General features: G+C 49.2%; 57 protein-coding genes (2 of these 57 only partly in view). 32 read left to right on the forward strand and 25 right to left on the reverse strand.

Annotated features, from left to right (window positions below; translation table 11 throughout):
- From J2X05_RS01030 to pelA, 7 genes are all read left to right on the forward strand, one after another.
- A protein-coding gene (locus J2X05_RS01030; RefSeq protein ID WP_310067530.1) for an ATP-binding protein crosses the window boundary here: on the forward strand, window positions 1–773 show its 3' end. 2,197 nt of this gene lie to the left of the window's left edge; only the last 773 of its 2,970 coding nucleotides appear in the window; its start codon lies beyond the left edge, outside the window; its stop codon occupies window positions 771–773.
- Between the two features lie 85 nt (window positions 774–858).
- Window positions 859–2,274, forward strand: a complete 1,416-nt coding sequence (locus J2X05_RS01035) for a sigma-54-dependent transcriptional regulator (protein WP_310067532.1) — start codon at window positions 859–861, stop codon at window positions 2,272–2,274.
- Between the two features lie 809 nt (window positions 2,275–3,083).
- The gene (gene pcnB, locus J2X05_RS01040) at window positions 3,084–4,469 is read left to right on the forward strand and encodes a polynucleotide adenylyltransferase PcnB (RefSeq protein WP_310067534.1); all 1,386 of its coding nucleotides are present in this window, start codon (window positions 3,084–3,086) and stop codon (window positions 4,467–4,469) included.
- A gap of 3 nt (window positions 4,470–4,472) precedes the next feature.
- Window positions 4,473–4,958 (forward strand): 2-amino-4-hydroxy-6-hydroxymethyldihydropteridine diphosphokinase, encoded by a 486-nt coding sequence (gene folK, locus J2X05_RS01045; protein ID WP_310067536.1) that lies wholly within the window; start codon window positions 4,473–4,475, stop codon window positions 4,956–4,958.
- Between the two features lie 23 nt (window positions 4,959–4,981).
- Window positions 4,982–5,665 carry a deoxynucleoside kinase gene (locus J2X05_RS01050; protein ID WP_310067538.1) on the forward strand — a complete coding sequence of 228 codons (684 nt, stop codon included), beginning with the start codon at window positions 4,982–4,984 and terminating at the stop codon, window positions 5,663–5,665.
- 43 nt (window positions 5,666–5,708) lie between these two features.
- The gene (gene panB, locus J2X05_RS01055; RefSeq protein WP_310067539.1) at window positions 5,709–6,548 is read left to right on the forward strand and encodes a 3-methyl-2-oxobutanoate hydroxymethyltransferase; all 840 of its coding nucleotides are present in this window, start codon (window positions 5,709–5,711) and stop codon (window positions 6,546–6,548) included.
- Between the two features lie 202 nt (window positions 6,549–6,750).
- Entirely contained in the window at window positions 6,751–7,956 is a 1,206-nt protein-coding gene (gene pelA, locus J2X05_RS01060; protein ID WP_310067541.1) for a pectate lyase, read from the forward strand.
- 62 nt (window positions 7,957–8,018) lie between these two features.
- On the opposite strand, the gene J2X05_RS01065 is transcribed toward pelA, so the two are convergent.
- Both J2X05_RS01065 and J2X05_RS01070 read right to left on the reverse strand, forming a co-directional pair.
- A complete protein-coding gene (locus tag J2X05_RS01065) occupies window positions 8,019–8,480 on the reverse strand; it encodes a nuclear transport factor 2 family protein (protein ID WP_310067543.1) in 462 nt (153 codons plus the stop codon).
- Window positions 8,481–8,806: 326 nt separating this feature from the next.
- Window positions 8,807–9,148, reverse strand: a complete 342-nt coding sequence (locus J2X05_RS01070; RefSeq protein WP_310067545.1) for a hypothetical protein — start codon at window positions 9,146–9,148, stop codon at window positions 8,807–8,809.
- Window positions 9,149–9,255: 107 nt separating this feature from the next.
- Here J2X05_RS01070 and J2X05_RS01075 point away from each other — a divergent pair, with 107 nt between their 5' ends.
- From J2X05_RS01075 to J2X05_RS01110, 8 genes are all read left to right on the forward strand, one after another.
- Window positions 9,256–9,870 carry a LysE family translocator gene (locus J2X05_RS01075; protein ID WP_310067548.1) on the forward strand — a complete coding sequence of 205 codons (615 nt, stop codon included), beginning with the start codon at window positions 9,256–9,258 and terminating at the stop codon, window positions 9,868–9,870.
- Between the two features lie 104 nt (window positions 9,871–9,974).
- Window positions 9,975–10,574 (forward strand): RBBP9/YdeN family alpha/beta hydrolase, encoded by a 600-nt coding sequence (locus J2X05_RS01080; protein WP_310067551.1) that lies wholly within the window; start codon window positions 9,975–9,977, stop codon window positions 10,572–10,574.
- Window positions 10,575–10,635: 61 nt separating this feature from the next.
- Entirely contained in the window at window positions 10,636–11,535 is a 900-nt protein-coding gene (locus tag J2X05_RS01085) for a substrate-binding periplasmic protein (RefSeq protein WP_310067555.1), read from the forward strand.
- Complete coding sequence (locus tag J2X05_RS01090) at window positions 11,536–12,093, forward strand: hypothetical protein (RefSeq protein WP_310067558.1); 558 nt, start codon at window positions 11,536–11,538, stop codon at window positions 12,091–12,093.
- A gap of 5 nt (window positions 12,094–12,098) precedes the next feature.
- A complete protein-coding gene (locus J2X05_RS01095; protein WP_310067561.1) occupies window positions 12,099–13,046 on the forward strand; it encodes a sensor histidine kinase in 948 nt (315 codons plus the stop codon).
- A 163-nt stretch (window positions 13,047–13,209) separates the two neighbouring features.
- On the forward strand, window positions 13,210–13,467 hold the full coding sequence (locus J2X05_RS01100) for a type II toxin-antitoxin system Phd/YefM family antitoxin (RefSeq protein ID WP_310067562.1): 258 nt from the start codon (window positions 13,210–13,212) through the stop codon (window positions 13,465–13,467).
- The gene (locus tag J2X05_RS01105) at window positions 13,455–13,772 is read left to right on the forward strand and encodes a type II toxin-antitoxin system RelE/ParE family toxin (protein WP_310067564.1); all 318 of its coding nucleotides are present in this window, start codon (window positions 13,455–13,457) and stop codon (window positions 13,770–13,772) included. Before J2X05_RS01100 ends, J2X05_RS01105 begins: the two co-directional genes overlap by 13 nt.
- Window positions 13,773–14,099 (forward strand): hypothetical protein, encoded by a 327-nt coding sequence (locus tag J2X05_RS01110; protein WP_310067565.1) that lies wholly within the window; start codon window positions 13,773–13,775, stop codon window positions 14,097–14,099.
- Between the two features lie 71 nt (window positions 14,100–14,170).
- On the opposite strand, the gene ahpF is transcribed toward J2X05_RS01110, so the two are convergent.
- The 3 genes from ahpF to J2X05_RS01125 form a co-directional block, all read right to left on the reverse strand.
- The gene (gene ahpF, locus J2X05_RS01115) at window positions 14,171–15,736 is read right to left on the reverse strand and encodes an alkyl hydroperoxide reductase subunit F (RefSeq protein WP_310067568.1); all 1,566 of its coding nucleotides are present in this window, start codon (window positions 15,734–15,736) and stop codon (window positions 14,171–14,173) included.
- 199 nt (window positions 15,737–15,935) lie between these two features.
- Entirely contained in the window at window positions 15,936–16,499 is a 564-nt protein-coding gene (ahpC, locus tag J2X05_RS01120) for an alkyl hydroperoxide reductase subunit C (RefSeq protein WP_310067570.1), read from the reverse strand.
- Window positions 16,500–16,729: 230 nt separating this feature from the next.
- Window positions 16,730–17,242, reverse strand: a complete 513-nt coding sequence (locus tag J2X05_RS01125) for a hypothetical protein (protein ID WP_310067571.1) — start codon at window positions 17,240–17,242, stop codon at window positions 16,730–16,732.
- Window positions 17,243–17,905: 663 nt separating this feature from the next.
- On the opposite strand from J2X05_RS01125, the gene J2X05_RS01130 reads away from it, so the two are divergent.
- From J2X05_RS01130 to J2X05_RS01165, 8 genes are all read left to right on the forward strand, one after another.
- Window positions 17,906–18,508, forward strand: coding sequence for a hypothetical protein (locus tag J2X05_RS01130; RefSeq protein WP_310067573.1), 603 nt, complete (start codon window positions 17,906–17,908; stop codon window positions 18,506–18,508).
- 80 nt (window positions 18,509–18,588) lie between these two features.
- A complete protein-coding gene (locus J2X05_RS01135) occupies window positions 18,589–19,518 on the forward strand; it encodes a DUF2971 domain-containing protein (protein WP_310067575.1) in 930 nt (309 codons plus the stop codon).
- 609 nt (window positions 19,519–20,127) lie between these two features.
- Window positions 20,128–21,063 carry an FRG domain-containing protein gene (locus J2X05_RS01140; RefSeq protein WP_310067579.1) on the forward strand — a complete coding sequence of 312 codons (936 nt, stop codon included), beginning with the start codon at window positions 20,128–20,130 and terminating at the stop codon, window positions 21,061–21,063.
- 51 nt (window positions 21,064–21,114) lie between these two features.
- Window positions 21,115–21,699: a hypothetical protein gene (locus J2X05_RS01145; protein WP_310067580.1), complete on the forward strand. Its 585-nt coding sequence runs from the start codon at window positions 21,115–21,117 to the stop codon at window positions 21,697–21,699.
- A gap of 140 nt (window positions 21,700–21,839) precedes the next feature.
- Window positions 21,840–22,409 carry a hypothetical protein gene (locus J2X05_RS01150; protein ID WP_310067581.1) on the forward strand — a complete coding sequence of 190 codons (570 nt, stop codon included), beginning with the start codon at window positions 21,840–21,842 and terminating at the stop codon, window positions 22,407–22,409.
- The gene (locus tag J2X05_RS01155) at window positions 22,406–23,920 is read left to right on the forward strand and encodes a retron St85 family RNA-directed DNA polymerase (protein WP_310067582.1); all 1,515 of its coding nucleotides are present in this window, start codon (window positions 22,406–22,408) and stop codon (window positions 23,918–23,920) included. The genes J2X05_RS01150 and J2X05_RS01155 overlap by 4 nt, the downstream gene beginning before the upstream one ends.
- A gap of 236 nt (window positions 23,921–24,156) precedes the next feature.
- Entirely contained in the window at window positions 24,157–24,615 is a 459-nt protein-coding gene (locus tag J2X05_RS01160) for a hypothetical protein (protein WP_310067583.1), read from the forward strand.
- 253 nt (window positions 24,616–24,868) lie between these two features.
- Window positions 24,869–25,357 (forward strand): ribonuclease HI, encoded by a 489-nt coding sequence (locus J2X05_RS01165; RefSeq protein ID WP_310067585.1) that lies wholly within the window; start codon window positions 24,869–24,871, stop codon window positions 25,355–25,357.
- A gap of 29 nt (window positions 25,358–25,386) precedes the next feature.
- On the opposite strand, the gene J2X05_RS01170 is transcribed toward J2X05_RS01165, so the two are convergent.
- The 7 genes from J2X05_RS01170 to J2X05_RS01200 all read right to left on the reverse strand — a co-directional run bounded on the left by J2X05_RS01170 (window position 25,387) and on the right by J2X05_RS01200 (window position 31,243).
- On the reverse strand, window positions 25,387–25,791 hold the full coding sequence (locus J2X05_RS01170) for a globin family protein (RefSeq protein WP_310067591.1): 405 nt from the start codon (window positions 25,789–25,791) through the stop codon (window positions 25,387–25,389).
- 83 nt (window positions 25,792–25,874) lie between these two features.
- Window positions 25,875–26,084 (reverse strand): hypothetical protein, encoded by a 210-nt coding sequence (locus J2X05_RS01175; protein ID WP_310067594.1) that lies wholly within the window; start codon window positions 26,082–26,084, stop codon window positions 25,875–25,877.
- Between the two features lie 55 nt (window positions 26,085–26,139).
- On the reverse strand, window positions 26,140–27,213 hold the full coding sequence (locus J2X05_RS01180) for a hypothetical protein (protein ID WP_310067598.1): 1,074 nt from the start codon (window positions 27,211–27,213) through the stop codon (window positions 26,140–26,142).
- Between the two features lie 249 nt (window positions 27,214–27,462).
- Window positions 27,463–28,176, reverse strand: coding sequence for a response regulator (locus tag J2X05_RS01185; protein ID WP_310067602.1), 714 nt, complete (start codon window positions 28,174–28,176; stop codon window positions 27,463–27,465).
- Entirely contained in the window at window positions 28,173–29,978 is a 1,806-nt protein-coding gene (locus J2X05_RS01190; protein WP_310067604.1) for a two-component system sensor histidine kinase NtrB, read from the reverse strand. The genes J2X05_RS01185 and J2X05_RS01190 overlap by 4 nt, the downstream gene beginning before the upstream one ends.
- Window positions 29,979–30,443: a tetratricopeptide repeat protein gene (locus J2X05_RS01195; protein ID WP_310067607.1), complete on the reverse strand. Its 465-nt coding sequence runs from the start codon at window positions 30,441–30,443 to the stop codon at window positions 29,979–29,981.
- A 38-nt stretch (window positions 30,444–30,481) separates the two neighbouring features.
- On the reverse strand, window positions 30,482–31,243 hold the full coding sequence (locus J2X05_RS01200) for a ParA family protein (RefSeq protein ID WP_310067608.1): 762 nt from the start codon (window positions 31,241–31,243) through the stop codon (window positions 30,482–30,484).
- A 222-nt stretch (window positions 31,244–31,465) separates the two neighbouring features.
- Here J2X05_RS01200 and J2X05_RS01205 point away from each other — a divergent pair, with 222 nt between their 5' ends.
- The 4 genes from J2X05_RS01205 (at window position 31,466) to J2X05_RS01220 (ending at window position 34,956) form a co-directional block, all read left to right on the forward strand.
- Window positions 31,466–32,449: an SrkA family protein kinase gene (locus J2X05_RS01205; RefSeq protein ID WP_310067610.1), complete on the forward strand. Its 984-nt coding sequence runs from the start codon at window positions 31,466–31,468 to the stop codon at window positions 32,447–32,449.
- Between the two features lie 93 nt (window positions 32,450–32,542).
- On the forward strand, window positions 32,543–33,352 hold the full coding sequence (cysE, locus tag J2X05_RS01210; RefSeq protein WP_310067611.1) for a serine O-acetyltransferase: 810 nt from the start codon (window positions 32,543–32,545) through the stop codon (window positions 33,350–33,352).
- 178 nt (window positions 33,353–33,530) lie between these two features.
- Entirely contained in the window at window positions 33,531–33,932 is a 402-nt protein-coding gene (locus tag J2X05_RS01215; RefSeq protein ID WP_310067613.1) for a hypothetical protein, read from the forward strand.
- A 133-nt stretch (window positions 33,933–34,065) separates the two neighbouring features.
- A complete protein-coding gene (locus tag J2X05_RS01220) occupies window positions 34,066–34,956 on the forward strand; it encodes a type 2 periplasmic-binding domain-containing protein (protein WP_310067615.1) in 891 nt (296 codons plus the stop codon).
- Window positions 34,957–34,972: 16 nt separating this feature from the next.
- On the opposite strand, the gene mscL is transcribed toward J2X05_RS01220, so the two are convergent.
- The 7 genes from mscL to J2X05_RS01255 form a co-directional block, all read right to left on the reverse strand.
- On the reverse strand, window positions 34,973–35,380 hold the full coding sequence (gene mscL, locus J2X05_RS01225; RefSeq protein WP_310067617.1) for a large-conductance mechanosensitive channel protein MscL: 408 nt from the start codon (window positions 35,378–35,380) through the stop codon (window positions 34,973–34,975).
- A 109-nt stretch (window positions 35,381–35,489) separates the two neighbouring features.
- Entirely contained in the window at window positions 35,490–35,681 is a 192-nt protein-coding gene (locus tag J2X05_RS01230; protein WP_310067619.1) for a CPXCG motif-containing cysteine-rich protein, read from the reverse strand.
- A gap of 15 nt (window positions 35,682–35,696) precedes the next feature.
- On the reverse strand, window positions 35,697–37,178 hold the full coding sequence (ubiD, locus tag J2X05_RS01235) for a 4-hydroxy-3-polyprenylbenzoate decarboxylase (protein WP_310067621.1): 1,482 nt from the start codon (window positions 37,176–37,178) through the stop codon (window positions 35,697–35,699).
- Window positions 37,179–37,332: 154 nt separating this feature from the next.
- Window positions 37,333–38,592: a transcription termination factor Rho gene (rho, locus tag J2X05_RS01240; RefSeq protein ID WP_062064458.1), complete on the reverse strand. Its 1,260-nt coding sequence runs from the start codon at window positions 38,590–38,592 to the stop codon at window positions 37,333–37,335.
- A gap of 433 nt (window positions 38,593–39,025) precedes the next feature.
- Window positions 39,026–39,355, reverse strand: coding sequence for a thioredoxin TrxA (gene trxA / locus J2X05_RS01245; RefSeq protein ID WP_133679746.1), 330 nt, complete (start codon window positions 39,353–39,355; stop codon window positions 39,026–39,028).
- A gap of 145 nt (window positions 39,356–39,500) precedes the next feature.
- Window positions 39,501–41,912, reverse strand: coding sequence for a response regulator (locus tag J2X05_RS01250; RefSeq protein WP_310067630.1), 2,412 nt, complete (start codon window positions 41,910–41,912; stop codon window positions 39,501–39,503).
- A gap of 109 nt (window positions 41,913–42,021) precedes the next feature.
- Window positions 42,022–42,339: a hypothetical protein gene (locus J2X05_RS01255; protein ID WP_310067634.1), complete on the reverse strand. Its 318-nt coding sequence runs from the start codon at window positions 42,337–42,339 to the stop codon at window positions 42,022–42,024.
- Window positions 42,340–42,624: 285 nt separating this feature from the next.
- Between J2X05_RS01255 and J2X05_RS01260 the strand changes: the two genes are divergently transcribed.
- Together J2X05_RS01260 and mdoH are read left to right on the forward strand one after the other, a co-directional pair.
- Window positions 42,625–44,247: an OpgD/OpgG family glucan biosynthesis protein gene (locus J2X05_RS01260; protein WP_310067636.1), complete on the forward strand. Its 1,623-nt coding sequence runs from the start codon at window positions 42,625–42,627 to the stop codon at window positions 44,245–44,247.
- A 1-nt stretch (window position 44,248) separates the two neighbouring features.
- The gene (gene mdoH, locus J2X05_RS01265; protein ID WP_310067638.1) at window positions 44,249–46,177 is read left to right on the forward strand and encodes a glucans biosynthesis glucosyltransferase MdoH; all 1,929 of its coding nucleotides are present in this window, start codon (window positions 44,249–44,251) and stop codon (window positions 46,175–46,177) included.
- Window positions 46,178–46,213: 36 nt separating this feature from the next.
- On the opposite strand, the gene J2X05_RS01270 is transcribed toward mdoH, so the two are convergent.
- The 6 genes from J2X05_RS01270 to J2X05_RS01295 are packed head-to-tail and all read right to left on the reverse strand — an operon-like array spanning window position 46,214 to window position 52,466.
- A complete protein-coding gene (locus J2X05_RS01270; protein ID WP_310067640.1) occupies window positions 46,214–47,374 on the reverse strand; it encodes a DUF3570 domain-containing protein in 1,161 nt (386 codons plus the stop codon).
- Entirely contained in the window at window positions 47,361–47,585 is a 225-nt protein-coding gene (locus tag J2X05_RS01275; protein ID WP_310067642.1) for a DUF4266 domain-containing protein, read from the reverse strand. Before J2X05_RS01275 ends, J2X05_RS01270 begins: the two co-directional genes overlap by 14 nt.
- Entirely contained in the window at window positions 47,582–48,085 is a 504-nt protein-coding gene (locus J2X05_RS01280) for a TlpA family protein disulfide reductase (RefSeq protein WP_374725241.1), read from the reverse strand. The genes J2X05_RS01275 and J2X05_RS01280 overlap by 4 nt, the downstream gene beginning before the upstream one ends.
- Window positions 48,086–48,108: 23 nt before the next feature.
- The gene (locus J2X05_RS01285) at window positions 48,109–48,774 is read right to left on the reverse strand and encodes an outer membrane beta-barrel domain-containing protein (RefSeq protein ID WP_310067644.1); all 666 of its coding nucleotides are present in this window, start codon (window positions 48,772–48,774) and stop codon (window positions 48,109–48,111) included.
- The gene (locus J2X05_RS01290; RefSeq protein WP_310067647.1) at window positions 48,744–49,556 is read right to left on the reverse strand and encodes an SH3 domain-containing protein; all 813 of its coding nucleotides are present in this window, start codon (window positions 49,554–49,556) and stop codon (window positions 48,744–48,746) included. Before J2X05_RS01290 ends, J2X05_RS01285 begins: the two co-directional genes overlap by 31 nt.
- A 6-nt stretch (window positions 49,557–49,562) precedes the next feature.
- Window positions 49,563–52,466: an HzsA-related protein gene (locus tag J2X05_RS01295; RefSeq protein WP_310067651.1), complete on the reverse strand. Its 2,904-nt coding sequence runs from the start codon at window positions 52,464–52,466 to the stop codon at window positions 49,563–49,565.
- Window positions 52,467–52,949: 483 nt separating this feature from the next.
- Between J2X05_RS01295 and J2X05_RS01300 the strand changes: the two genes are divergently transcribed.
- The 3 genes in view from J2X05_RS01300 to J2X05_RS01310 are tightly spaced (at most 17 nt apart) and all read left to right on the forward strand, a layout consistent with a single transcriptional unit that may run on beyond the window.
- Window positions 52,950–54,152, forward strand: a complete 1,203-nt coding sequence (locus J2X05_RS01300; protein ID WP_374725248.1) for a hypothetical protein — start codon at window positions 52,950–52,952, stop codon at window positions 54,150–54,152.
- A gap of 5 nt (window positions 54,153–54,157) precedes the next feature.
- The gene (locus tag J2X05_RS01305; protein WP_374725242.1) at window positions 54,158–56,692 is read left to right on the forward strand and encodes a LamG domain-containing protein; all 2,535 of its coding nucleotides are present in this window, start codon (window positions 54,158–54,160) and stop codon (window positions 56,690–56,692) included.
- Between the two features lie 17 nt (window positions 56,693–56,709).
- Window positions 56,710–57,671, forward strand: partial view of a hypothetical protein gene (locus tag J2X05_RS01310; RefSeq protein WP_310067656.1) — the 5' portion only. It continues 658 nt past the right edge of the window; 962 of the gene's 1,620 nt are visible here — the first part of the coding sequence; its start codon is at window positions 56,710–56,712; its stop codon lies off the right edge, out of view.

The following is a 57,671-nucleotide window of genomic DNA, read 5'->3' on the forward strand; positions in this document are numbered from 1 at the left end:
TCTATGATCAAGTCATGCTGCTGGAAGATGTGACCGAAACCCAATTGCTCGAACAGGAGCTGGTGCATTCCGAGCGCTTGGCATCGGTTGGCCGCTTGGCGGCGGGTGTCGCCCACGAGATAGGTAACCCGATTACCGGCATCGCCTGTTTGGCGCAAAACCTGAAATACGACTCCACCGACCCCGCTGAAGTATTGGAAACCGCAGAACAGATCCTCAGCCAGACCGACCGCGTCGGCCGTATCGTGCAATCGCTGGTGAGCTTCTCCCACGCCGGCCACGCCAGTAAAACCGAGTTTGAGGCAGTGTCGATTCGTGACTGCGCGAACGAAGCCATCCATCTTTTGTCATTGCAGAAAGAGAAAACCCAAGTGCTCTTCTGCAACGACATCCCCAAAACGGCGATTGTCGCTGGCGATGCGCAACGCATAATTCAGGTTTTTATAAATCTTTTATCTAACGCGCGGGATGCCAGCCCAGAGCAAGGGCGTGTTATGCTTGAAAGTAACGAAGATGAGGATTCGGTAACAGTTTCTGTTACCGATGAGGGGCATGGTATCCCTCCCGAACTGATTGAACGGATTCTCGAACCTTTCTTTACCACAAAAGAACCCGGTGAAGGCACAGGTTTGGGCTTGGCCATGGTGTACAGCATTATCGAAGACCATAGCGGCCATATGGATATCATTAGCCCTGCCGATACAGTTCACAATCGCGGCGCACGATTTGTCATCACCCTACCGCGCCACCTCGATTCATTCATGGATGCCTGAGCAACAAAGTGAATAAAACCAGCGACTTGCAGGTGCGACCCGCAAGTTATTGACCAGTAACACTTAACGCAAGACCCGGATAGCTATGAGTAAGATTCTGATTGTTGAAGACGAAACCATCATCCGTAACGCCCTGCGCAAGCTGCTTGAGCGCAACCAGTACGAGGTCAGTGAGGCCCCGTCGGTAAAAGAGGCGACGTCCAAATTCCAACTAAAAGAGTTTGACTTGATCGTCAGCGACCTGCGCCTGCCCGGTGCTCCCGGTACTGACTTGATCAAACTGGCGGGTGATACGCCAGTACTCATCATGACTAGCTACGCCAGCTTGCGCTCGGCAGTAGACTCCATGCGCATGGGCGCGGTGGACTATATCGCCAAACCCTTCGACCACGATGAAATGGTCAATGCGGTCAAGCGGGTGATCGGCAAAGCCAAGGCCGCTAATAAAGCTGCTGTCGGCACCATTGCCGCCAGCACCGCCATCGCCGGCATGATTGGCGCCAGCGATGTCATGCAAGATCTCTATAACCGCATCCACAAAGTTGCCCCCACTAACGCAACCGTTTTGATCCACGGCGAAACCGGCACAGGCAAAGAACTGGTTGCCCGCGCATTGCACGAAGAGAGCAACCGCAACAATCACCTGATGATCTCGGTCAACTGCGCCGCAATTCCCGACACCTTAATTGAATCCGAACTCTTCGGTTACGAAAAAGGCGCCTTTACCGGCGCCGCAACCAATCGTGAAGGATTGGTAGCCGCAGCCGATGGCGGCACATTATTCCTCGATGAAATCGGCGAGTTGCCACTGGAAGCCCAGGCGCGCCTGCTGCGCGTACTGCAAGAGGGCGAAGTGCGCCCGCTCGGCTCAGTTGAATCGCGCAAAGTGGATGTACGCCTGGTCGCCGCAACCCACCGCGACCTGCGCAAGCTCTCCAAAGAGGGCAAATTCCGCGAAGACTTGTATTTCCGCATCAACGTAGTCCAACTGGAACTACCGCCGCTGCGCGAGCGCGGGCGCGATATCATCAATATCGCCGAATCCTTGCTGCAACGCTACTGCGCCCAATTTGGCAAAGCCCAACTGAAACTCTCGTCCGGCGCCATGGATGCCATCATGAGCTACAACTGGCCAGGCAATGTGCGCGAACTGGAAAACGCCATGCAGCGCGCCGTGATTTTGTGTGAAGACAGTAACGAAATTGGCGAGCACCTTCTGTCTATCGATACGGACTACCAGGATCTGGACGACAATACCGGCAGTTCCGTCTTTGAACCTGCCCGCCTCGCCAACCGCAGCCCCGGCGGCGCACCGGCGGCATCGGAAGACCTGTCACTGGAAGACTACTTCCAGCGTTTTGTGCTGGAACACCAGGACAGCATGAGTGAGACAGAGTTGGCGCGTAAGCTGGGTGTAAGCCGCAAGTGCCTCTGGGAGCGACGCCAGCGCCTCGGCATCCCTCGCACCAAATCTACTGCAGCACTTAGCAGCGTCAAATAGCTATCTCAAACCAAAAGACCTCTAAAAAATCCCCAGCCGCCTCATCGCACTGGGGATTTTTGTTTTTAGTGACAGTTTTATTGATTAACGCGCCACACTTGTTGCTATTGATGCCAAATCGTTACCCCTAAACACGGGAGTGTTACCGCGCAAATACTGTTACCGCACTGGGTAGACGTAACAAACTTGTGACAAATATGTAACCTATCGAAATAACAAAAAGAAATAAGGCGCCACCAAAAAAACCTAACTCATTGTTTTAATTAGCCATTATAAAACTGGCACAAGTACTGCTTTTAGAGCGCCATAACAAAAACAAATAATAAGAATTAAATGTAAAAATCTAATAACAACAATAAATAATAAAAAGCGTAATGAACTTAAAAATAACAACAATAGATAATAAGAAACTGAAACAAACGAATAACAACAAGAAATAATAAGAAACTGAAAATAAAAGAGCATAACAACAAGAAATAATAACAATAGAAATTGAATAATAATAACTAAAACAATAACTTAGATAGACAACGCTAGAAGACAAGAGCAATAAGACAGTAAAATAAAGCGGACTACTGACTAGGCACGGGATGGGATAGCACGCGAGATTGGATATGGGCACGGAAGCACCCCATTGAATGCCGATTAAAGCACTCCGGTGCTCCCTCCTGCGGGAAAGCGAAAGCTTTCCCGTTTTGCTTTCTGGAATCCAAACCAACCCAAGTGGCGTGATTGTCGTAAAAAACACCGTGCTTCTGCTAAACTCGCCGCTCTTGTGCAACTGACTGCCTAAACACCAGCGAGAAAACATGCTCAAACGCTTGCTAAACCTGTTCACCTCCGGCGCCAAGGATTCCAGCAAGGAATCCAGTATTCGCAATAGCGACGGTGCCACCCTGATTCCACGCGACCAGCACAGCATCTCCCGCAAGAACATCAGCCCTGCGGCGATCAAGATTATCAAACAATTGGAAGAGGCCGGATTTGCCGCCTATTTGGTCGGTGGCGGTGTACGCGACCTGCTGCTCGGCAATCACCCAAAGGATTTTGATGTCGCCACCAACGCCAAACCGGAAGAGGTCAAACGCATATTCCGCAGCGCGCGTATCGTCGGTCGCCGCTTCCAGATAGTCCATGTACGCATGGGGCGCGAGGTTATCGAGGTCACCACCTTCCGCGGTCACCATGAAGAATCATCCAGCGTACGCAGTGAAGATGGCATGCTGCTGCGCGACAACGTCTACGGCACCCTCGAAACTGATGCCATGCGCCGCGACTTTACCGTCAACGCCCTCTATTACACGCTCAAGGACTTTTCCGTCATCGACTACTGCAATGGTATGGAAGACCTCAAGCAGCGCACCCTGCGCATTATTGGCGACCCGGCAACGCGCTACAAAGAAGATCCAGTACGTATCCTCCGCGCACTGCGCTTTGCCGCCAAACTCGGCTTTAACCTGGAGCCCAAAACCGCCAAGCCGATCCGCGAACTGAGCGGTTTACTGCTCAATGTTTCCGACGCGCGCCTGTTTGAAGAAGTCCTGAAACTGTTTCTGGGCGGCTCAGCCACTGCAACATTTAACTTGATGCGTGAATACGATTTGCTGGCGCACCTTTTCCCCGGCACCGACATAGCACTCAAAGCGGGCGATGAGATTGGTGCCAACCTGATCGAACAATGCATGATCAATACTGATAAACGCATCCGCAGTGACAAAACCGTCACCCCTGCGTTTATCTATGCTGCCCTGCTCTGGCCTGCACTACAGCAGCAATTCACGTTGCTTAGCAGCCAGATGACGCCAACCCAAGCCTGGGCACAGGCAGCACAGAATGTGATAAATCAACAGCTGACCCGCACGGCGGTGCCCAAGCGCTTCCTGATCCCGATGCGGGAGATCTGGGACCTGCAGCAGCGCCTGCCCAGCCGTTTGGGCATGCGCGCCCTGCGTACGCTTGATCACCCCCGCTTCCGCGCCGCCTACGACTTTTTGTTGATGCGAGAAGCGGCAGGCGAAGCGCTCGATGGTTTAGGCGTTTGGTGGACCAATTACCAAACTGCGAACGATGAAGAGCGCGAGCAGATGGTAAAAGATATCGGTAAACACGGTGGCACCAAGGCAGCGGGCAAACCGCGCCGTCGCCGCGGCCCGCGCAAACCTAAAACCGATGCCGCACCCGGCGGGAATGAATAATCCATGGCGCTGGCCTATGTAGGTCTGGGCAGTAATCTGGAAGATCCGCTCGCGCAGGTAACAGACGCCTTTGTTGAACTGGCGGAGCTGCCGCTGACGTCGCTGCTGGCGCGCTCGTCGCTCTACTCCAGCCGTGCCGTTGGACCCGAGCAGCCGGATTACATCAACGCCGTTGCCCTGCTCGATACCCAACTCGCTCCGCTCGCGCTGCTGGATGCGCTACAAGCCATCGAACAAGCCCACCAACGGGTGCGCATCCAACATTGGGGGCCACGCACCCTGGATCTGGATCTGCTGCTCTACAGCGACCAGATCATTGAGGAGGAGCGCCTTACCGTGCCTCACCCCTATCTCACCCAGCGCAGTTTTGTGCTTTATCCGCTTGCGGATATCACCCCTAATTTGCAGTTGCCTGATGGCACCCCGCTCACGGACTTGCTCAGCCGCTGTCCGGCAGACGGACTGCTGCGCCTGCCATCGCCCGCTTAACGAATCTGTTTCAAGGAGTTGCCGTGAACCCTGTGTTTGAAGAGCTCGGACTGGATTTAACTAACGTCAAATTGCCGCGCTATATCACCGTGGAAGGCTGTATCGGCGTTGGCAAAACTACCCTCGCACGCAATATCGCGCAATTGTTTAATTACGATATGTTGCTGGAGCAGCCGGAAGAGAATCCTTTTTTAGAGCGTTTTTATCGTGATCCAAAATCCACTGCACTGCCCACCCAATTATTCTTTTTATTCCAGCGCGCCAACCAATTACAAAGTTTGCGGCAAGACGATATTTTTGAGCCGGTGCGGGTGGCAGATTTTTTAATCGAAAAGGATCAGCTCTTTGCGCGCACCACACTTGATGACGATGAACTTAACATCTATCGCCAGGTGTACGACAAGTTGGTTATCAATGCGCCGCGCCCGGATTTAGTGATTTATTTGCAAGCGCCACTCGATGTGTTGCTCGACCGCATCCGCCAACGCGGCATCAGTGCCGAGCAACATATCACTGTCGATTATTTAAAAGCGCTCAACGATGCCTATACTGAATTTTTCCACTTTTATGACGGCGCACCACTGCTGATTGTGAATGCCAAAGATTTAAATCTGGCCAAAAACCGCGAGCACTTTAAACAGCTGGTGGAATATATCCTCACCATCAAAAGTGGCCGCCACTATTACAACCCTGTGCCTGCGCTTTAATGCAACATCACCACTGATTTTTATTTTTGTAGCGAGAATTGCCATGCCCTATTCAACAATCAATAGCACCTCTACGGCGAATACCGCGCTCACTAAAAATGTCACTATCAACACGCTTCACAAATTAAAAACCACAGGCGAAAAATTTGTGGTGATCTCCCTCTATGATGCGCATATGGCCGCCATGGCACAGCGCTGCGGCGTAGAAGTCGTATTGGTTGGCGATTCGCTCGGTATGACGGTACTGGGTTACGACAGTACCATCCCCGTCACCATGGAACAGATGATTTATCACGTCGAAGCCGTGGCGCGCGGCAATAAAAAATCGCTGATTATCGGCGACCTACCCTTTATGACTTACGCCACGCCCGACGAAGCCATGCGCAATTGCACGCGCATCATGCAAGCCGGTGCACAGATGGTAAAACTCGAAGGCGGCGCTTGGTTGGCAGAGACAGTGCGCATGCTCGCCGAACGCGGCGTACCTGTGTGCGCTCATTTGGGTTTGACGCCGCAATCGGTGAATAAATTCGGCGGCTTCCGGGTGCAGGGGCGCGATGATGCCAGCGCAGAAAAAATTCTCGCCGATGCCAAATTACTCGCTGAAGCTGGTGCCGATTTATTGGTGCTTGAATGTGTTCCCGCTGCATTGGGCGCGCGCATTACGCGTGAAATTGCGATCCCGACTATCGGCATAGGCGCAGGCCGCGACACCGATGCGCAAGTATTGGTGATCAACGATATTCTCGGCCTCACCGAACAGCCGCCGAAATTTTCCAAAAACTTTTTATTGGAAGCTAACGACATTCCCGGTGCCATGCAAAAATATGTTGCCGATGTGAAAGCCGGAACCTTCCCCAGCGATGACAACATTTTTATCTAAAGATTAATTAACCTCTATTAAACTTGTTCCATCCTAAAAAATAGAAACGCAGGGCAATTATTTGCCCTGTTGCTAGACTCTTATCTAATCGGCAAAAAAAATCGGATATTCGTCGCACAACAATGACACGGCGACTCAATCATCAACCGATAACCCTCATGAACCGACAATTTTTATGAACCGATATAAACAGGTACGAGTTATGCTCACCAAACCATCACTATTTATTGTATTACTGGGCAGTTTTTTTGCTGGCCCACTGCATGCAGACACGCCAGTCACTAATGCAGCTGCGCAAACACAGCAAACCGCTGGCGACGAAGCCGCTTGGCAAACGTATCTCGCCACTTCCGAAAAATTGCGTCAAATCGATCAGGATTTTCTCAAAGCCGAATTAAAAAAACTCGGCCAAAAAAAGCCAAGCCTGCCGGAGTACACCAAAGAATTCGGGTTTGATGTAAAACAGGCGCCCGACTGGTTTAAGAGCAATGAAGGCAAGCGCGTAATGGACGTAATTCTCTCCTTCCAAACCCCTTCAGGTGGGTGGTCGAAACGCACCGATATGAGCAAGGCGCCGCGCCAACCAGGTCAGGCATTTGGTGTTGAGAAAGGTTACATCCCCACATTCGATAACGGTGCCACCAGCACCCAAATCCGGTTACTGGCGCAAGCATACCAAGCAACCGGTGATGCGCGTTATGTAAATACATTCAACAAAGGCCTGGATTTTATTCTCACTGCGCAGTATCCCAATGGCGGCTGGCCGCAAAATTATCCACTGGTGGGTGAGTATCACGATCACATCACTTACAACGATGCGTTGATGCGCGATTTAATGGCGCTGTTGCATGACGTCGCCCAGGCCAAAAACGCTTTTGCGTTTGTCAGCCAGGAACAACAGCAGGCAGCGCAAGCGAGCCTCAAGCGTGCGCTCGATTGCGTATTAAAAACCCAAGTGATTGCCAATGGCACACTGACCATCTGGGGCGCGCAGCATGATGCCAAAACCCTAAAACCTGCAAAAGCACGCGCCTATGAAATGATTTCACTCACCAGTTCGGAAAGTGTGTGGATGCTCGATTTTTTGATGGAGCTGAAAAACCCCAGCGCCGAGATAATTAAATCCGTACACGCAGCGGCGGCTTGGTATGAGCAGAATAAAATCCTTGGTAAAACCTGGACACGCGGTGATGCGCAATTAAAGGATGATAAAAATGCACTGCCACTCTGGGCGCGTTTTTATGAAATAGGAACCAACAAACCGCTCTTTGGCGATCGCGATGATTCCGTGCATTACACCTTGGAAAAGGTGTCGGAAGAGCGCCGCCTCGGCTATGCCTGGTACACAACTTCACCCAATCAGATATTAAAAAAATATACGGACTGGGCCAAAAAACATCCGCAATAAATTTTATTTTCATGTTTGCCCTCCCTGCTGCATTGCGCAGCAGGGAGTAGTACCCACAATCATTAATCCGCTTCACTCGACCAGACTTTCATGGTCTGCACCGCCAGCAATTTGCACTCACCTTTATGCTCCACATAAGTACGCATAAACTGGTAGCGCGATGTACGGAAAGTTTTACCATCTGGATTCCATTTCTCCACGCTGCTCAACCCCTGCAAAACGCCCGTTTTATCCAATCGCTGCAAGCTAAGATCATGCGCGCGGCGCGCTTTGGGTTGCTCTTCCGGTTGTTGCACCCTTAGCAACAATTGCGCTTTGGTCTCTTTTAAGCTGGCGAGGTTGTGCACCCATTGAAACTCCGGCGCGAGCAATTTATCCAAAAATTGCACATCACCTTTGCGCAGTGCATTTTCATATTCTGCATCCAGTTTCACCAACTTTTCAGTATCCAAACAAGATTGCGCCTGTACCACAGCCCCCATCAAACTCATCACACAGGCCGTCATAAGCAAATGTTTTTTCATCGCCAATATTCACCACAAAAAATTAAAACATAAACAATAAACAATAAAAAAAGCCGACACCAAAACGATGCCGGCCAAGACCATACTAGATTACAAATAAAGGGGAGTTCCAAACTGGGCTAAGAGAAAACCCATCGGTAACCGCACAACCTTCCTAAATCAATGAGCCAACCAAAACACAAATGCCGTCGTACCCACAGGAAGAAACCGTTACCGGTAGTTTCAGTATTGTTCAGTTTTCAGCCATTGCCAGTTTTTTTATGCTCACGTTTAAATTATTTGGTGATAAACCCGCAGAACTGATTAGGAAAGGCTATAAACAATCGCTAGCTCACCCCATTACGCCCCATCAGCACCATAGCTTCGTTAATAAGGTGCTCAAGCCGCACTGCCGTAGTCGAGCGCAAGGCAAAATCATCGACCAATTTGCGCAAGCGGCTCAGCTTGGGTCGCACAGCGCGAAACTCTTCAGTCACCGGCTCATAATCCAGATCGTGATCTTGCACACTCAATTTACCCAGCTCGGATAATTCCGCATGCAGCGCGCTGATCAAGTCATAAAAGAAATCTTTCCGATCAAGGCTATTAGCCTCCCAATAGGCCTGATTCAATCCACCCAATAAGTCTTCAAGCACCTTGATTGCATTGGAAATACTGCTGCTAGACATAACACACCTTTTGCTCAACGTATGATGAATGGCTTGAGTATAGAAGAGTTTAACGACGCTGCCGGAGGCTCTGCTAAACTCCAACATCCTCGCCTCTGGACGCTGTTATGCCGCTCGAACAACTCTGGCTGTTTACCACCATTACCCTTGTGCTCTCTGCCAGCCCTGGCCCGGTGATGCTCGCCTGCATGATCGATGCAGGGCGCTACGGTTTTACCAAATCGCTCTACACCATGCTCGGCGCCAGCGCAGGCAATTTGGTGCTGATGTTGTTATCGGCACTGGGATTGGGATTATTAGTCGAACAAGCGGAATGGATATTTCACACCATCAAATGGATAGGCGCTGCGTATTTGGTTTACCTGGGCATTCAACTTGCGCTTGCACCACCGCTCAATGTGGATGTGGAGGCGCGTCAGATCCGCAGCAGCCATCTATTTGGCAAAGCCTTTATCGTCGCTGTCACCAACCCTAAAGGGCTAATTTATTTCGGCGCATTGTTTCCACAATTTATCGACATCCACCGCAGCATGCCGCCGCAATTTGCACTGCTCACGGTGATTTTTTTAGCGATGGATTTTGTCTGGATGAGCATTTACGCGCTGGGTGGGCGCGGCATTATGCGCTGGCTAAAATCACCGGAACATCAACGCTGGTTTAACTGGATTTCTGGAGGCGCACTCATTCTCGCAGGCGCTGCCTTGGCGTTTACCAAGCTCTAAACTGGCGAGCTGTGTGATTTGGATATAAGCAAAGAAATAACGATTCTTTTTCAACCGCGATAAAAATCCCTAAGCTGCACTCCATCAGTATTTAGGAGGCAGCCATGTCATTTACCCAGAACCAACATTTTCCTGCATCACTCAAGGATCAGCCGATCCTGATCGTACCTGGCCTGCGCAATAGTGATGAACAACATTGGCAAAGTCTGTGGGAAGCGCAACTGCCCAATAGCAAACGCATCCAGGTCGATGATTGGAGCACAGCGGATCTGGATAAATGGAAAGCAGGTATTCGCGCAGAATTGGAGAAGTTGGATAAACCCGCCGTGATTATCGCCCACAGCTTTGGCACGCTCGCGAGTGCAAGTATTGCCGCAGAATTTCCCAATAAAATCGCCGCCTTGTTTTTAGTCGCCCCCGCCGATCCGGATAAATTCCGCATCGCCCAGCGCTTGCCACAAATACCTTTACAGGTACCGGCAACTATTATCGCCAGCAGCAATGACCCTTGGTTGACCGAGGGCAAAGCGGCTTACTGGGCGCTGCAGTGGGGCACAGATTTTTTGCGTTTAAACAATGTTGGCCACATCAACAGCGAATCCAATTTGGGATTTTGGCCCGAAGGTATTCAGCTATTACAGAAGCTGTTGCGCAGCGCAAAAAAAACAATTACCACAACCAACCGGCTCCCGCGCGCTGCATAAATCCGCACACTAACACTCCAAACGGTATAATCTGGACAGATTCTTTTTATGGCCCAGTGTAATGCCGTTGATGACTATAAAATCCTCTGGTGCAGGAAGGCTACCACTGACACGATTATGGATATTGCTAGCCTATTTACTGGCTGCCCCGGCACTGGGCACTGAACCGGTAATTTATGCATGGGCCGAACAGATGGCCGATGACAAGCGCGGCCACTACCCTATCGAACTACTCAAACTCGCGCTCGCCAAATCCGGACAGGATTACCGCGCCACGCCCAGCAAATACAATTTGCCGCAATTCCGCACCTTGCGGCATTTGCAAATGAACAAAGGCATTGATGTCGTCTGGACGCTCAGTTCACCCGAGCGCGAGGAGGAATTGCTTCCCATCCGCATCCCTATTGACCGCGGCCTGATAGGTTGGCGCCTGCTACTGATCTCTACAAAAGATGAACAAACCTTTGCGCAAGTGGAGAGTGTCGAACAACTCAAAAACTTGCGCGCCGGGCAAGGGCATGATTGGCCCGACTACCCCATACTGCGCGACAATGGTTTTAAGGTCAGCGGCAGTGCCAATTATGACGGACTGTTTCATATGCTCGAGCGGGGTCACATCCGCTATTTTCCGCGTTCACTAACTGAAATCCAGCACGAGCTGGATACACACCCTGATATGAATTTTATGATTGCCCCCAAATGGGTGCTCTATTACCCGGCGCCACTGTATTTTTTTGTGCGCAAAGATAATATCCAGCTCGCCGCTGCAATCGAAAGGGGACTTGAGATAGCGATTAGTGATGGCAGTATGCGCACTTTATTTACCCAACATTTTGCCGCGACCATCGCCAATGCCCAATTACATGAACGCACAATTGTGCCAGTGAACAACCCATTGCTCACTGCAGAGACACCGTTAACACGCAGCGATTTATGGTTTTCACCGGAGCAAGGTTTTTAAATGACGGTTATACCAACACAGACTGACATTCAAGCACCGCAACCGACGCGACGCCTTGGGCTGCGCATTGTCGGCGCTGTTGTTGCCTTTACATTTTGTGTTGCCGCACTCGTCTCTTGTTTGCAAATTTACAGCGCATACCGCACAGCGCTGATCGATGCACAAAAACATTTCACCGATATTGAAAACAGCTATTTACCCAGTCTGGCCGCGGGCATGTGGTCGATCGATCAAGGGCGTATTGACACAATGCTGGATGGCATGGCGCAGCTACCGGATGTGGGTTTTATCGAACTAAAAGACGAACAGGGAGAGCGCTGGACGCGCAGGCACCCGGACTACCGCAAAGACTTGTTGAGCCGCAGTTTTCCCATTATTCATCGCGAAGGTGATGAACTGTTTCCGCTGGGCGAACTCACGGTTGCCTTGATGTCGGCAGGAATAGAAACACGGTTATTCCATACAGCAAAAAGCATCGCCATTACCACCAGCATCACACTCTTCTCAACTGTTTTTTTGTGCTCTTTATTGTGCGCTACTGGATCACACGCCATCTAGAAACCATGGCCGACTACGCCAAGAAATTGGATTTGAATAATCTGGACAGCGAATTGAAACTGACGCGCACCGAGCGCGATCAACCCGACGAATTAGGTTTGGTAGTCAATGCGATAAACAAAATGCGCCTCAGCATTAGCAACGATTTAAACAAGCGCAATCATCTGTATCAGGAGTTAAGTGTCTATCGCAACCAGCTGGAGCGTTTGGTGTCCGATCGCACCATAGATCTGGAATATAAAACCCAGCAACTGGAAATTAAATCCGCCGAACTGGTTGAACAAAATAAAGAGCTGGATGCTTATGCACATACAGTCGCACACGATTTAAAACAACCGGTCAGCACCCTCATTGCTGCCTCAAGCCTATTGGGCAAGGCGCAACTATCCCCAGAAAAACAGCAACAACTCGCCGATACTATCCAGCGCTCCGCCAACAAAATGCGCGCAATTATCGACTCACTGCTGCTGCTCGCCAATATACACAAAAGCGAAAATGTAGCGCTCACCTGCGTGGATACGCAACACACCGCAATGGAAGCTTGTGCGCGCCTGCAATCGTTCGCCGATCAGCAAGGCGCAACAATTCAGCTTGGCGAACATTGGCCAAAGGTACTCGGCCATGAGCAATGGATTGAAGAAATCTGGATGAATTTTTTATCCAACGCGTTGAAGTATGGCGGAGCCACACCGAAGGTAGAACTGGGCACTGAAACACTGGTCAATGGCATGATCAAATGCTGGGTAAAAGATTCAGGTCCCGGTTTAAACGCAGAGCAACAGCATGAAATTTTCGATAAATTTGTCCGCTTCGATACCCAATCTGCCGACGGCCATGGCTTGGGGTTATCCATCGTAAAACGTATCGCCCTGCGACTGGGCGGAGAAGTTGGCTACGAATCAGCACCCGGCGGCGGCAGTATTTTTTGGTTTAGTTTGAAGAGTGCGGATTAGGAAGCAACCAAGTTGGATCTTTGCGCAGGGAAGCGCCACTTAAAAGAATGAATTTGCCATTAAGAAAAGCAATTCGCCTCTCACAAGCCAATCAAACAATCACTTGCCGCCACCATGCAGTGATACTATAGTGCCACTCTGATATCCGGCCGAGCGCAATATGATGAAAGTCGAACTAGTAACTACGCTAAAACGGCAAGCTACCAAGATTCTTGCCGACCTGCATGCCACCAAAGAACCTATCTTGATTACCGAGCACGGCCAACCATCGGCGTACCTTGTAGATGTAGAGGACTATGAATTTATGCAGCGCCGTATGGCGATCCTGGAAGGTATAGCCAGAGGTGAAAAAGCTGTATTTGAAGGACGTACATTAAGCCAGGAACAAGCCCGCGAGAAAATGCAAAAATGGCTCAAATAATATGGACTGAACCCGCTCTGGATGAGCTAAATGAGATTGTAGAATACATCGCCCTCAGCAACCCTAACGCCGCACAACAGCTAGTACACACCGTCTTCAACATTACGCAACGCTTGGAGCAATTTCCTGATTCAGGTAGAGAGCCACCCGAGCTTGAAATGTTTTTATACCGCGAATTGATTATTAATCCCTGCCGTGTTTTTTATAAAACGGAAAACGACAAAATTTATATTCTTCATGTGATGCGACAGGAGCGGGATTTACGGAAGTTTATGTTAGGTACGACTACGGATGAGGGCATATAAATGACAATCTGGTATTTGTCACAAGTGGGGCTACCTATTGCCTTTTTATTAATGAGCATATCAGCACTCATAATTTATAAGAAAGGCCACAGAATAGCTGCCATCCTCATTGGTATTAGCACACTCACTATAAGCACCTTAAAAATTTTTCATGCAATTAGCTTTAGCCAAGATTTAGTTTCTTATGAGCATGACGCCCAAGGCAATGTGGCTCACGCAACAGTAGAGCTAACATTGTGGCAAAACATGTCACTTTGGGCAGACCCGATTGGGACATGTTTAATTGCTATCGGCATTTTCATTCTGGCTAAAAGAATTTCATCATAACTTGACGAGCAATTCACATCGTAAAAAACGCGCGATCTCTGCAGGCCGCGCGTTTTTATTTGTCGCTGTTATTAAGCCGGTGCACTGGTGCGAATCAAATGATCAAACGCACCCAGCGATGCTGTCGCACCAGCCCCCATCGCAATAATAATTTGCTTGTAAGGCACATTGGTGCAATCGCCCGCGGCAAACACACCCGGTACCGAGGTTTCTCCGCGCGCATTGATTTCAATTTCACCGCGATTAGATAACTGCACGGTACCCTTGAGGAAATCGGTATTGGGCAGCAGGCCGATTTGTACAAAAATGCCATCCAACTCCACTGACGCGATTTCATCGGTATTGCGGCTTTTGTATTTCAGCGCAGTGACTTTTTCACCGTCGCCGATCACTTCGGTCGTCAGCGCTTCGGTGATCACAGTGACATTGGGCAGGCTGGATAATTTGCGTTGCAATACAGCGTCGGCACGTAATTTTGAATCGAACTCGATCAAGGTCACATGTGCAACTATACCGGCCAAATCAATCGCCGCTTCAACACCGGAGTTGCCGCCGCCGATGACCGCAACGCGTTTGCCTTTAAATAGCGGACCATCGCAGTGTGGGCAGTAGGCGACGCCTTTGCCGCGATAATCTTTTTCGCCGGGCACATTCATTTCTCTCCAGCGCGCGCCGGTGGCGAGAATAATGCTTTTGCTTTTTAAACTCGCGCCGCTAGCGAGTTTTACTTCAATCAAATCGCCGGGATTATTACCAGGAATAACCTGCGCGGCTTTTTGTAAGTTCATTACATCCACGTCGTATTCTTTAACGTGCTGTTCTAGCGCTGTCGCAAGCTTGGGGCCTTCGGTTTCTTTGACGGAAATAAAATTTTCAATCGATACCGTATCCAATACCTGTCCGCCAAAACGTTCCGCGACTACACCCGTGCGGATGCCTTTGCGCGCAGAGTAAATCGCCGCCGCTGCACCGGCTGGTCCGCCACCGATAACCAATACATCAAACGGATCTTTTTCATTTAATGCTTTGGCTTCACGCGCAGCTGCGCCAGTATCGATTTTGGCGATAATTTCTTCGAGCGTCATACGGCCTTGGCCGAAGTGCTCACCGTTAACAAATACCGTTGGCACCGCCATGATTTTGCGTGCATCAACTTCTTGTTGAAACAAGGCACCGTCGATCATGGTGGCAGTAATTTTGGGGTTGAGAGCGGCCATTAAATTTACGGCTTGCACTACATCCGGACAGTTGTGGCAGGAAAGAGAAACAAATACTTCAAAATGAAATTTGCCGTCAATTGCTTTAATTTGCTCGATAGTTTTTGCATCCACTTTCGGTGGATGACCGCCGCTGTGCAAGAGTGCAAGCACCAGCGAGGTAAATTCATGCCCCATAGGGATACCCGCAAAATGAATACGGGGAGATTCATCTCGTGCAGCTACTGCAAAAGAGGGACGCAATTTAGCAGTGCCGTGATCAATCAAACTTACCTTGTCAGACAGGCTGGTGATTTCTTGCAACAGGGTAATCAACTCCAGACTTTTTGCGCTGTCATCCAGGCTTGCAACCAATTGAATGGGGCGTTGCAGTTTTTCCAAATAGGCTTTGAGTTGGCCTTTAATCGCGGCATCTAACATAGTCGTCTCCGTGGGATTTTCTGTGCAAGCCCACCTTGTGAGCGAGCTTGTTTATGCAAATCGTTTTGTAAAAAATTTGAAAAATATCGCTTGGCAAAATACTGACCGACAATATTTTCGTCATACCCGCGAACGCGGGTATCCATTAATCAATTTGGACTCCTGCGTTCGCAGGAGTGACGAATACATCAACTTAGCCTTAGATTTTCCCAACCAAATCGAGCGATGGAGCCAGAGTCGCTTCACCTTCTTTCCATTTTGCCGGGCAAACTTCACCAGGATGCGCCGCAACGTATTGCGCTGCTTTTACTTTGCGCAGCAGTTCCGATGCATCGCGGCCAATGCCGCCCGCATTCACTTCGATAATTTGGATCTTGCCCTGCGGGTCAATTACAAAGGTACCGCGATCTGCGAGGCCGGCCTCTTCAATCATCACGCCGAAGTTGCGCGTGATAGTGCCGGTTGGATCACCGATCATCGGGTATTGGATCTTGCCGATGGTTTCCGAGCTGTCGTGCCAGGCTTTGTGGGTGAAATGGGTGTCGGTTGATACGGAGTAAATCTCTACACCCATCTTTTGGAATTCAGCGTAGTTGTCGGCCAGATCGCCCAATTCAGTGGGGCATACAAAGGTGAAGTCGGCTGGGTAGAAAAACACCACCGCCCATTTACCTTTGATGTCAGCCTCAGTCAGGTGGACGAATTTGCCCTGATGATAGGCTTGGGCGCTGAAAGGTTTGATTTCTGAATTGATAGTTGCCATGAGTAGAACTCCTAAGGTCTGTGTGGGTTTGATCCCGTTGGGTTAATTGATTCAACGGGCACAGATTAGGGAGTTGGGCGCCATGGGGCTAATTGCATATCACCATGCACTCAATATTCAAAATCTATCGAAAATTAAAATCCAATGCTTATTGGCTATTGCAAAACAACAAAAAACCGCAGCCTCCTTTCGGAAACTGCGGTTTTTAATAGATAGGGATGGGTCGTCGATCAAGCGCTAAGTGACTGGCCGTTCGCTCTACCGTGGCGATCAATAATCAGGCCGCCAGCCAAGTGCAGGTCTTCCATGATGATGCCGCCGCGTTCGATGATGACGGTGCCAGCTAATTTACCGTCATGCACCACAACGCCGGCGTCAGGACGTGAAGTGTTTTCCAGAATCACACCACCCGCGAGTTGATTCTTTTGCACAATAATTCCACGCTCAAGAATCACCCCACCACTCAGCAGTTTGATTCCACCGCGTTCAATAATCACACCACCTTCATCGTGAGTGTCAGGCGTGTTTTCAAGAATGACAGCACCCGCTAATTTGTCCTGCACGATAATGCCTTTTTCCAAAATCACACTGCCGTTGTCCGGCTGGCATTCCAGAATGACAGTACCATTTAAGGATTGATCGAAGGGTGGAGTTGCCTGCTTTTCGAGAATCACCCCACCGGCAGAGGCTAATTGGGCAGCGAACAACAAAGAGATAAACAGAGCAGATTTAGATTTCAACATGATTGCATCCTCGCAATAATTTTTACAATTAACCTACCACTATGGCAGGCAGTTTGATTTCCTTTCGGAGTTTAGGTAACGCATTGAGTCAATGAACAAACCATCCTTGAAGTTCAACACCTCGCGGCGTTTTTTCGTCCCTGTCGCTTTGTTCATGTGGGCATAATAAGCAGTGAACTTGTCAGAAGTTTGTCGCAGATAATTATTTTTGTGGCAATTGTGTCAGAGAGGCAAAAACAACAAGCACGCTGGCACTAAGGTAATGCGCTGTAATTCAGAATGGCGCCGTATGCTGCTATGGTCTTTAATTGATTCTTCTTATTCGCTGCCCCATAACGCAAACAGCCAAAGCTCAATTAATTACCCGTTGGTTGGGGCTGGTCGAGTGGGTTTACGAACTGCAACGGATTGAAGATTGGCAGCGTGCCCGTAGGTTGGGGCGGGTCGCGTAGACTGAGTTTACGAACCGCAATAGCTTTAAGGTCTGGAAAGTGCCCAAAGCGGACATACACCAAAAATGAGAGCAGAGTCTATAAACCCAGTTTCCCTTAAATCAATAATCTTATGAATGTTGAAATTTTTCGATGAAAAATTGGTAAAAATTGAAACATATGTAAATGTCCGAACTATTTTATAAGCTGTTATCTTTTTATGGAGCAATTAATGGAGAATTGGCAGGAGATTACTTTTGTAGGCTCAGTGTTGGGCTTTGTTGTTTGGTACGTTAAGCACAAGATTATAACTTCAACAAAATTACAAATAGAGAGATTTATAGAGTTTGAAAAGAATAAAAACCAAGAGCTGCTAGAGTCCTTTAAATCCCATTTAGGACTTCAAACGGAGCTTAGAAAAGCTAAGCACCTTTCAATCTATGAAAGAAAAGTTCACGCCCTATTGGATAGCTTTGCTTGTATCAGTGACTGTGAATCTCCGATGGGAAAAATATCTGAAGATGCACTCACAAATAGAGGAGAAAATTTTGTCGATCTCCACGCTCAATTCTTAGGTCGTAAAGATATTCTACTAAATACATTTAGGAGAAATTCTGCACTATTTTCTGACTCTATTATAGAAAAATTCCAGCAATTTAAAAGAGAAGTTTTAATGCCATACTCTTCGACCTACAAGTCAATGTTAGAGACCTTGAGCTCAGGCGGGAAAATTACTGATGGTCAAATAAGTCGCTTAATGGATCTTGAGATTGAATATGGAAAATTCTCCAAAGCGCTGAAACATGAAATAAAAGACACGCTCAGTGAAATCTGACTATTAGATTTGCTGGATTATCATTCTCTGTATTACATAACAACTTAAAAACTGCTATTGAACTCCATCTTAGGCTGCCAGTGATAGAGACAACATATGAGAATAATGAATTGAGACCAAACATACTTTATAAATATCGTGATGATTCAGGGCGAACGGAAGATATAATCAAGAATCAAAAAGTTTGGCTTTCTTCCCCCTCTCAACTAAATGATCCACTGGAATGTAGAATTGGCGAGATTCCATTGGAATGGGAGACGAGGACCATTCGAGAGCTTGAAAATGGCCAATTGATGGGGGTAGTCATGCGGCCACCATTTTTCGAGCCACCAACGCGACTATTTTCATTGAGTGAAAGAGCAACAAAACATTGGATTAAGCGGTTTGGTAAGCTTAGCCACGAAAGGAAAGTTAAAGCTATGAGGCAATTGTATTCTGATCACGGTGTCGATTTGTCAAGGCCTGAGAACATATTTAAAGATATGCGTGAACGCCTATCTAAAGTTGGCATTTTCAGTTTAAGTGAAGATTGCTCCAATGAACTTATGTGGGCTCATTACGGCGCAAACCATCAGGGCATAGCATTAGGATTTAGTAGCTCTCATGACTGTAAGCTTGCAAGTCAAAGGCATTGCCTGCCTGTTACATATTCTCGAGAAAAGCCGACGTTTAACGCAGGCTTTATAAATGAGGTGCAAGTTTTCGCTCCCGGCTCCGGACGGCAAAATGTACAACGAGTCTCATTTGAAGATCCAGTTTTTCGGTCAACCATTAGTACCAAAACGTCTACATGGAATTATGAAAAGGAATGGCGATACGTGGAAGAGACTCATGGCCTTTTCGACTTTCCTGGAGATTTAAGCCATGTAGTTTTTGGCTTGCGTATGAGCCCAGAACGTAAGTTGCACTATCGAAATCTCGTTAAGCAGAATACTAATCATAATGTCGAGTTCTTTAGTATCGGAGAAAATCAGGATTTAAGTGGTTTAACTATTATTAAAGAAAAATAGAAGAACCAACAAGTAACAGGCGGTTGCGGTAACGAGTCCTTAAAGCTCACGCCAAGAGCACGTTTTCTAGTTAATATGTTTCGTCGTCTGCTTTTGGTGAATCGCCGCGAGAAGATTATCGTAATGTGTAACTTACAAAGTACCTTCTGCGCTTAATGTCATACAACCATCCATAGCAGGAAGCTTTGATGCCTGATTTAAAAATTGACGCGCAGTTGGTTAAATGGGAAGAGCTATCCCCTCAGGACTGGAAAAATCTCCTGATAGGTAATGGTTTCAAATATATGGGAAAAATTTGGTTGCGGTACCTTATATGACCTTGCCAAAAGCAGTTCTGTTAATGCTCCTCTGTGCAAAATATACTTCTTTAACTATGAACTCATCCGCTGGGAGCCGCGACCTTAAAGGTGCCAGTGGCATAACGAGCGACTGCGATAAAAACAAGGAGTTATTGGTGCCACAATTATTCTGAACTCAAACAGAATTTTCATTTACCAAAGTTCGAAATTGGTGCGCTCATCAACAATGGGTTGATAATGAAAGGCATGGGCTGACCTTCAGTTACTCGATCATTTCGACGAAATAATTCAATTAAAAATGGGGGATTGCATGTTTGACGAAGATGTCAGCTTTAATACCGCACGAGAACTAATAGATTGTTTTATGGATGATAATGTCCTTTCCCCTAAAGGTGTGTTCGATGTAAGCGAGCGATTAATGAGCGGGTACCTTTTTAGAGGACAAGCCAGAGAGGAATGGCGATTGCTCCCTGTTGTTCATCGCTCCTCTGATTGTTTGGCAAACTATACGCCTCAACCGCCTTGTTTTCGCACGTTAGAAGAAGGGAATTTAAGACAATATTTGAGATTACATTTACATGCTGAACTGAGGGCTATACAACTTTTTTTAGAGGCGGCGGATCATGTTGGTATTAACACCCCCCTTGATTATCACTCGCTATTGCTCCATAACGAATTATTCAAAAATTTAATGTCTGATCACGAAGAAGATATTGATACGAGCTTTCCGTCACCGCAGTTTCTGTCTTGTATGGCACTTGCTCAACATTCTGGAGTTCCTACCAGATTGTTAGATTGGACTACATCGCCATTAATAGCGGCATATTTTGCGGCTGAAAAAGTTGCTGAAGATTTTCGTCGATGCGGAGACAACTATAATTTTTCTATTATTTGTCTCAATACTAATATTTTAGCTCATATAAAAAGTATTCAATACGTTTCAGCTGCTCGTGCGAATAACCCTTTTTTACTTGCCCAGCGAGGCGCATTTACATTGATAAAAGATGCTAACGGGTACCTTCTAAAGCATGGGCGATGGCCAAGTATTGAAGACATATTAAGTGCGGAAAGGAATTCTGAAACGCATTACATGAAATCCCCTCTGATTCGGCTTTCACTGCCTTCATCAGAAGCTGCCAGTTTACTGAAGCTGCTTTATAGATTAGATGTATCTAGGCTCACTATCATGCCTACGCTTGAAAATGCGGCTCAACACTTTTCACATAAAAAGGTGCTATGGAAGTAGCTTATGTCTGCTCTATGGCCGAAATTTACCATGTGATTAAAGGGCTTTTAAATGAGTAATTCTGTAGGTCGCGCTATCAACATGATGACCATTCGAGTTAGCAAATCTTTTTTTAATGCTGGTATTGCTGACATGGATTTTGAAGGTGAAATTATCAAGAGATTTCACCTGGATGAAGGGTCGTATCTTTCACTTAAGGGGCGCATTTGTTCATGGAAAACAGCTGCGACATTTAATACCAAAGAAGAGGCAGTTCTATTCTTTCATGAATGGGTAAATGAAAATAAAGTTAAGCGTGCAAAATACAAATTAGAGGTAATTGAGTATACAAGCCCAGAAGATGTGCACATTACTCTTTATGATGAAACGCATCCATTATGGATAATTGAAGAGAAAGAAAATCCAAGCATATCTAAGGCAGCAAGGGCATATTTCTATGATTACCTACATGAATTTGGATATAGCGAAAATACCCTAAAAACGTATCGCCGCGAAATTTTAAAATACGGTATTGATATAAATAGCAGGGTTGACTCAGAATTAAACTTAAGTCTCCGATCGGCAAGAATACGAGAGCAATATTATCAGGATAATTGTTCTGTCCATGTGAAAAAGACCCAATTACATATCGTTTGACGTGAATTGGTGGTTGGATTTAATCGCGCAGCCTGAAGTCGACTCTTGGCCGAACGGGGTAGATTTGTCCAGAGCGGAAGTTTAAGCTTAATTAATAAGTAGCTAGTGCTGCACACGTACTTTATCGAGGCCGTAATCCTGTGAGTAAAACAAATAATCTAAAAAGGTCAGTAGAAATGTTTGCAAAGGATCTTGAAGGGGCTTTTGAGAACCGAAAGTTTGTTGTTTTTCTCTGTGGACCTTCTTTAGATCTTGCTTCTTCAGATAATGCAGCTGCTTTAAGAAAGTGTATAAAAGAAAAGTTAGAGGCAGAAAACTTTGACGTAGTTTTGGGCGAAGATGATGGTCTTGAGGCTTTGCGGAAAAAGTTCTCTGGCATGGCCCATGATAATGAACTCCAATTCATTCAAAATCATAGTAATGCTGTAATTTTGATTGCAGCCAGTGTAGGGTCTTTTTGTGAGTTGGGATTGTTTTCCCATCAACATGTCCACGCGAATGCTCGAAAGACTGACTTTATATTGATAATGGATGAAGCTTACAAGGATGATGTTTCTTATATGAATGAGGGGCCAGCTAAAGCGATTGATACATTTGGCGGCCAACTTGTGCATTGCGACTTTTCAGCCTTTGATACAGCAGCCCTGGTTGATCGGTTAAAAACTAGGCGTCATGTGTGGTTTACAAGCGGTAGCGGAGCCCTCACATGAGTATCCAGTTTAATGATCAATTGCTTTTATGGGGATTGGGTGTCTTACAGCCAGCTGCTCCCCAAGAGGTCTTATCATTTTTGAAACTGGTTTATCCTACAGTAGAGCAATGGCCAGATGAATTATACCTAAATGGCTGTTTTTCCCATTGGGAAGCTTCAAATTATATTGTTCTTTTAAATAAGAAATATTCGATGTACTCGCTGACAGCATTGGCGAACATGCGGATGGATGTAAAGCTTCGGCGGCAGAGAGATAAGGCTAGGATTTGCTTGTTACGAGCAGCTTATGATGCTAGCCTAATCCTGCCGGGTGCAATGGATCAAGATTTGGATGGCGCTTCGCCATCTTCAGAATTTAGTTCAACATTACAAGAGGGCTCGCGACCAGTAGGTTCTGGTTCGAAGCCTTCGCGGACGGAGCCGACTCGTCTTCGAACCAGAACCTACTGGTCGCGGGTCTCAGAGCAACTTAGTACTCAGGTTGGCCTTGACTTCCATTCTCCCGGCATTCCTTCCTTTCAATACCGCTATTGTTCCTTCCCAACTCTAAAAACATTGCATCAAGCAAGTATGAGCGAGTCCTGTGAGAAGGATATGTCCCTCAGCCAGCTCGGGTTGGCGATTGGGGTATCTCCTCGTTTACTTACCTCATTCATTCATAAACCTGAAAACCACTATAGACATTTCAATCTACCAAAAAAGGGCGGGGGTGAACGCGATATTGCAGCTCCTCGCTTTTTTCTTAAAACAATTCAGTATTGGATTAAGTCATATATTTTATGCCATTTGAAAGTCCACGATGCATGTCATGCCTACATGAGTGGAAGATCAATTAATACAAATGCTGAGAAGCACATTGGTAAAGCTTATGTGGCGAATGTCGATATCGAAAATTTTTTTGGCAACATAACCAAAGAGCATGTTTTTCGGGTTCTTGAGAAAAATGGCATTGGTCGTAATTTAGCAACAGCAGTATCAGGTATTGTTACGTTGAATAGAGTTATTCCACAGGGAGCGCCAACCAGTCCTGTTATTTCTAATGCGGTTCTATATGACTTTGACGAGGCGATGTCCAAAATTTCTGTGGCCCGTGGTTTGGACTACAGTCGATATGCTGATGACATTACTTTTAGCGCCAATTCGAGGGCGGCTATCGAATCTATTGTTTCGAAGTGCCGAGAGTTATTGGCGAATGAGGGCTTCAACCTTAAAGATGAAAAAACTCGTGTAGCTAGTAATCGTGCGAGTCAGCGAGTAACGGGGTTGGTGGTCAATGAAAAAGTTCAGCCCCCGCGAGAGTATCGCCGAAAGCTTCGAGCTATATTCAATAATGCTTTGAGAAATCCACATGAGTATGTTGATAGGCTAGATGAGCTGTCTGGTTATTTCGGCTACTTGTCATCCTTTAGTTGCGGAAGAAATGCTAGGCAGATTCGTAAAGACAGGCTCGCGCTTTATAGGGTTCGTAGGCTTGTTCGTATACAGAAATATAAAGATGAATCAGTTTAGGTAGCAAAGCCAAGTCATTCGAAATAAGAGGCGCAGTAGATTTTTAGCGAAATTATTACCTAATATGCATCACCTTTTAATTGCTAATTCAATGAATCGTGTGCGGCACTTTAGTCAAATCGTTCTGCGGGACATAAGCAGTTAGAGAGTGGTTCGAGTAGAGGCTTTTTGAATGTCCGCAATTGGCCGTTTACTGAATTTTAGATGTATAAGAACGATTATGAGTTGAGGTGCGAATGAAATATCTCTTGGTAATCCTAATTGCTATTTTTACCTCTCCAGTTAAGTCAGATGAGATCACTAAAAAATATATTGGTGTATGGGGGGCTTGGAGTACAGCAGGGATGGCGATTTATGCATCTTTTCGTATTGACGAAAATTACATTAGTTGGGCTGGGCATAGAGATATAAGTCCTGAGTGCAAGGTTGGTTATAAGGTCATCGAGCATATTAGTGCAACAACTCATCAAGATGTTCCCGCTAATTCGTTTATTTCTGATAAGCACAAAAATATTGTATTTGATTATTTTAAGATTGAGTTGGACCCCAATGAATGTTCAGATTTTTTGCATATACTCTTGTCATTCCCAAGAACAGATGCGTTCTATACGGATGAGATATATAACACTTATTTTATTGGGTATATGAAAAATGGTAGTAAAGAAAGCATATTGGTAAATGTAGGAAATCCTTAATGACAGTAATTTGAATCAGAGTGGAGAGCTGCTCCTGGTCATTATGCGACCTTCGGCGTTTTTTATTAATTACTTTTTAATGTTAGCTTTCTATTGATCGGCGCATGAGTGATTTGAATCGCAATCGGAAGCAATGCCATGTTGCGGTTCGTTCCTCACCAGCAACCTACAGTAGGTGCCAACGCCAGCCTCTGACCGAAATCCGAGATCAAAAAACCACAACACCCAGAGAATCAATTGATTGCATGACTTAATGCTTTTCACAGACGGCAGCGTAGATACCAAAACTCGCATCGGCTTTGGTGCTTACCTAGCGATTAATAGCACGGAGTCACCGCGTGCTGATTTAAAAACAAAAGTGAAAGTAAAGAAATTTGAAAACACATCGTCAACAACACTGGAATTGCAAACCTTGTTGTGGGCTATAGATGATGTATTTTTGTTACACCCAGAAAAAACCAAGCGCGTAGCGGTTTATAGTGATTCACAAAATATCCTGGGTTTGCTGGCACGGCGCAGTAGTTTAGAAGTGCGGGAATATTTTTCGCGCGATGGCAAGCAATTAAATAACACTGAATTTTACCAGCAATTTTTTAAAGCGATGGATCAGTGCGATTGCCAGATTATTAAAGTGGATGGACATAAACCCCGACACAGTAAAAATGATACGGATCAGCTATTTGCGCTGGTTGATAAAGCTGCGCGCTTTGCCTTGCGCGAGTTTAATCGCCAAATTTCCTAGCCATATGGCGCAAGGCAAAGCAGTGTTTACTATTTTGCCGCCGCTTTCATAACATCTGCCATAACCCCATAAACAGTTACCCAAGCCGTTTTTACATCTGCCGTAAAATCTTGCCCAAGCCCCTGCCCCAGGGTTTTTAACAGCGCAGTGCCGACGGTATCGTAGTGGGAATCTTGTACGCCGTAACCGCCGTGGCGTTTGCCGAGGTTTTGTAGCACTGGTACCAGCACATCCAGCTCGGTTAATTTATTCACGGCGATGCCGATCATATCGATTAATTTTTTTCCTTGTGCATGCAAATCACCTTTGAAGAGCGGCTTTAAAGCGGGGTCAGCATCAAACAGATTGGTATAAAAAAGCGCAGCGGCTTGCGGGCCAATGGCTGCTACTTTTTGCCATGAACTTTGCACGAGTTGGATGGTTGAGCTATCCATAACGACTCCTTTATTCGCAGAGAAAAAGATGAGGGAAATAAAAAGGCAATCACGCTGGGTGATTGCCTTTGTGGTTAACGCACTTATTGCACAATAATATTTTTTCCTGGCGGATCGGGTTGCGGGTTGAACTCGTCAACTTGCGCTTCAATAGCTTTGCCTGGTGGATCCGGCTGCGGATTGAAATTACCGACAGGCTCTTTCACACGCAGATCCGGCATTACTATGCTTGCTTGCGCAGTACCCGCGCCCACAACCAAGGCCAACACACTTATCAATTTAATTAATTTCATTTTTCAAATCCTCTTGAATAATTTTCAAAAAATTCCGTTTGTTTAACTAATTTAACTACTTGCGCCAGATTCCGGTGTACACAGAACCGCAGTACCACCAGCCATAACGGGTGTAACCAAGTTTGGCCAAGTCATCTGATTTTTTGTTGAACGAAGTTAACGACATGCCGTGATACGCCTGCCATGCACCAGTCGAAGGAACCCAGCCAGTGTTATAAATTTGGCCATTGTCAGTACAGGCATAAACGTTGGGCATTACGCCGGAATCCGCAAAGTGATTGAACCAGGCTTGCATGCGCTCATCGGGAATATTGTTTACTGTCCAATAAGCGACTGAATGTGGTGCCCAGACCATCATTTCACCGGCGGGTATGGATTTACCCTTTAACAAAGTCCAGGTGGCATTGACTGAAGCAGTCTCATTCGTAAATGGCGTTGTTTGACCGCGATCGAATTTCATTGCGATTGGCAGGTTATCTCCGGTTTGCACATGCACATGCAAATGCGGGCCAGATGAGTTTCCATTATTACCGACCAAACCTAATACTTGCCCTTTGGTAATGCGCGCACCACCCCAGACTCTACCTGCCATTGTCCAAACTGCGCCTTCTTCTTTGGCGGGTAAGTAGGTGGCATTGTGCGGACATAAATCGGTTGGGATCGAGCCGGGTTGGGCATGGGCATAGAGAGCGTAGTTGCCATCGTCTTGCAGAACCCACAAGTGGTTTCCGGCATAGCCGATATAACCTTCCGCTACTTTGGCGTGATTGGAGCCGGGCGTGTTTTCCGGCGCGTTACGCCAACAGCCAACGACGGTACCTGAGTCCATCGCGCGAATTTTTGCACCATAAACAATGTGGTTGGAGTTGACCTTGTTGTCCGCGCCATTAGTTTTGAGGTGATCCCATTTACCGCTGCCGATGTGGCGGCGGGCAATAATGTCCAATGCGTATTCCTGAGCGCCGCCAGACCAATGGGTGTCAGTGGTGTAACGGTAATTCAGGTTGATGTCATCGGCGCGCAGTGGAAAATCAGATGCCGAGGCGGCGATAGAAACCAACGCGGCAGAAGCTGCGATCAGTGAACGCCCCAAAGACAATGAATGGAAAAACGTATGAAGTGCTTTCATTTTGAACATCCTTATAAATTCAAAAAAGTATGAGTAAGTGTTTAGTGAAGCGCCTGCTTCGGTTTACATCAGGGAAAACATTGAGCAAAAAAAGTGAACAACAGCAATGAACAAGTTCCGTTTAACAGCAGCGACAGCCATGTCGTTTGTTCATGTGGCCATAATAGAGGGGGAAGTTGTCAGGAGTTTGTCGCGCAGAGGGAGATTTGTGTCAATTGTGTCAGCGACCGGGCCGGTCACCGATCGGGACTATCCCGGCCCCGGCACATACACATAGCCGACACTGCGTACGGTTTTGATGGTGGTGGGTTTATCCGGATCGGGTTCGATTTTTTTACGCATGCGGGTGATGCGGCTATCGATAGAGCGATCAAAGGGATCTGCATCGGTTTTATGGGCGAGTTCCAATAAATAATCGCGCGACAAAGGGCGGTTGGGATTTTGCAAAAACACCATAAGTAAATCGTATTCCATCGCCGTGAGCGGAATTTCCTCTTCGCCCTCCCAGAGCTTGCGCGCTTCAATATCCAGTAAACATTTGCCGACTTTTTTGCGTGCGTCTTGCACCGGTTGGCTATTCGCCGGCACTTCATTTTGCGTGCGGCGCAATACGCTGCGCACGCGCGCCAGCAGGGAACGCAAATCAAAGGGTTTACTCACATAATCATCGGCACCCATTTCCAGGCCGACAATCATATCCACCTGTTCTGCTGCTGCAGTAACCATGATCACACCCGCGCTGGTATGCGCGCGCAGATAACGCGTTAGCGTAAAACCATCCTCACCCGGCATATTTAAATCGAGCAATACTATGTGCGGTGTATAATCCGGCAACAGCGCTTTTAGTTCCTGCCCGTTCGCCGCCATTTTTACGTCAAAACCTTGCATCGAAAAATAATCGGCCAGGGTTTCACAAATATCCAGCTCATCATCGACAACAATCATTTTGTAATTAATGGTCATGGCATTTTTTCTCCGCTGCTGCTGACCGGTTGATCGGTACCTTGATTAGCAATAGGTTGATTGGCGATAGGCAGACACAGACTAAAACACGCGCCCATACCCGGCACCTCTTCATATTCAATACTGCCTCCGTGGCTCTGGATAATACCGTTGCACACCGACAGCCCCAAACCTGTACCTACACCAACCGCTTTGGTAGTAAAAAAGGGTTCAAAAATACGCGCGCGCAATTCGGGGGCAATACCGCTACCGGAATCCATTACCTTTATGCAAATCTGTTCGCTGTTCTCCACTTGTATGGAAACAATGCGGATAATTTTGCGCGGCTGATCTTGCAGTGCTTGCTGGGCATTGATAACCAGATTGCTAATGACCTGATGCAATTGGTTGTGGTCAGCCATCACTCCCGGCAATTGCTCACTCAATGCCAATTCAAGATTGATTTGTTGATTGCGCAGATTGAAATCGAGTAAATCGATAACATCCTGAATTACGCGATTTATATCGACCAGTTTGCGCTTGGGTGGCTGCTCACGCGCCATGGATAAAAACGTCGAGACAATTTTCACGCAGCGCTCGGCGGCATTGGCAATTTTTTCGGCGCGCTTTAATACGCGCTCGTCTTGTTCCGTTTCGCGTAGCAATTGCGACTGCCCCACCACAATGGTGAGTGGATTATTTAATTCATGGGCAACACCGGCGAGCAGGGTTCCCATGGAGGCCAATTTTTCATTGCGCTGCAGCACTTCGCGCTGCTGTGCAATTTCGCGTTCGGCATTGCGCTGCGCGGTTAAATCGCGGATATAGGCCGTCACTAAACGGCGACCAATTAAATCCACCTGCCGCAGTGTCAACTCAACCGGAAATTCACTCTTGTCTTTGCGTTTGGCCTGCAATTCCAAACGCTGTCCGAGCACGCGCGGCTCACCGGTTTGGCTGTAGCGACGAAAGCCATCTTCGTGACGACCGCGGGTGGCGTCGGGCACAATCAGTTCACCAATTGATTGCCCTAACGCCTCTTCGCGACTGTAACCAAACATGGCCTCGGCGGCTTCATTAAATTCAATGGTAGAACCGCTTTCATCAATTGTGATCACCGCATCAAGCGATGCGGCAATCATCGCGCGGTGTAATTTGCTGCTGTTATTTTTTATCACCCGCGCCTGGTAAAACTGCCAGCGCGCATGTTGCTCAATCGTGTAGCCAGCGAATATACCGATGACCGCGTTGGAGAGCAGAAAAAAATTATTGGAAATAATATCGGGCAGATGCAGCTCTTTATAAAACGCAATCAGGTTGTAACAGAACATGATCACCATCACCGTGCCGAGCGAATTCACAAAGCGCAAGCCGACAATAAATAGCGTCCAGGTAATGCAGAGGTTAATGCCCGCGTAGTAATAATGGCTGTATTGGTTATCGGTAATCAGCAACATGGCGAATATGCCGCTGGCAGCCACCATGCTGGAATAAAAAATAACTGGCTGGTGGATCTGCTTAAAAATCGGTTGGAAGGTGAGCCAAAATAACAGCGCAAACAGCGTGCACACCACAGCGCGGATTCCCCACAACTGCAGCATTTTTTCCGGCACTAATAAATAATCGAGAAAGGCGAAATTTAAATAGAGTGCAAACGCCAGAGCGAGAGCCATGCGCACTTGCCGCGCAATATTGTCGGCGAGGTTCGCCGTGTATTCCTGCTCCAGCGCGGCATCCTTGAAACACAAACGGATAGGATCGAGCACTTGATAGCGCTGCTTGAACGCCAAAGAGCTGTAAGTGTCGATAAGTGGATCGTTCAATTAATACCCCTGATCCACCATTTCCTGTACCCGCGCCAGACCTTGCGCCACATCAGAGCCGGGCGCTGCAAACCGCAGGCCTTGCTGTACAAACATTTTGGCTTTTTCCGGCAGGGCTAGTTGCACATAACTTTGCGCGAGCACCAAATACAAATCAGCCGCGCGGCGTTCAATACGCAGGCCACGCTCAGCGGTAGCGATAGCGCCCTGGTAATCCTGGGATAAATATTGTTGGCGCGCTTGTTTGGCGAGACTCTGCGCTGCGGGATTGAGCGCAACGCTTGGCACAGGTTTGGGCACTGCACCGGGCTGCGGCTGCACTACCGCTGGCTCGCCGGGTTTTACCACGCTAGTGGGTTTACTAGTGACAGGAGCCGGGGTCTGTGGCTGATGGGTGCTGGTCGTGCAGCCGACAATTACAAGCACGCCTGCAAACACGCAGACGCGGGTCAGTAAATTAATCATGGATCACTCTGAGTTCGGATGTATGTGTGTGCCGCGATTTATTTTGAATCTTTCGCGGCGGCCTTTAACAAGCGCGCCACTTCTTTCCACATATCGATGTAAGCGAGTGCCGCGCGGCTGCGTTGATTGTAGCTGGTTAGCGGGGCACGGCGCAGCCCCATTTGCTCGACAGCGGAATCGTTGGGGATATAGGTTTTGAGCATGGGCACCGGCATTTTTTTGCTGTTTTCAACCGCCTCGCGGTGCAAGCTGCGGCGCATGTCCACCTGGTTAAAAAATCCAACGATTCGTGTTGGCGCGGATTTTTTGCCATTCAAAAATTCCACCACCTGTTCCATCGCACGGATCGACAGAGGGCTAGGAATCATCGGGATCAATAAAATATCCACTTCCAACAATAACTGCTCAACGCTGGGCGAGAGGGTGGGCGGAAAATCAAAGATGAGGATATCGGCTTTTTCGCTCAGGGGTTTGAGCAGTTGCTTGAGGAATTTCTTGTCTTTGCTGAGTTCGTCGAATTCGTTGTCCAGACTGCGCAGACTGAGATCCGCGGGAATCAGCGTCAGGCCTGGATAGGGGCTGTACAGCTCCATCTCGCCGATGGATTTGCCTTTGCTGAAAAGTTTAATCGCTTTGGTGGCGTCTGGCTCCTGTTGGCAAAACCAACTGGCAGCAGCTTGGGGGTCCAGATCCCAGAGGATCACATTCTTTTTTGCAGCGGCGGCCATATAGGCCATGTTGACTGCGGTTGTGGTTTTACCCACGCCACCCTTGAGGTTATAGAAAGCGATTTTAATCATGACAATCCTATGCGTGTAATGAAGCCTGTTTTTATAGGGATGCAAAACAACCAGCCACCAAGTATTAACTTGTAGCATTTTTAAGCGAATCCTTCAAAATTTATACGTCATCGGGTGTGTAAAAACACGACTGTGTGCAACCCCTACTGCGACTGACTGCATATCCAAGCGCGATCGGCTGGCGGCAGGTACAATCGCCGCTCACTTTAGCGAGCAGCAGTTATGACCCAGATCCATCCCTACGAACAACTCACACCCGACATGGTGCTGGATGCCATTGATAGCACCGGCTTCCTGACCGATGCGCGCATCCTGGCGCTCAACAGCTACGAAAACCGTGTCTATCAAGTGGGGATTGAAGGGGCGAGTCCGCTAATCGCCAAGTTCTATCGCCCCCAGCGCTGGAGCGATGCGCAGATCATCGAGGAACATGAGTTCACTCAAGCGTTGAAGGATTTGGAGATTTCTGTTGTACCACCGATGGCCAACGATGAAGGCAAGACGCTGCGTGAGTTCCAAGGCTTCCGTTTTGCGCTCTATCCGCGCCAGGGTGGCCATGCGCCCAACCTCGATGACTTTGATGCGCTGCTATCACTTGGCCGCACGCTCGGCCGCATTCATGCTTTAGGGCAGGCGCGGCCGTTTGCCCATCGCCCGGCACTGGATATCCAGACCTTCGGGCGCGACAGTTACGATTTCTTAATGGGTAATGACTTTATCCCCACCAGTTTGCGCGAGTCTTATCGCACCTTGGGAGCCGACTTGTTGGCTCGCTGCGAGACCCTTTTCAGCCGAGTGGATTACACGCCTATCCGCCTGCATGGCGACTGCCACCCGGGCAATATTTTATGGCGCGAAGACGTGCCGCATTTTGTTGATTTTGACGATGCGCGTATGGGGCCGGCGATCCAGGATTTGTGGATGCTGCTATCGGGTGAGCGCGAGCAGCAAACGCTGCAGCTCGCGGAAGTATTGGAAGGTTACCGCGAGTTTTGCGATTTTGATTTGGCCGAGTTGGCGCTGATCGAGGCACTGCGCAGCTTGCGTATCATGCATTACAGCGCCTGGCTGGCGCGCCGCTGGACTGACCCTGCCTTCCCTCGCCACTTCCCCTGGTTTAATACCGAGCGCTATTGGGGCGAGCATATTCTGGAGTTACGCGAGCAGTTGGCCGCTATGAATGAACCGCCGCTGGTCATTTATTAAGAATTGCGTGTTGGAAATTCAGCAGCGACACCCAATAATGGTTTATCCACGTTTTTATCTACCCGTTAATCTATTCCGTGTAAGGATCTGGCCATGAATGCCACCGTCACTGCCACTACCACAGCACTCGTCGCCGATAGCCTGTGGGAATCCATTCGTTTGCAAACCCGCAAGCAGGCGGAGTCTGAGCCAGTGCTGGCCAGCTTCCTCTACTCCACCATCCTCAATCACGACACGCTTGAGGCCGCGCTGAGTTTCCACCTCGCCAACAAACTCGACAGCCCGGCATTGCCCGCCATGCTGATCCGCGAAGTGATTGAAGAGGCGATGACATCCGACAAGACGATCGTTGAATCCGTACGCGCTGACTTGATGGCAGTGAGCGAGCGCGACTCTGCTTGCTGCTCACTGGTAACCCCACTGCTCTATTTCAAAGGTTTCCACGCATTGCAGGCTTACCGCGTCGCCCATTGGCTATGGCGCCAGGGGCGCAATTCACTTGCACTGTTTTTGCAGAACCGGATCTCAGCCGTGTTTGCAGTAGACATTCACCCCGCCGCCCAAATTGGCAAGGGCATTATGTTCGACCATGCCACCGGCATAGTGATTGGTGAGACGGCGGTGATTGAAGACATGGTGTCCATCATGCAATCCGTCACCCTGGGTGGCACGGGTAAAGAAGCGGGCGACCGCCACCCAAAAGTGCGCAAGGGCGTATTGATAGGCGCGGGCGCCAAAATTCTTGGCAATATCACCGTAGGCGAGTGCGCCAAAATTGGTGCGGGGAGCGTGGTGCTTAAAGATGTACCCGCACGCGCTACCGTAGCGGGTGTACCGGCACAAATCATCGGTGAAACCCAGTGCAATCAGCCCGCACGAGAAATGGATCACTTGATTCGCTAGTCATTTCCGGTGGGCGTTTTATTATTTAGAACGACAAAACGCCCCAAAATAAACCCCCTGCACCAAAAAATCCTCGCTGTTTGCTCCATCGACGCTCAAAAACCCTCTATATAACCGTTATTACGCCTTTGGTCTGATATTTGCTCAACAACTGTCTCAAGACCGAGGAGAACCTATCATGCAATACACTAAACCCATGATCGATTTGGTGTACGAGATTCGCCGCCGCGTAGACGCCGATATGAAGCCGAGCGTAAAAATGGCGAACCCGGAGATGCTGAAGGAATTAGCGGACTATCACCACAGCACCAAGGACACGATTACCAGAACGCTGATAAAAGAGCTGCTCCATCTAGCAGGTGACGAGTGGCACCAACTTGTCGAACCAGCCAAAACAGAAATGACCAAAACTACGGAAATACCCAAACAGGTAGTTAAAGTCTATCGCGGGCAAACCATTTTGGTGGATGCACCCCATGCCGCCGAAGAGGGCGTTGCACTGCGCGCAGCTTTGCTGGTATCGGATATCCCTCCACCCGCCAAACCGGTGCGAATGTATCGCGGTCATCCGGTGCTCTGAACCATCACTGCTGGACGATTGACGGATTCAGAGCCACACTAAAAGTGTCGTCAGAAACCGTGCCGGGCGACAACACCTGCCCGACACTCCAGATACTTTTTTAAGCTCCTGCAGCACCGGCAAATTCCCCGTTATGAACATAGTTTTGCGCAGGCTCACTTTTCTTATCATGCTGGCGGCAATATTACTGGCCGCCAGCAGCTCGTATGCGCAGGCGCAAAGCACTGCCAGTATCGCAGTCCTTCCCGATATTCATGAGGATTACCGTTTATTCCTGGGCGAGCGCCGCGCTGAAGACGTCACTTACTACGGCGGCAACCATGCGCGTCGGGACGTGATAGAGCTAATCTTGATGCAGCAGGCGCTAAAGCTCGGCGGCTTTTCTCAACCACTAGGCTTTGTTGATGAAGAAAATTATTTCCGCAGCATCCGCAATGTTATCGATGGCAAAACTTTAACCATCAGCGGCACTATTTGGTACGAGGATTTAGCTGAGCAAAAAGACCGGTTGCACATATCTCCACCAATTGTGATGAATGGGCAATTTATTGTAGGGATCTACACCTCACCACAAAATCAGTTAGCTCTGGCAAGTAAAAACCTCGAGCAACTCACCCAATTAAAAGTGGTTACCAGCAGCCAATGGAAACCTGATTTACATACCTTGCGAAACTTGGGCTTTGACAAAATTATGTATACGCCCAATTGGGTCAATATGGCGCGTATGGTGAATGCGGGGCGCGTTGATATTGCGCTCTCACCCTTTGAAATGAATAAAGATAAGGAAATTATTGTTGAAGGTATTCGCCTGATTCCAATTGACGGAGTAAAAATTGCAATTCAAGGCAGTCGCCATTGGCCAGTGAGCAAGAGCCACCCGCTTGGGGATGAATTTTATACGGCATTGGTAAAAGGCGTTACACAAATGCGTAGAAATGGAACGATTGAACGAGCTTACAGGGAATGCGGGTTTTTCCACCCCGATTTAACGGAGTGGAAACTTTTAAACCCGCCATCAAATTGACAGGCAAACGACAAGTTTATTTTTGTTGCTGCTTCAACAAATCGCGAATTTCCCTTAATAATAATTCTTCATTGCTCGGAGCAGGAGGGGCTGCAGGAGCTTCCTCTTCTTTTTTCTTCAAACGATTAATCACTTTGATAACCATAAAAATAACAAATGCGATGATGGTGAAATCAATCAGTGTCTGTAGAAATTTTCCGTACGCTACCAAGACCGGAGCCTGACCTTCCAGAAGAGCAGGTAAAGTAAATGCCAAATCCGAGAAATTAACACCGCCAATCAAGTAACCAATCGGCGGCATAACCACATCACCTACCAACGACGACACAATTTTTCCAAAAGCGGTGCCGATAATGACACCCACGGCTAAATCCACCACATTGCCCTTGATAGCAAAAGCTTTGAACTCTTTTATGATGCTCATGTTAAATCCCCTTCTTGAATTGAATGAGTCTGTTATTGGCAAGCACTGCAAAAGCTTTATAACTCATAACACGATTAAAACCAAGGTTGCCGATTAAAGATGCTGGTAGTTACTCATCTTCACGCTGGGCGTAAACATTAGGAATACCATCTTCATCAACCACCGCATGAATTACCATCGGCTGACAACAGACCTGACAATCCTCTACATAGGTTTGCTGCTCAAGCGAGCAATCGACCAGCACACTGATCGGTTCGCCGCAGTATGGGCAATCGAGAAAACATTCTTCTTGGAAACTCATCAACAACTCCAGCTATTAATACGCAGCAGGTAAATCGATACCCAACTCATTCCACAAGGCATCAACACGGTCTTTTACTGCTTGATCCATCACAATCGGTGTACCCCATTCGCGCGTGGTTTCGCCCGGCCATTTATTGGTTGCATCAAAACCGATTTTGGAACCCAAGCCGGAAACGGGTGATGCAAAATCGAGATAATCAATCGGCGTATTTTCAATCATAACTGTATCGCGCGCCGGATCCATCCGTGTGGTCATCGCCCAGATCACATCATTCCAATCGCGCGCGTTCACATCATCGTCAGTGACTATGACAAATTTGGTATACATAAATTGTCGCAGAAAACTCCACACGCCCATCATCACGCGTTTGGCGTGACCGGGATATTGTTTTTTCATGGTGACGACGGCCATGCGATAAGAACAGCCTTCGGGTGGCAAATAAAAATCGACAATTTCCGGAAATTGTTTTTGCAAAATCGGTACAAAGACTTCATTGAGTGCAACACCGAGAATGGCAGGTTCATCCGGCGGACGGCCGGTGTAAGTGCTGTGGTAAATCGGATCGCGTCTATGAGTAATTCGCTCGACGGTAAACACCGGAAAATTATCCACTTCATTGTAGTAACCGGTGTGGTCGCCAAATGGGCCTTCGGGCGCCACATCATTGGGGGCGATATAACCTTCCAAAATAAATTCGGCCGATGCGGGCACTTGTAAATCGTTGCCGATACATTTCACTACTTCGGTTTTATCGCCGCGCAACAACCCTGCGAATCCGTATTCAGACAGTGTATCGGGCACCGGCGTTACCGCACCGAGAATAGTCGCTGGATCAGCGCCAAGTGCAACTGCAACAGGATAATTTTTACCAGGGTTTTGAATTTGGAATTCACGAAAATCCAAGGCACCGCCACGATGGGAAAGCCAGCGCATAATCAACCGGTTTTTACCGATTTTTTGCATGCGATAAATGCCGAGATTCTGCCGCTCTTTGTGCGGCCCTCGGGTAACAACGAGCGGCCAGGTCACCAATGGGCCGGCATCGCCTGGCCAACAGGTTTGAATCGGCAACAGATCTAAATTGACCGCATCGCCCTCCAACACTACATCCTGACACTGCGCCTTGCTCAGCACTTTCGGGGCTAAATTTAAAACCTGCTTGAACAGCGGCAATTTATCCCAAGCATCTTTAAACCCTTTGGGTGGCTCCGGCTCTTTTAAGAACGCGAGCAACTTGCCCACTTCGCGCAAAGCACCAACGGATTCTTGGCCCATACCCAAGGCAACCCGCTCAGTAGTGCCAAATAAATTGGCGAGCACAGGAATCGCATAGCCTTTGGGATTTTCAAACAATAACGCGGGCCCACCGGCACGCAGGGTGCGATCGCAAATTTCAGTCATTTCAAGGTGGGGATCAATTTCCTGTTTGATGCGCTTTAATAAACCGCGTGTTTCAAGCAGGGCGATAAAATCGCGCAGGTCTTTGTATTTCATTTTTATAAAAACCCAAATAACTAATTTAAAAAGCACAAAAAAGAAAGCCCGTATCGATCACAGCTACGGGATTTTAAATTTCCCGCATTACGCTGTGCTCCATACGGGCTACAAGCTCTTTCGCATCTCCCTTTAAAAAGGAGAATAGAAGATATTACTTGCGTTTCATCGACATAAAGAATTCGTCGTTGGTTTTGAAGTCTTTAAGCTTATCGAGCAAGAATTCCGTTGCCGCAACGTCTTCCATATCGTTCAACAAACGGCGCAGAATCCACGCGCGCTGCAACTCATCTTCACGCATCAACAACTCTTCGCGGCGAGTACCTGAACGACGCACGTTGATCGCAGGATAAATACGCTTTTCAGCAATTTTGCGATCAAGGTGCAACTCAAGGTTACCCGTACCTTTAAACTCTTCGTAAATTACTTCGTCCATTTTGGAGCCGGTATCGACAAGCGCGGTAGCAATAATACTCAAGCTGCCGCCCTCTTCGATATTACGCGCCGCACCAAAGAAACGTTTGGGGCGCTCAAGAGCGTGCGCATCCACACCACCGGTTAATACTTTACCGGATGAAGGAATGACGGTGTTGTAGGCGCGCGCCAAACGGGTGATAGAGTCGAGCAAAATCACTACGTCTTTTTTGTGTTCAACTAAACGCTTGGCTTTCTCGATCACCATATCGGCCACTTGTACGTGACGTGCAGGTGGCTCATCGAAAGTAGAAGCAACCACTTCGCCGCGCACTGAACGCTGCATTTCGGTTACTTCTTCCGGACGTTCGTCGATCAGCAATACAATCAAATGACACTCAGGATTATTGCGCGTAATCGCCTGCGCAATATTTTGCATCATGATGGTTTTACCGGCTTTTGGCGGCGCCACGATCAAACCACGCTGGCCTTTACCGATGGGGGCAATTAAATCGATGATACGACCAGTGAGGTCTTCGGTAGAACCGTTACCGGCTTCGAGTGGCAGGCGAACATTGGGGAATAGCGGCGTGAGGTTTTCAAACAGAATTTTGTTGCGGGAGCTTTCCGGTTTATCAAAGTTAATATCATTGACTTTTAACAGTGCAAAATAACGCTCCCCTTCTTTGGGTGGGCGGATCTTACCGGAGATGGTATCGCCCGTGCGCAAATTGAAGCGGCGGATCTGACTGGGTGAAACATAAATATCGTCAGGGCCTGCAAGATATGAACTGTCGGCTGAACGCAAAAAACCGAATCCATCCACCAAAATTTCCAGCACACCGTCGCCATAAATATCTTCTCCGCCTTTTGCGTGGCGTTTAAGGATATTAAAAATAATGTCCTGTTTGCGCGAGCGGGCGATATTTTCCAAACCCATTTCGTGGGCGATATCAATTAATTCTTCAATCGGTTTCTTTTTAAGGTCGGTGAGATTCATAGGAGAGACTTTGTGGATGGATGTGAGTTGTTGCAGATTATTAGCCGAATGGCACTCTTGTGAAACCAGCGCGTTGACATTAACACGCTGATATTAATCTTTTGAATTAACCTGTTGAATTAATCCGTCAAATTAAATAATGGAATTGCGTTTTTTTGCTGTTATTAAGCCGCTGACTATCGTGCCGGCTCAACGCCATGCGCTCAATCGCCCTGTAGTGTTGTTCGTACAAGTGAGCTGATGAATTGGCTTATCTGGTTATATCAGATGCCGGGGCAAGAACAACAGCAGGGAAATTAGGGTTTGTTCGTCTGGTTCAAGGGAATCGGGAAGGTGATTCTGGGAGGAACAAACATCAGATTGGGCTGAGTATAACGGCAAATATCGCCCAGTGCAAAAACAAATTGGGCCATCTTGCGATGGCCCACAACAATTAGATTGCAGAGTTGATGAAATCAACCAACTGCGGCTTGCTCACTGCACCTACTTTGGTGGCGTGGGCTGCGCCATTTTTGAAGATGATCAGGGTGGGAATACCGCGTACATTGAATTTGGCTGCCGTTTCTTTATGATCATCCACATTGAGCTTGGTGACTTTTAATTTGCCTTCAAATTGCTCAGCCAAGTCATCAAGAATTGGCGCAATCATTTTACAAGGACCACACCAAGGAGCCCAAAAATCGACCAGCACAGGCAAATCTGCACCTATTACTTCCTGCTCAAAGCTGGCATCGCTAACGTGCACAATGGCATCACTACTCATAATAAACTCCAAACCTGACGGTCATTTAATGGTGAAGGGAAACCCAATTTGTTGTGGCCATCATAAGGATTGCCCCTAATGCAGGCAAGGAGAAAAAACCAATCATTGCCATAGGGGAACGCTATACGCGCGCCGGTAGTGAAATTCAAACCTGGCGATTTAACGCATTAACCAAACCCGTCGCTTCAAATGCGGAGTACAGATTATTGAATGTAACGGGTTTGGACAGATAGTAATTCATACCGCTGGCAAAGACGGCTTCGCGATGTTCCTGCAATGCGTGGGCGGTGAGCGCGATGATCGGGGTTGCCGATAGGCCTTCGCGCCGCTCGTAATCGCGAATCGCACGCGTTGCTTCAAATCCGTCCATTTCCGGCATTTCACAATCCATCAAAATCAGGTTAAAACGCTCATTGGCATCCTGCACCGCATCACACGCCTCGACCCCGTTTTCAGCAAAGATTGGCACTATATTAAGCTTGCCAAGCAAGCCCTTGATAACCATACGATTGACCGGATTATCTTCAGCAACCAGCACACGCAAGTGGGCAAATTTGTCGGGGTCGCGGGCTTGCCGCTCGGCGGCAACCAACGGCACCGGCTCATGCCCCAGAAGCGCAATCAATTCCTGACGCAGCAATTTCATCGAAACCGGTTTGCGCAAAATCGCATGGATCGCAAGACTGCGCATTTGCCCCTGGTCGTGATAAATATCGCCGGCGCTGAACATGCACAGCGGCAACTCGCGAAACTCTGGCAACTCTCGAATCCATTGCGCCAATTCAAAACCCGTAACATCAGGTAACGCGTAATCAAAGCAGACAAAATCATAGGGCTCGCCTGAATGCATAGCATGCTTTAGTTGTGTCAGCGCCGTTTTTGCCGAGACAACTGACTCCATACTCACACCCCAGACACTGCAGTGATGCGCAACAAATTCACTCAGGGTACGGCTGGACTCAACTAACAATAATTTTTTGCCCGATAACAAATTGCTTTTGGACTCCAATGGCGAGTTATTCCAATCGCACACATCTTCGCGCCCCAAGCGCGCAGTAAACCAAAAGGTTGAGCCGCGCCCTTTTACACTGTCAACGCCAATTTCGCCATCCATCAACCCCGCGAGGCTTTTGCAAATTGCCAGCCCCAAACCAGTACCGCCATATTTGCGTGTGGTGGAAGCATCAGCCTGATTAAACGAATCAAATAAATCATCCGTACTGCTCATTTCTATACCGATACCGCTGTCCTGCACAATAAAACGCAACTCAACTTTATCTTCAGGTAAATCCGCAACACGTTTTACTTGCAGGGAGACAAAACCTTCAGTGGTAAATTTAAAGGCGTTGCCGAGCAAATTAATAATGATTTGGCGCAACCGTGTTGGATCGCCCTTCACCCATTTGGGCACATCGGGATCAAGCCCCCCAAACAATTCGATATGACGTTTATTGGCAGTAGCACCAAATAATTGCACACAACTTTCGATCAACTCATCCAACTCAAAGGTGGTTTCTTCGAGTCGCATTTTACCCGCCTCGATTTTGGAGTAGTCGAGAATATCGTTGATGATAGTAAGCAGGGTTTCGCCCGAGCGGTGGATAACATCGATGTAATGTTTTTGGTTATCATCGAGCGGCGTATCGCGCAGCATTTCGAGCATGCCGATCACTCCGTTCATAGGCGTGCGGATTTCATGGCTCATGGTGGCGAGGAATTGGCTTTTCGCGCGACTTGCATCTTCCGCTGCATTTTTCTGGCGGCGAGTTTCAAGCTTTTCTTCTTTTTCAGTGAGCAGAGCCATTTCAATCGCGTGGCGCTGCTCGATATCGTCAAGCAATGTCTCGCGCATGTGGTTGATTGCGTTGACGACATTATCCAATTCATCTGAAGCTGAATTGACTTTTAAGCGTTTGAGTTTGAGTGGTTTGGTGAGGGTTTCCAAATTAAGGTTGCGCGCGTAGTTGGCGACGGTTTTCATATGGCGCGTCAACAATGTATGCACCAGCCAGACAATAAATAATGCAATCACCAGCGTTTTAGTGCCCTGCACCAATGCAATAAAAAATGCGCGCTCCCACAATTTATCATAAATACTGCTGAGGCTGGCGGTCACTGTGAGCGTACCCAGCTGCTGCTCCGGCGTGCTCGCGTCTTCATAGACGAGTGGATAACTGCGCACTAAAAACTGGCTGCGTTTATTTTCCAATTCCTGTGGGTCATAGGCGTGATTGCTGGCAACCAATGTCTGCTCGGTATTGTTCCAATCGTGCCAAACCACTTTGACCTGCACTACGTCATCAACCGCAAGTACGCTATTGATCTGGATATTCAATTGCTCCTGATCAAATCCCCACAGACTTTTAGTGATGCTCGCCAGGGTACTGATGCGCACCTGATCCAGACGTTTTTCAAGCGCGGCTATATCGTCGTTAAAATTGCTGTGGAGCTGCAACAAAATCGCAACAAGCGTGACAATCGAGCTGCTGATAATAATCAACCCCAACAACCGCGCGGCTATAGGGTTTTCACGCATGTAGTTTCTTATGTTGGGCATCTCAACCAACCGCAGCAAGACCAGTGAGGAATGCCTTTGAGTGTAGCAGCAAAACAACACTTTCCCTATGGCAAGGCACAGGGAAAGCATCACACGCAAAAGGCGTTGCTCAGCTTACATAGCCGGATTGCAGATGCAACAACAAACGCTCGGCGCGTTCGGTAAAATCCTTACGCACAGCCGGGTCTTCCAACTGAACACCCAGTGCATAGACGTAATGGCGCAATCCCGATGGGCCGGTCTTACCTGCGTGCAGCCAGTGCTTGAATACATCGTCAACAAGACCTTTACCCACAAGGCCGAAGTGATCGATAAAAAGCTGGTTCAATTGTTCGATAACGCGCCGGACAACAGGCAATAAGTTAGGTTGGGAATGACGCTCTACTTTAGTTGAGAGGCGCGGGGTCGAGGGTGCGGGATAGCTCATAAAAAATCTCCTTGAGTAACTACTACTTGAGTTAAGCTGATGCAGGTACATTCGCAAAGACTGATTGGTAATAACCGGGCATTTTGAAGCACCAGCTGACTCTGCAAAGAACTGTAAAAAAAAGCCTTGAGCGCGAACAGCTGACCCGCTATTTTCAGCGGCAGATGGTTTACAATGCGCGCCGATTCTTGCACCAATGCAGCCGAAATATACTCCGGCACAACCAAACCCAAGGTTTCAATTAATTAATCTCAATAATCCGACGCGGAGAAAGAGTGGATGAGCATGTTGTTCAACAACGCAAAGGCTGGTAGCCGATTATTTACCTGCACTGGTTTAACCGCCCTGGCGATGAGCTGTGTATTAAGTGCCGGCCTGACCGGATTCGCCCATGCTCAACCACAACCGGCAGTAGCTCCCGCCGCCGCCACCGAAATTGCCCAACCTGCACTCTTTGATGCGATTGCTTCGCGCGCAAAATTACTGGCGCGCCGCGAATACAAGCCTATCCAAGCCAATATTCCCGAAGCCCTCGCGAATATGAATTATGACCAATACCGCTCAATTCGTTTCCGCCCTGAATCATCGTTATGGCATAACGAATCCTTATTCGAGCTGCAATTGTTCCATCCCGGCTTCCTCTATCGCGAGCCAGTGACCCTGCACATGGCCACCGATGGCCCCGACGCCTTTGTGCAGTTCAAACAAGAGTATTTTAATTACGACGGCCCTGCCGCACCTTTGGCCGGCGTAGCCCCAGGCAATATTGGTTTTGCCGGTTTCCGTATCCACTACCCGCTTAACAGCAATGAATACAAAGATGAATTTGTTGTATTCCAGGGCGCGTCCTATTTCCGCTTGGTAGGCCCGGGCCTGGCTTACGGCCTGTCGGCACGCGGCCTGGCAATTGATACTGCCGAACCCAAGGGCGAAGAGTTCCCCGTATTCCGTGAATTCTGGCTGGTCAAACCCGGCCCGACTGATACACGCATGGTGATGTACGCCCTGCTCGACAGCCCATCTATTACCGGCGCCTATCGCTTTGAAATTATTCCCGGTGCACCAACCGAAATGGCAGTGGAAGCGCGGATTTTTGCGCGCAAAGATATCCTTAAGGTCGGCGTAGCACCGCTCACCAGTATGTACATGTGGGGTGAAAACCATACCCGTTTTGTTGATGACTTCCGCCCTGAAGTACACGATTCAGACGGTCTATTGATGGCCGCATCAAATGGCGAGTGGATCTGGCGCCCGATCAGCAACCATCGTCAACTGCGTGTCTCCTCAATGATGGATGAAAATCCGCGCGGTTTTGGCTTACTGCAACGCGATCGCGATTTTGATCACTATATGGATATGGAATCCCGCTACGAGAAGCGCCCGAGCATGTGGATTATCCCCGAAGGTAACTGGGGCAAAGGCCGTGCAGAATTGGTGGAAATACCGAGCGACAGCGAAACCAACGATAACGTTGTCGCCTACTGGGTTCCGGCCAAGTCTATGAAGGCGGGCAGCAACGCCACCTTTAAATATCGCTTGCGCACCTTTGACGATCACTTGCCCGAAAACACCGGTGCCAAGGTCATCCGCACTCGTATCGGTTGGGGCGCCAACCCCGGCCAAGCCAATCCTCCTCCACTGAGCAAGCGCAAATTTGTAATTGATTTCCGCGGCGGAGAATTGGACAACCTCTCTGCCGATGCACCTCTAGTCGCCGAGATGCAAAAGAACTCGGGCACCATCAGTGAACTGGTAGTGCGTCAATTGCCAGATGGCCGCACCTGGCGCGCCTCCTTCAAGCTGGAGCCGGAAGGCAACAAAGTGGCTGATATGCGCGTTTTCCTGAAATTGCGCGATCAACGCCTGAGCGAAGTCTGGAGCTACGTCTGGTATCCGGATGCAATCTGATATGACCCACGAGTTTCGCGCCCCCGCTGACCTAACTGTTTTGCCTGCGGATGCCATACGCATCCCGGGCAAGTCGTTGCGCCGTTATGTGTATGTGATCCTGAGCGTGCTCACCGCTATTAGCGGCGTGTACATCATGTTCGATATCCTGCGCGCCAATGACCTGACCACCCTGGAAGCCGTTATTCTGGTGCTGTTCGGCATCAGTTTTACCTGGCTCGCCCTCGCATTCTGGAGCGGTTTGTTCGGATTTATTTTGCAGATGTTGCGCATCGATCCGCTCACGCTGAAATCCACCAAAGGCATGCTAGAGGACACATCGCCCATCAGCTGCCGCACTGCGGTGGTGATGCCAGTCTATAACGAAGATACTCACCGCGTAATCGCCGGTTTTGAGGCGACTTTGCGCTCGCTGGAAAAGACCGGAGAGATCGCCCACTTCGATTTCTTCCTGCTCAGTGACACCACCAACCTGACTATCGCCCAAGCTGAGCGCGATGCCTGGCAGCTGTTGCAGGAGCGCCTGGGTGACTTGGGCAAGCAGGCGTTTTATCGCCGCCGCGAGAAAAATATCGCGCGCAAAGTGGGTAACCTCGCCGAGTTCTGCCAGCGCTGGGGTGCGAACTACGAAAACATGATTGTGCTGGACGCCGACAGCATTATGGCGGGCGATTGCTTGCTGAAAATGGTGCGCGCCATGCAAGCCAATCCACGCACAGGCTTGATTCAAACCATTCCGATTCCCGTGCGCCAGACCACCTTCTTTGGCCGCTTTGTACAGTTTGCTGCGGTGCTCTACAGCCCAATGCTCGCGACTGGTCTCGCCTTTTGGCAGACAGACGCCGCCAACTATTGGGGCCACAATGCCATCATCCGCATGCGCGCCTTTATCGATCACTGCGGCCTACCGACGCTGCCCGGTAAGGCGCCTTTTGGGGGCGATATTCTCAGCCACGATTTTGTGGAAGCCGCCATGCTGCGCCGCGCCGGTTGGGATGTGTTTTTGCTTGCCGATCTGGAGGGCAGCTACGAAGAAGTGCCGTGCAATATTATCGATTACGCCAAACGCGATCGCCGCTGGGTGCAGGGCAATATCCAACACTTGGGCATTGTCGATACCAAGGATTTGCACCCCATTAACCGCATGCATTTTTTGTTGGGTGCTATCGCCTACATCACCTCATTAATCTGGCTGCTGATGCTGGTACTGAGTACTGCCGACGCTGTAGTGCGCGCGATCAACTCAAACGTCTATTTCACCGAGGTGTACCAGCTCTACCCCAACTGGCCGATCGCAAAAACCGAATTGATCGTAGCGCTGATCCTGCTCACCACAACCTTGTTGATGGGTCCCAAATTGCTCGGCGTCATAGTGGCGCTCACCCACAGACGCAAACAATTCGGCGGCGCACGCGCGATCATTAAAGGCACAATTATCGAGACGATTTTTGCCGTACTCATTGCGCCGATCATGATGGTGTATCACGCCTACTTTGTAATTTCCGTATTGCTCGGCTTCAAAGTGAACTGGGATTCGCAAGACCGTGAAGGCCGTTTATTGCCTTGGGGCGAATGTATTGCACGCACATCTAAAATGACCACCGCAGCGCTCGCATGGGGTTTTATGACCTACACCTATGCACCAATTTTCTTCTGGTGGTTATTGCCGGTATTAACCGGACTGGTACTGGCTGCGCCCTTGGTGCGCTACTCCAGCAGCCTCGATTGGGGCCGGGGAACGCGCAACCACAAGATTTTTTTGAGCCCTGATGAGACCAGCGAAGACCCGGTGTTATCGCACTTGAATGAACTCTTAGCGGTCGAACATCCGCCACTGGCTGCACCCGCACCGATCCCGGCTTTACCAGCCGATAATTGGACGGATATGCCGCATCGCGCCATGGATGATTACGTGCCGGTAAAGCGCTAGGCTCAAACCAGTGTGAATCAATCACACTGGTGTTTTTTAAAACCAGAAGGACAGGTAAAAGCGAATTACATCAGCCTGCAAACTGTAGAGCGGCTCTTCACCTGCGGCATAGTCAGTAGGCGATACGCGCGCATCGCGGAAATCATCGTAGTCGATATCGAATTTATCCCAGTTAAGATTCACGGTACTTTTTTCAAACCAGGGAATCACTCCTGCCGGAACTTTATAGGTTACTCCCAAGCCAATCGTAGTCGATGAGAACGGGCTTAACTCTTTATCGCGTGCCAAAAAGTTTTGCGCATCGCGATAGGGAAATAAATCCGAGTAAAAATCGGCGCCCGTTTGTTTATACATCCGATATTTAACTTCAAATAGCCATTGCTCGCGATAAGGGTGTAAATAGCGCAATTCAAAGTTATCCGCATCAATACCCCAGCTATCGGAAAATTGGCGCACTTCAGCTCGTATTGACGCGCGATAGGGCAAGTAATATATCGCTCGCAAACCGAATGCATCGCTATTGCGTGTATGTGGATAAAGTTCTGATTGATAGAGATACCCCCCCGTGCCACTTAAATAGCGCACCGAGCGGTAGGGGTTATTCAAGCAACTTTCATCCTGAGTGAGATCAAGACATTGATCGCTGACACTGTCAAAACTGAACGAAGCCAATAAATTTTTTGTCACAATTTGCGAAGCATTGACACTGTATTTCCGCCGCTCCAAGTTGCGTTCATAAGTTGGGTCAGTATTTTGGCCAACAACATCTTCACCAAAACTAACGCCAAAACCGAGCGTAGTTAAATCGCCAAAAAAACTCTGGTCGATACCAAAGGTGTAAGTCGATGCATCGTAATCATTTTCTTTACTACTGGTATAACCCAAACTTATCGTGGAGCGATCAATCAGGTATTGACCGCTAATGCCATTTTCTTTGCGCTCTTCACTGTAGGGGCTGGCAGTAGCTTGCACGTCAATCGATGCACTGCTCACCATATCCACATAATAATTCGCAGCAACCGATACCGATGCACCAAGATTTTTGCGCACTAAAATTGAAGGGCCATTAATTTCCGCACCGCCACCATCGTAACCGTGATAAAGCACATCAATGCGCTCATCAGGCAAAACCGCGGCCTGTAAAAAACTACTCGCCAGCGTCAACACCAATAACAGTAAACGGTTAATTACAACCACAGCCACCTCCCGATGCACCATCGCCACCGCGCGCCGCTTCGCGTGCATCGTAGACGTGATGCAAGTAAGAATCGGCGATGGGATTGCGTTCAAAGCTCATGATTTCATCGGCGATTTTTTGCCGTTCATAAGGTTTTACCCAAGGCTTGATGGGACTACAGGCGGCGATGCTAAACAGCAGCACAATAAAAAGCAGGCGGCGAAGTATCATTCTTTGATCAGCTCGCGGATTTGGTCGCGGTATTTGTTTTCATCACCCGCTTTGTAACCGCGGTTGACGAAGCGGATCTCACCTTTTTTATCAATCACCACAGTAGTCGGCATAGCATCGACATTATACAAACTGCTGGCTTTACTTTCTGTGTCATACAGAATCGGAAAGCTCACGCCTAATTCTTTAATTAATTTTTTTGCATCGGTATTGTCCTCTTCCACATTTACACCGTAGAGCACAAAACCGGCTGCGCTGTAGCGCTTGGACATTTCATCCAGCAATGGCATTTCCTTGCGGCAAGGGCCACACCAGGACGCCCAGAAATTCAACATCACCACCTGCCCACGCTGCTCAGCCAAACGCACATTTTCACCGGTGCTGCTGGGCAGGGTGAAATCGGGCGCGGCGTCTGCGCTGGCGTTAACCGCGAAGAGGCCTGCAGCGAGCATTACCCCTAACCCCAGTATTTTTTTGGATACAAATTTTTGCAGTGACATATCACTAACTCCAACAATTAACGCTAGAAAAATAACGACAATCCCAAACGCGATTCGAGATTGGTAATGGTTTTACTTTCACCAAACAATTCATGTGTAAAGCTGTGGCCGCGCATACTTAAATCCAACGCCAACCAATCGGTAGTATAAAAACGCAGGCCGGCACCGAAATTGGTAGTGAAATAATCCTTCGCAGCAAAATCGGTATTGCCTGCACCGGCAACTATGTAGAAATGATTATTGAAGGTCCACTTGTCAGAAATAAAAACCTGTCCGTGCAAAAAATTGTAGCCGAGTGAAATATTGTAATAACTCAAATCGCGCTCATCATCGGTAAGCAACTCCACACCGCCACTCAATAACTCATAGCTGGTTTTTTCGGTTTTGCTCATACCGTAAGCCGCTTCAACAAAAAAGTCCTCCGTGATGTGGTAGGCAAATGTAATTCCCACTACATCGTTGGTACCGAAATCTTCAATACTAAGCAGCCCATAAAAGATGCCCATTTCAAAGTTTTCACTGTCCAGATCATCTTCTTTAATTGTGCGGCGCTTGATATCGGGAGTAATGATTTGCTCCAACTCATCGTCATCACTGGAGCCGTCATCCTGCGCGTAAGCACTGCTGTTAATACCAGTTAAACCCAGTAGCAGTGCGCTTAGAAAAAGACGTTGAATCCAACTTTCCATTCATTAACCTCGTCATTGGTATTGCGGCTGGTGATTATGTAGTGATTGGTGTATTCCACCCGCAGAAAAAAACGGCCAGTAATATGGACGTAAGTGCCCAAACTGGCCTGCAATAAATTGTCTTCACGATCTTCCGTTTGCACCAGTGTTGAACTGGGATAGGTGTTGATAGTGCCACCACCGATACTTAAAAAAGGTGATGCGCGCAGCTCTGGAAATGGCTGGAATAAAATACCGCCGGCAATAATTTGGCTGTCAGAAAACTGCCCGGTATTTTCGGCGTAGCGCAACTCCGCAGATAAATTTTTGGTGAAGCGATACCCTATATTCATGGTCAGGCTATCGGCACCGGCAAAATCGCCATAAGCCGCCCCCATTTCAAACCGATCAACCAAATAATCAGCTTGTTTGCTATCAGGAAATTCTGGTTTGCTGCCATCAAGCGCGAGGGTGAATTCCATATCGTCGCGCTTGATCCAGCCGACAATGCCACGCCTGGTTTTAATTTTGATCCATTCAGTGCGGCTTTTTAACAGGGTGATAATTTCTTCGCGCTCGACTACATGGAAAATCGGATAGCCGCGCCCCGGGCCGGAGTAGACATTGATAAATGCCTCATCAACGCTGACCTGTAGTGGCTCTTGCGCAACAAACCAATTACTGAACCAACCCTGCGCCAGAACCGGTTGCCCCGCCAGCAGTAAACAACTCGCGAACAGACGCCCGATCAACGAAGAGATGCGCGAGTGTTTTTGTTGTTGTGATGCGCCGAAAATCGTCATTGAAAATCAATCTACCGAGTCAAAAGGATTGTTGTAATAAGCCGCGCGAATATCCAGCCATTCCGATAATAATTTCAGCTCGCTGTTATTGAGCCAGCCGCGATGATCGACAGTATCCGTTGCCGCATCAAAATTGGCAAAGCGATTAAAAAATCTGGCGCTGGCACGGGCGCCACCGGTGGACATGGAGGGCGACACACCAATCTGGCGGGTAAGGGGAATTGGATTGCCGTCGGCATCTAACACCAACACCAATTCCACTACGCCCAACTCATCGGTGACCTCCTGCTGCACAAAGGGACAATCCACTACACCTTCACAAGTGGGATTGCCGTCGACATCCAGAGTCACCACACACTCGGGAATCGCATCTTCATCTACGACAAATTCGCATACCGGAATATTGTCCGTGAGACCCGCCATATCATCGGTGAGGATCTGACGTAAATCTGCACTGAGCAACTCGCGATAAGCAGTCATATGATCATTGTTTAAATCTGATGGCTGATTGGTCAACTCTAGCTGACCTGCCGGAACCTGCACAAGCGCATTGCCATTGGCATCGGTAGTATTACGACTATGACAGCCGATGCACTGACGCTCGACGGCATCGACCATACGGCTGCGTTCCCAGAGCGGTTGGATATGGGTTTCGTAATTGATGATGACACGGCACAGACTGCTCCAGCCATCCGGATCAATGCACGCTTCCGCTGTGGGCGCGTGAATTTGCGCAGGATCTTCAGCGAGTGCGCTGTAACGATACTCAAAACTGGTATCTTTGGCGCGCACGGTTGTATCTGTCCACTCATCATTGAAGACAATATCCACACTCGGCTGACGCTGGGCAACGGGGGTACAGCTTGCAGGATTGCCGGGGGTTTCACAAAAGGTGGATCGGGTGGCAAATTCCGCCATAGTCTCGCCCATGCTGGGTGCAATGGGTGTACCTAAAGCGTCAAAGCGGATGGTGTTGAGAAACTGTACGCCGCTAGTTGCCGCCCCTTGATTAAGCGCTACAGCTTCCGCACCGGCACGACCATGAGCCACATCATTCTGGTTGTTGTGGCAACCGTTGCATTCGCGCACTTCGCCTGGGCGCAGTTGTAACCAATTATTGTGCAAAGGGCTGATGCGACGACCATTGGCATCGAGGATTTCGATAGTAAAAGCGACATCAGCTGGCACTTTCACTTTCACCGAGCCATCCGGTTCGATGGGCGCATAGCCGAGAATCTCGCGCATCACCCCGCCACTCACACCAAAGGCAGTACCTTCAAAATCGAGTGTATCGTTGTCGGGCATGGAAACCGCTTTGATAAGGCGCAAAAAGCGTGCAGGCCGCTGGGAAGCAGGCGCTGCTGCCATAGCGGCAAGGTTCGCGGGGGCGTTATTAAAACCGTAGCGGCCGAAAACCCCATCGACGTCATAAACACTGCGGATATGCAGCACCCCCACTGCCTCCTGCGCTAATTGGGTATCCACCTCAGAGCGAAAATAGGTCGGTGGAGTAATTTTTTCGAGCGAGACCGCATCGGTATACATCACGCCGGCTTTGGCCAGAACTACTGGTTGTTGAGTTTGTTGGGCAATGTTGTAAATCCAGATACCGTAAAAAGGCTCAGCCTCTTCAATATCGGGGATAGCAAGATTCGCTTCAGTACAAGGCAATAAACGCTCGGTCAACGGCTCTTGCAATCGGCATTGGCTCCAACTCACCAGCAGACGGTTAGTGCCATCGTACAACGGGTAGAGCGAGGCAAAACGTCCATGTGTCGAAATTTCGCCATCGCCCTCCCGGATATTCACCGGCAGTATAGAGATGCGCTCCTGTCCGGCCGCACTCATTCCTGTAGCGCCAGGTACTGGACGGTTGTTTTCACTAAAACCAGCGCCGTCAATTACCACCATATCGCCGCCAAGCAATGCGCCACTGGGCTTAAGGATGGCGGCGATTCGGCCATCGGGCATGGTATTGAGGTTAAATAGACGCGGCGTAGTCTGGGTATCATCGTCCGGACTTTCATTTAGGCTATTGTGGCCGTAATAAATCTGGCTGTTAGTGCCATCTGGATTGACTGTATAGAGACTGAGATTGTTATTCCCTAGCCTGTCCCAACGCATATAAAACACGCGACCATCAGGCAACAAGCCCGGCTGTATATCGTGGCTCTGGTTATAGGTGATTTGTTGTATATCAGTACCATCATCCTTCATGGTGTGCAGTACGTAGGCAGGTTCATTGCGGTCGCTATCAATACCGGCAATATACTGGGGCTTGCCGTCATCCAACAAAATCGCCTTACTGCGCGTCTGGCGCGTGGACGCAAAGAGGATGCGACCATCGGTGAGATAGCGAGGAGAAATATCTTGCCCGGCTTCAGCGACTATATCGGCGCTGATAATCCGGCGCAGAACTTTAGTCTCCAACTGGTATTCCCAGATATTCCAAGTGGGCTGATCCTCTTCATCGGCGCCTTCAATCTCCGGCGCACGCATGGCAAAAATCAACTTTTGTCCATCCGGGTGTACCGATATATCTTTAACATCGTATAGCGGCCCATCGGGGAAATCTTCAACCGGAAAATCTTCCAATGGGAAAGCGGCAGAGCTGATATCCACCGCTGCCGCTTGGGCAGTGGCGCGCGCCTTAATAAAGAGTTTGGCTCCAGGATTAAATGCCGCTGGCTCAAACACATCGGGAAACACCGGCTCTCCGTCCTCATCCAGCGGGATCGGGCGCTCTATGTAGGCGATAGGCAAATCCACCACCACCGGATCAGGCTGTTGCCCGCCGCCATTGCTCCCGCCACCGCTACCACCGCCACAGGAACTCAATCCCGGCAGCAGCACTAACAAACTGGCCGCCAATAGAAAACGCTGGCGAAGAAGAGACTCGCAGAGATTCATAACATTTGCCTTATATCGCACTGGCTTATACCCCTTTTGGGACGAGGTCAGCAGGTTGCACCGGATGAGGTTGATGGGGAAAGTTATAGTCGCTCTTGCCAATAAAGATAGCCAACAGCGCCGGTGCAGATAATTGTCAGGCAAACCTGTGCGCCATTCTCTCGATTTAATCACGAAAGACGGTGAAATCCTTTGGTTAGTGCGACGAATGCCAACCCTCGTCTGCGCGCCACCGCACTGATATATGTTGATCTAAGCGCCTGTCTTGTAGATCTGTGATTAAGTAGGCAAAGGCTTACTCTAATTAGGCACATGTTTCATCCCATGTGCTGACTATAATCTGATCCTTCTCTACCTAAAAAGATTGCCCTGCTGGTAAATCAGCCAGGCAACCAGAACTCTTTGGGAGCAACCGTGAACAACCTATCTTTCCTGCCGCCCCATACCGGGTCGCCCAAGGGAGGGCCTTTGTTATCGAGCCTTATTGCAAGGTTCGCAACAGGCCTTCTCGTTTTCGCCATCAGCTCCTCCCTCGCTCAAGCGGGCTCGCGCGAGCAGGCCGTACAAATCCACAACCGCGTCGCCGGTGTGCCGCCCTCGGAAGCAGTGCTGCTGCAAATGGCAGCGCAGATAGATGCAGGCCAAGTCGCTGAAGCGGTAAAAATCGCCATGAACAACGAGTCCTTTTACAGCGTCACGCTGAAAAATATGGCGACGCCCTGGACCAACCGCGACCAGACTGTTTTCGCCCCACTCAATGACTACACCGCCACCGTTATCGGCCTTGTGCGCGACGATGCGGATTTTCGTACCGCGCTTTACGACGATGTGATTTACACCAGCAATGCCAGCGGTCTGCCCACCTACTCCAACAGTAACAACGAGCACTATGAAGCACTGGAAAATCTGGGCATCAGTTTGAAAGACACGCTGGTGCGTCGCACCCAATCGACAATAAACGGGCTTCCTGCCTCGGCTACCTCCGGCATCATCACTAGCCGTGCGGCCGCCAAAGCCTTTTTTATCGCGGGTACTAACCGCGCCATGTTCCGTTTTACTTTGGTCAACCATCTTTGCCGCGACCTTGAGCAAGTACACGACACCTCCCTGGTGCCGGATTTTATCCGCCAGGATGTAAGCCGTAGCCCCGGCGGCGATAGCCGTGTATTCCTCAACAACTGCATCGGTTGCCACAACGGCATGGACCCAATGGCCAAAGCCTACGCCTATTATGATTACGAATTCGATATCACTGCCGATCCGGATGGTGTGAATGGCGCAATCCACTACAACAGCGAGGGTGTCATCGACCCTGATACCAACAGTCGTGTGGAGAAGAAGTACCGGATCAACAGCTCCACCTTTAAACCCGGTTATGTGACCACCAATGACGATTGGCAAAACTACTGGCGTAAAGGCCAGAACAGCCATTTGGGCTGGGCGTGGAATTCACCGGCATTGTCCGGTATGGGTAGCGGCGCGAAGAGCATGAATATGGAACTGGCACATTCCAAAGCCTTCGCCAGTTGCCAAGTTGAGAAAGTGTTCCAAAACGTATGCCTGCGCAAACCGGGCGATGCCACCGATAGAGCCAAGGTCGAGGAATTTACCCAGAACTTTGCCGCCAACAACTACCAGTTGAAGCAGGTGTTTATCGACACCGCCAACTACTGTAAAGGCCAATAGGGGAGATGACCGTGAATACAATCCAGTTATGCTCCACTTTTCAGTTGCGCTCAGGATTATTGCTTATCGCGTTGCTGGCTACATTAGCCGGTTGTGGCTCTGGCTCTGGCTCCAAAACTGAAACTAACCCCAATACCAACCCCGGTAATGGAGGCGGCGATGATTTCAGCTACAAAGGCAGCAACCCCGCCTCTACCGCCGACATCACCAAATTTCAGAATAATCTGTGGATAAATATCGCCCGTGAAAGCCGCTGCGGTGGCTGCCATACCCAGGGCAAACAAGCACCGGAATTTGCCCGTGGAGATGATATCAACCTCGCTTACGCCGCCGTAATCGATAACGGTTTGGTCAGCCTCGGCAACCCGGCGCAGTCGCGCCTGGTCACCAAGGTTGCGGCTGGGCATAACTGCTGGCTCGCCGATCCGGTCGCCTGTGGCGATATCATGACCACCTGGATCACAGCTTGGGCGGGCAATACCGGCACCACCGCCAACAGCGTGGTGCTAACCCCGCCCGCCGAAAAAGACCTGAGTAGCAGCAAAGTATTCCCCGATAGTCCGGCAGCCTTCTCGACTACCGTGTACCCGGTGCTAACCGAATACTGCGCACAGTGCCATAGCGAAAGTGCGATCACCCGCCAGCAACCCTATTTCGCAAGCAGCCGGGTCGAGGCCGCTTACGAGGCAGCTAAAACCCGCATGCGTCTGGATAACCCCGCAGCCTCGCGTTTTGTACAACGCCTTTCATTCGACGGTCACAACTGCTGGAGCAACTGCAGTCAGGATGCCGCCGAGATGCAAGCCGCCATCACTGCCTTTGCTGACACTATAGTTCCAATCACCGTCGATCCAGACTTGGTAATCAGTAAAGCGGTCGGATTGAGCGATGCCTTTGTGGTCACCAGCGGCGGCCGCATCGATACCGATATCATCGCCAAATACGAGTTTAAGACGGGCAAAGGCAGCATTGCCTACGACACCGCCGGGGTAGACCCGGTCGCCAACCTCAACCTGATTGGCAATGTCGGCTGGAGCAGCGCCTGGGGTTTGAAATTTAAAGATACCGGAAAGGCACAAGCCTCCACCGGCGACAGCCGCAAGTTCTACGATTTGCTGCGTGCAGCCGGAGAATACTCGATTGAAGCCTGGGTGATTCCCGACAATGTGGTGCAGGGCGACAATGACAATAACCCCGCACGTATAGTCACCTACTCGGGCAGCAATACCACCCGCAACTTCACCCTCGGCCAGTACGAGTATAACTACAGCTTTTTGAACCGCACCTCCATGAGCGATGAAAATGGCCTGGATGAATTAGCCACAGCGGCCAACAAAGAAATCCTGCAAGCCAGCTTGCAACATGTAGTGGTTACCTTTGACCCAATCCGCGGCCGCCGCATTTATGTGAACGGCGAATTTACTGGTGATACTGATCCCGATGCGGGCGCGGTATTAAAAGATTGGGACAGTAGCTTTGCACTCGCGATTGGTAACGATGTGTCCAACAACCGCCCTTGGGCGGGCAGCATCCGCTTCCTCGCGATCCACAAACGCGCCATGAGCGCAGGCGATATCAAAACCAACTTTGATGTGGGCGTAGGTGCAAAATATCTGCTGCTGTTTAACGTCTCGGAATTGGTCGGCACGCCGCTGAGTTTTATCGTGTTTGATGTGCAGCAGTTTGACGATTATGCCTATCTGTTCAGCTCGCCTTTCTTCACCAATCTGGGCGACCAAAAAATAACTGGCGAAGTGGATTTGAAAGGCCTTCGCATCGGCGTTAACGGCACTGAAGCGCCGGTCGGTCAGGTATTTGCCAATCTGGATACCAAAATAAGCGCCGCACAGATGGTTGAAGGCCGCCAAACCCTATCGACGCTCGGCACGATTGTAGAGATGAAACAAGGGCCTGATCAGGACCAGTTTTTCCTCACCTTCGACCAGATCGGCAGCAATACTTATAGCCGTGCGGAAGTGGTCGTGCCGCCACCAGCGACACCGGCAGATATCCCCGGCCAGGCGCACATCGGCCTGCGCAACTTTGCCGAGATCAACGCCACTCTTGCAGCCATGACCGGCGTAAGCAAAACCACACCAGCGGTGAAAACCACTTACACCAAAGTCGAACAGCAGTTGCCAACCCTGACCAATATCGAAGGCTTTTTGGCCGCGCAGCAAATGGGCGTAACCCAACTCGCGGTGGCCTACTGCAACGCGCTGGTGAACGATACCAGCCTGCGCACTAGTTACTTCAGCGGTTTTAATTTTGGCGCTGGCGCTGGTACCGCATTTGATGCCACAGGCCGCAGCCAGATTATCGACCCGCTGCTGAAAAACCTGCTGGCAAGCGATATCGCCTCGGGTGGCGCCCTCAGCAACCAAGCCAATCCAGCAGAAATTCGCGCGGAGCTGAACCAGCTGATCGACCGAATGACCGCTTGCGCTGCGAACAATAGTTGCACCAGCAACCGCACCGCCACCACCGTCAAAGCTACCTGCGCCGCCGCCATGGGCAGTGCAGTGATGCTGTTGCAGTAATTACCGGAGCAGACACCATGACCAGCAAAAAAACTACCCTGCACCCGGACGCACCGCTCCTGCTCAACAACCACAGCCGCCCGGTCACCCGGCGCGAGCTGGTATCACAAGGCTTCCGCGCCGGCACGGCAACGGTATTGGGCGGCTCGATTTTCAGCTTGTTTGCGAACCCCCGGGAAGCAGAGGCGGCGCTCTCCGCTGACCTGATTGCTATGCGTAGCGCCTGCGGTATTGCAGCGCAGGGAGCTGGCAAGATTCCGTTTATCTGTTTTGATCTCGCGGGTGGCGCCAATATCGCCGGCTCCAATGTATTGATCGGCCAGCGCGGCGGCCAACTGGATTTTCTCAGCGCGGGCGGCTACAGCAAACAGGGCCTACCACTGGCCATGAGCCCAGCCGCCTCCACCGCCGCCAATCCGCTGATCAACAATGAGCTTGGCCTCTCCTTTCATTCAACCAGCGCTATGCTGCGCGGTATTCTGGAGAAAGTCGCCGTAGGCAACCGGGCGCTAACCAATGGCGCCGTCATTCCAGCACGCTCGGAGAATGATACCGGCAACAACCCCCACAACCCCATGTACGGTATTAACCGCGCAGGCGCCAATGGCTCGCTGCTGGCCTTGATTGGTTCACGCGCCAGCGATTCCGGCGGCAACTCCATGGCTCCAGCAATGATGATCAATCCCGAAGTTCGCCCCACCAAAGTGGATAACCCGAACGATGTGACCGGTTTGGTCGATGTGGGCGACCTGGTCAGTTTGCTCGACCAGCAAGATACCGTTGCGGTGATGGAATCCATCTACCGTATCAGCGATAAAAAACTCGGCAAGGTCAGCACCGGCACCACCAACGATGCAGTGATTAAAGACATGGTGCGCTGCGGCTACGTGAAAAGCGCCGACCTCGCCGACCGCTTCGGCTACCCGTCCGCAATTGATCCAGTTGCAGATGCCGATCTGGTCGGTGCAGCAGGAGTGTT

Origin of the sequence: Cellvibrio fibrivorans (assembly GCF_031457055.1) — a bacterium.
GTDB classification, from domain to species: domain Bacteria; phylum Pseudomonadota; class Gammaproteobacteria; order Pseudomonadales; family Cellvibrionaceae; genus Cellvibrio; species Cellvibrio fibrivorans.

Coding starts and splice junctions, on each gene's coding strand:
- J2X05_RS01035 (WP_310067532.1), top strand. CDS start 859: ATGAGTAAGATTCTGATTGTTGAAGACGAAACCATCATCCGTAACGCC.
- pcnB (WP_310067534.1), top strand. CDS start 3,084: ATGCTCAAACGCTTGCTAAACCTGTTCACCTCCGGCGCCAAGGATTCC.
- folK (WP_310067536.1), top strand. CDS start 4,473: ATGGCGCTGGCCTATGTAGGTCTGGGCAGTAATCTGGAAGATCCGCTC.
- panB (WP_310067539.1), top strand. CDS start 5,709: ATGCCCTATTCAACAATCAATAGCACCTCTACGGCGAATACCGCGCTC.
- pelA (WP_310067541.1), top strand. CDS start 6,751: ATGCTCACCAAACCATCACTATTTATTGTATTACTGGGCAGTTTTTTT.
- J2X05_RS01065 (WP_310067543.1), bottom strand. CDS start 8,480: ATGAAAAAACATTTGCTTATGACGGCCTGTGTGATGAGTTTGATGGGG.
- J2X05_RS01070 (WP_310067545.1), bottom strand. CDS start 9,148: ATGTCTAGCAGCAGTATTTCCAATGCAATCAAGGTGCTTGAAGACTTA.
- J2X05_RS01075 (WP_310067548.1), top strand. CDS start 9,256: ATGCCGCTCGAACAACTCTGGCTGTTTACCACCATTACCCTTGTGCTC.
- J2X05_RS01080 (WP_310067551.1), top strand. CDS start 9,975: ATGTCATTTACCCAGAACCAACATTTTCCTGCATCACTCAAGGATCAG.
- J2X05_RS01085 (WP_310067555.1), top strand. CDS start 10,636: ATGCCGTTGATGACTATAAAATCCTCTGGTGCAGGAAGGCTACCACTG.
- J2X05_RS01090 (WP_310067558.1), top strand. CDS start 11,536: ATGACGGTTATACCAACACAGACTGACATTCAAGCACCGCAACCGACG.
- J2X05_RS01095 (WP_310067561.1), top strand. CDS start 12,099: ATGGCCGACTACGCCAAGAAATTGGATTTGAATAATCTGGACAGCGAA.
- J2X05_RS01100 (WP_310067562.1), top strand. CDS start 13,210: ATGAAAGTCGAACTAGTAACTACGCTAAAACGGCAAGCTACCAAGATT.
- J2X05_RS01105 (WP_310067564.1), top strand. CDS start 13,455: ATGGCTCAAATAATATGGACTGAACCCGCTCTGGATGAGCTAAATGAG.
- J2X05_RS01110 (WP_310067565.1), top strand. CDS start 13,773: ATGACAATCTGGTATTTGTCACAAGTGGGGCTACCTATTGCCTTTTTA.
- ahpF (WP_310067568.1), bottom strand. CDS start 15,736: ATGTTAGATGCCGCGATTAAAGGCCAACTCAAAGCCTATTTGGAAAAA.
- ahpC (WP_310067570.1), bottom strand. CDS start 16,499: ATGGCAACTATCAATTCAGAAATCAAACCTTTCAGCGCCCAAGCCTAT.
- J2X05_RS01125 (WP_310067571.1), bottom strand. CDS start 17,242: ATGTTGAAATCTAAATCTGCTCTGTTTATCTCTTTGTTGTTCGCTGCC.
- J2X05_RS01130 (WP_310067573.1), top strand. CDS start 17,906: ATGGAGAATTGGCAGGAGATTACTTTTGTAGGCTCAGTGTTGGGCTTT.
- J2X05_RS01140 (WP_310067579.1), top strand. CDS start 20,128: ATGTTTGACGAAGATGTCAGCTTTAATACCGCACGAGAACTAATAGAT.
- J2X05_RS01145 (WP_310067580.1), top strand. CDS start 21,115: ATGAGTAATTCTGTAGGTCGCGCTATCAACATGATGACCATTCGAGTT.
- J2X05_RS01155 (WP_310067582.1), top strand. CDS start 22,406: ATGAGTATCCAGTTTAATGATCAATTGCTTTTATGGGGATTGGGTGTC.
- J2X05_RS01160 (WP_310067583.1), top strand. CDS start 24,157: ATGAAATATCTCTTGGTAATCCTAATTGCTATTTTTACCTCTCCAGTT.
- J2X05_RS01165 (WP_310067585.1), top strand. CDS start 24,869: ATGCTTTTCACAGACGGCAGCGTAGATACCAAAACTCGCATCGGCTTT.
- J2X05_RS01170 (WP_310067591.1), bottom strand. CDS start 25,791: ATGGATAGCTCAACCATCCAACTCGTGCAAAGTTCATGGCAAAAAGTA.
- J2X05_RS01175 (WP_310067594.1), bottom strand. CDS start 26,084: ATGAAATTAATTAAATTGATAAGTGTGTTGGCCTTGGTTGTGGGCGCG.
- J2X05_RS01180 (WP_310067598.1), bottom strand. CDS start 27,213: ATGAAAGCACTTCATACGTTTTTCCATTCATTGTCTTTGGGGCGTTCA.
- J2X05_RS01185 (WP_310067602.1), bottom strand. CDS start 28,176: ATGACCATTAATTACAAAATGATTGTTGTCGATGATGAGCTGGATATT.
- J2X05_RS01195 (WP_310067607.1), bottom strand. CDS start 30,443: ATGATTAATTTACTGACCCGCGTCTGCGTGTTTGCAGGCGTGCTTGTA.
- J2X05_RS01200 (WP_310067608.1), bottom strand. CDS start 31,243: ATGATTAAAATCGCTTTCTATAACCTCAAGGGTGGCGTGGGTAAAACC.
- J2X05_RS01205 (WP_310067610.1), top strand. CDS start 31,466: ATGACCCAGATCCATCCCTACGAACAACTCACACCCGACATGGTGCTG.
- cysE (WP_310067611.1), top strand. CDS start 32,543: ATGAATGCCACCGTCACTGCCACTACCACAGCACTCGTCGCCGATAGC.
- J2X05_RS01215 (WP_310067613.1), top strand. CDS start 33,531: ATGCAATACACTAAACCCATGATCGATTTGGTGTACGAGATTCGCCGC.
- J2X05_RS01220 (WP_310067615.1), top strand. CDS start 34,066: ATGAACATAGTTTTGCGCAGGCTCACTTTTCTTATCATGCTGGCGGCA.
- mscL (WP_310067617.1), bottom strand. CDS start 35,380: ATGAGCATCATAAAAGAGTTCAAAGCTTTTGCTATCAAGGGCAATGTG.
- J2X05_RS01230 (WP_310067619.1), bottom strand. CDS start 35,681: ATGAGTTTCCAAGAAGAATGTTTTCTCGATTGCCCATACTGCGGCGAA.
- ubiD (WP_310067621.1), bottom strand. CDS start 37,178: ATGAAATACAAAGACCTGCGCGATTTTATCGCCCTGCTTGAAACACGC.
- rho (WP_062064458.1), bottom strand. CDS start 38,592: ATGAATCTCACCGACCTTAAAAAGAAACCGATTGAAGAATTAATTGAT.
- trxA (WP_133679746.1), bottom strand. CDS start 39,355: ATGAGTAGTGATGCCATTGTGCACGTTAGCGATGCCAGCTTTGAGCAG.
- J2X05_RS01250 (WP_310067630.1), bottom strand. CDS start 41,912: ATGCCCAACATAAGAAACTACATGCGTGAAAACCCTATAGCCGCGCGG.
- J2X05_RS01255 (WP_310067634.1), bottom strand. CDS start 42,339: ATGAGCTATCCCGCACCCTCGACCCCGCGCCTCTCAACTAAAGTAGAG.
- J2X05_RS01260 (WP_310067636.1), top strand. CDS start 42,625: ATGTTGTTCAACAACGCAAAGGCTGGTAGCCGATTATTTACCTGCACT.
- mdoH (WP_310067638.1), top strand. CDS start 44,249: ATGACCCACGAGTTTCGCGCCCCCGCTGACCTAACTGTTTTGCCTGCG.
- J2X05_RS01275 (WP_310067642.1), bottom strand. CDS start 47,585: ATGATACTTCGCCGCCTGCTTTTTATTGTGCTGCTGTTTAGCATCGCC.
- J2X05_RS01280 (WP_374725241.1), bottom strand. CDS start 48,085: ATGTCACTGCAAAAATTTGTATCCAAAAAAATACTGGGGTTAGGGGTA.
- J2X05_RS01285 (WP_310067644.1), bottom strand. CDS start 48,774: ATGGAAAGTTGGATTCAACGTCTTTTTCTAAGCGCACTGCTACTGGGT.
- J2X05_RS01290 (WP_310067647.1), bottom strand. CDS start 49,556: ATGACGATTTTCGGCGCATCACAACAACAAAAACACTCGCGCATCTCT.
- J2X05_RS01295 (WP_310067651.1), bottom strand. CDS start 52,466: ATGAATCTCTGCGAGTCTCTTCTTCGCCAGCGTTTTCTATTGGCGGCC.
- J2X05_RS01305 (WP_374725242.1), top strand. CDS start 54,158: ATGACCGTGAATACAATCCAGTTATGCTCCACTTTTCAGTTGCGCTCA.